The 57,287-nt window shown below is 68.6% G+C and carries 49 protein-coding genes and 1 pseudogene (1 of these 50 running past the window's edge); 31 read left to right on the forward strand and 19 right to left on the reverse strand.

Going from position 1 to position 57,287, the window contains the following annotated elements; all coding sequences use genetic code 11:
* From NR810_RS12890 to NR810_RS12900, 3 genes are all read right to left on the reverse strand, one after another.
* Nucleotides 1-238, reverse strand: a 238-nt coding sequence (locus tag NR810_RS12890) for an alpha/beta fold hydrolase (protein WP_257452048.1), incomplete at its 3' end; no start/stop codon positions are given.
* Nucleotides 235-693: a hypothetical protein gene (locus NR810_RS12895; RefSeq protein WP_257452050.1), complete on the reverse strand. Its 459-nt coding sequence runs from the start codon at nt 691-693 to the stop codon at nt 235-237. The genes NR810_RS12890 and NR810_RS12895, both read right to left, overlap by 4 nt.
* Nucleotides 690-2,369, reverse strand: coding sequence for an isovaleryl-CoA dehydrogenase (locus NR810_RS12900; RefSeq protein WP_257452052.1), 1,680 nt, complete (start codon nt 2,367-2,369; stop codon nt 690-692). The genes NR810_RS12895 and NR810_RS12900 overlap by 4 nt, the downstream gene beginning before the upstream one ends.
* A gap of 151 nt (nt 2,370-2,520) precedes the next feature.
* Between NR810_RS12900 and NR810_RS12905 the strand changes: the two genes are divergently transcribed.
* Entirely contained in the window at nt 2,521-3,339 is an 819-nt protein-coding gene (locus NR810_RS12905) for an intradiol ring-cleavage dioxygenase (protein ID WP_257452054.1), read from the forward strand.
* 13 nt (nt 3,340-3,352) lie between these two features.
* On the opposite strand, the gene NR810_RS12910 is transcribed toward NR810_RS12905, so the two are convergent.
* Both NR810_RS12910 and NR810_RS12915 read right to left on the reverse strand, forming a co-directional pair.
* Complete coding sequence (locus NR810_RS12910; protein WP_257452056.1) at nt 3,353-3,817, reverse strand: dirigent protein; 465 nt, start codon at nt 3,815-3,817, stop codon at nt 3,353-3,355.
* 204 nt (nt 3,818-4,021) lie between these two features.
* A complete protein-coding gene (locus NR810_RS12915) occupies nt 4,022-4,714 on the reverse strand; it encodes a type 1 glutamine amidotransferase domain-containing protein (RefSeq protein ID WP_257452058.1) in 693 nt (230 codons plus the stop codon).
* A gap of 104 nt (nt 4,715-4,818) precedes the next feature.
* Between NR810_RS12915 and NR810_RS12920 the strand changes: the two genes are divergently transcribed.
* From NR810_RS12920 to NR810_RS12930, 3 genes are all read left to right on the forward strand, one after another.
* On the forward strand, nt 4,819-5,724 hold the full coding sequence (locus NR810_RS12920) for a LysR family transcriptional regulator (RefSeq protein WP_257452060.1): 906 nt from the start codon (nt 4,819-4,821) through the stop codon (nt 5,722-5,724).
* 48 nt (nt 5,725-5,772) lie between these two features.
* Complete coding sequence (locus NR810_RS12925; protein WP_257452062.1) at nt 5,773-7,206, forward strand: aminotransferase class V-fold PLP-dependent enzyme; 1,434 nt, start codon at nt 5,773-5,775, stop codon at nt 7,204-7,206.
* A gap of 73 nt (nt 7,207-7,279) precedes the next feature.
* On the forward strand, nt 7,280-8,785 hold the full coding sequence (locus tag NR810_RS12930; RefSeq protein ID WP_257452065.1) for a S28 family serine protease: 1,506 nt from the start codon (nt 7,280-7,282) through the stop codon (nt 8,783-8,785).
* A gap of 30 nt (nt 8,786-8,815) precedes the next feature.
* Here the strand turns inward: NR810_RS12930 and NR810_RS12935 are convergent, their stop codons facing one another.
* A complete protein-coding gene (locus NR810_RS12935; RefSeq protein WP_257452068.1) occupies nt 8,816-9,715 on the reverse strand; it encodes a LysR family transcriptional regulator in 900 nt (299 codons plus the stop codon).
* A 151-nt stretch (nt 9,716-9,866) separates the two neighbouring features.
* On the opposite strand from NR810_RS12935, the gene NR810_RS12940 reads away from it, so the two are divergent.
* Nucleotides 9,867-10,436: a hypothetical protein gene (locus NR810_RS12940; RefSeq protein WP_257452071.1), complete on the forward strand. Its 570-nt coding sequence runs from the start codon at nt 9,867-9,869 to the stop codon at nt 10,434-10,436.
* A gap of 55 nt (nt 10,437-10,491) precedes the next feature.
* A complete protein-coding gene (locus tag NR810_RS12945) occupies nt 10,492-11,460 on the forward strand; it encodes an alpha/beta fold hydrolase (RefSeq protein WP_257452075.1) in 969 nt (322 codons plus the stop codon).
* A 2-nt stretch (nt 11,461-11,462) separates the two neighbouring features.
* Here NR810_RS12945 and NR810_RS12950 read toward each other — a convergent pair whose 3' ends face one another.
* Complete coding sequence (locus NR810_RS12950) at nt 11,463-13,061, reverse strand: MXAN_5453 family MXYO-CTERM-anchored protein (RefSeq protein ID WP_257452078.1); 1,599 nt, start codon at nt 13,059-13,061, stop codon at nt 11,463-11,465.
* 157 nt (nt 13,062-13,218) lie between these two features.
* Between NR810_RS12950 and NR810_RS12955 the strand changes: the two genes are divergently transcribed.
* The gene (locus NR810_RS12955; RefSeq protein WP_257452081.1) at nt 13,219-14,658 is read left to right on the forward strand and encodes a glycoside hydrolase family 43 protein; all 1,440 of its coding nucleotides are present in this window, start codon (nt 13,219-13,221) and stop codon (nt 14,656-14,658) included.
* Between the two features lie 63 nt (nt 14,659-14,721).
* Here NR810_RS12955 and NR810_RS12960 read toward each other — a convergent pair whose 3' ends face one another.
* A complete protein-coding gene (locus NR810_RS12960; RefSeq protein WP_257452084.1) occupies nt 14,722-15,657 on the reverse strand; it encodes a hypothetical protein in 936 nt (311 codons plus the stop codon).
* A 177-nt stretch (nt 15,658-15,834) separates the two neighbouring features.
* On the opposite strand from NR810_RS12960, the gene NR810_RS12965 reads away from it, so the two are divergent.
* The 5 genes from NR810_RS12965 to NR810_RS12985 all read left to right on the forward strand — a co-directional run bounded on the left by NR810_RS12965 (nt 15,835) and on the right by NR810_RS12985 (nt 19,521).
* Entirely contained in the window at nt 15,835-16,248 is a 414-nt protein-coding gene (locus NR810_RS12965) for a hypothetical protein (protein ID WP_257452087.1), read from the forward strand.
* Nucleotides 16,249-16,322: 74 nt separating this feature from the next.
* A complete protein-coding gene (locus NR810_RS12970; RefSeq protein WP_257452090.1) occupies nt 16,323-17,921 on the forward strand; it encodes a M20/M25/M40 family metallo-hydrolase in 1,599 nt (532 codons plus the stop codon).
* Between the two features lie 124 nt (nt 17,922-18,045).
* On the forward strand, nt 18,046-18,453 hold the full coding sequence (locus tag NR810_RS12975) for a VOC family protein (protein ID WP_257452094.1): 408 nt from the start codon (nt 18,046-18,048) through the stop codon (nt 18,451-18,453).
* Nucleotides 18,454-18,462: 9 nt separating this feature from the next.
* The gene (gene rpiA / locus NR810_RS12980) at nt 18,463-19,146 is read left to right on the forward strand and encodes a ribose-5-phosphate isomerase RpiA (protein ID WP_257452098.1); all 684 of its coding nucleotides are present in this window, start codon (nt 18,463-18,465) and stop codon (nt 19,144-19,146) included.
* A 105-nt stretch (nt 19,147-19,251) separates the two neighbouring features.
* Nucleotides 19,252-19,521: a GlsB/YeaQ/YmgE family stress response membrane protein gene (locus tag NR810_RS12985; protein WP_257452101.1), complete on the forward strand. Its 270-nt coding sequence runs from the start codon at nt 19,252-19,254 to the stop codon at nt 19,519-19,521.
* 24 nt (nt 19,522-19,545) lie between these two features.
* Here the strand turns inward: NR810_RS12985 and NR810_RS52805 are convergent.
* Nucleotides 19,546-19,623 (reverse strand): annotated as a pseudogene (locus NR810_RS52805) (pentapeptide repeat-containing protein); the annotation flags it as partial.
* Between the two features lie 143 nt (nt 19,624-19,766).
* On the opposite strand from NR810_RS52805, the gene NR810_RS12990 reads away from it, so the two are divergent.
* Nucleotides 19,767-24,605: a pilus assembly protein gene (locus NR810_RS12990; RefSeq protein ID WP_257452114.1), complete on the forward strand. Its 4,839-nt coding sequence runs from the start codon at nt 19,767-19,769 to the stop codon at nt 24,603-24,605.
* A gap of 252 nt (nt 24,606-24,857) precedes the next feature.
* Nucleotides 24,858-25,514, forward strand: a complete 657-nt coding sequence (gene hpf, locus NR810_RS12995) for a ribosome hibernation-promoting factor, HPF/YfiA family (protein ID WP_257452123.1) — start codon at nt 24,858-24,860, stop codon at nt 25,512-25,514.
* A 1-nt stretch (nt 25,515) separates the two neighbouring features.
* On the opposite strand, the gene NR810_RS13000 is transcribed toward hpf, so the two are convergent.
* Nucleotides 25,516-27,369, reverse strand: a complete 1,854-nt coding sequence (locus tag NR810_RS13000; protein ID WP_306818139.1) for a glycoside hydrolase family 3 protein — start codon at nt 27,367-27,369, stop codon at nt 25,516-25,518.
* A 106-nt stretch (nt 27,370-27,475) separates the two neighbouring features.
* Here NR810_RS13000 and NR810_RS13005 point away from each other — a divergent pair, with 106 nt between their 5' ends.
* Together NR810_RS13005 and NR810_RS13010 are read left to right on the forward strand one after the other, a co-directional pair.
* Complete coding sequence (locus NR810_RS13005) at nt 27,476-27,937, forward strand: PTS sugar transporter subunit IIA (protein WP_204221931.1); 462 nt, start codon at nt 27,476-27,478, stop codon at nt 27,935-27,937.
* Between the two features lie 23 nt (nt 27,938-27,960).
* Nucleotides 27,961-28,809: a hypothetical protein gene (locus NR810_RS13010; RefSeq protein WP_257452131.1), complete on the forward strand. Its 849-nt coding sequence runs from the start codon at nt 27,961-27,963 to the stop codon at nt 28,807-28,809.
* Here NR810_RS13010 and dtd read toward each other — a convergent pair.
* Nucleotides 28,793-29,269, reverse strand: coding sequence for a D-aminoacyl-tRNA deacylase (gene dtd / locus NR810_RS13015; RefSeq protein WP_257452143.1), 477 nt, complete (start codon nt 29,267-29,269; stop codon nt 28,793-28,795). The two genes, NR810_RS13010 and dtd, sit on opposite strands and share 17 nt — an antisense overlap.
* A 5-nt stretch (nt 29,270-29,274) precedes the next feature.
* Nucleotides 29,275-29,898 carry a DUF2378 family protein gene (locus NR810_RS13020; RefSeq protein ID WP_257452146.1) on the reverse strand — a complete coding sequence of 208 codons (624 nt, stop codon included), beginning with the start codon at nt 29,896-29,898 and terminating at the stop codon, nt 29,275-29,277.
* A 269-nt stretch (nt 29,899-30,167) separates the two neighbouring features.
* Here NR810_RS13020 and NR810_RS13025 point away from each other — a divergent pair, with 269 nt between their 5' ends.
* The 8 genes from NR810_RS13025 (at nt 30,168) to NR810_RS13060 (ending at nt 41,871) form a co-directional block, all read left to right on the forward strand.
* Nucleotides 30,168-32,006: a serine/threonine-protein kinase gene (locus NR810_RS13025; protein ID WP_257452161.1), complete on the forward strand. Its 1,839-nt coding sequence runs from the start codon at nt 30,168-30,170 to the stop codon at nt 32,004-32,006.
* 31 nt (nt 32,007-32,037) lie between these two features.
* Nucleotides 32,038-32,910, forward strand: coding sequence for a tetratricopeptide repeat protein (locus NR810_RS13030; RefSeq protein ID WP_257452164.1), 873 nt, complete (start codon nt 32,038-32,040; stop codon nt 32,908-32,910).
* 29 nt (nt 32,911-32,939) lie between these two features.
* A complete protein-coding gene (locus tag NR810_RS13035) occupies nt 32,940-34,916 on the forward strand; it encodes a fibronectin type III domain-containing protein (RefSeq protein WP_257452166.1) in 1,977 nt (658 codons plus the stop codon).
* Nucleotides 34,917-34,928: 12 nt separating this feature from the next.
* Nucleotides 34,929-37,280, forward strand: coding sequence for a DUF7948 domain-containing protein (locus NR810_RS13040; protein ID WP_257452168.1), 2,352 nt, complete (start codon nt 34,929-34,931; stop codon nt 37,278-37,280).
* A gap of 79 nt (nt 37,281-37,359) precedes the next feature.
* Nucleotides 37,360-37,950: a TetR/AcrR family transcriptional regulator gene (locus NR810_RS13045; protein WP_257452171.1), complete on the forward strand. Its 591-nt coding sequence runs from the start codon at nt 37,360-37,362 to the stop codon at nt 37,948-37,950.
* A gap of 335 nt (nt 37,951-38,285) precedes the next feature.
* Nucleotides 38,286-39,653 (forward strand): hypothetical protein, encoded by a 1,368-nt coding sequence (locus NR810_RS13050; protein WP_257452174.1) that lies wholly within the window; start codon nt 38,286-38,288, stop codon nt 39,651-39,653.
* Entirely contained in the window at nt 39,643-40,317 is a 675-nt protein-coding gene (locus NR810_RS13055; protein ID WP_257452178.1) for a hypothetical protein, read from the forward strand. The genes NR810_RS13050 and NR810_RS13055 overlap by 11 nt, the downstream gene beginning before the upstream one ends.
* 9 nt (nt 40,318-40,326) lie before the next feature.
* Complete coding sequence (locus NR810_RS13060; RefSeq protein ID WP_257452182.1) at nt 40,327-41,871, forward strand: DUF1501 domain-containing protein; 1,545 nt, start codon at nt 40,327-40,329, stop codon at nt 41,869-41,871.
* Nucleotides 41,872-41,985: 114 nt separating this feature from the next.
* On the opposite strand, the gene NR810_RS13065 is transcribed toward NR810_RS13060, so the two are convergent.
* From NR810_RS13065 to NR810_RS13075, 3 genes are read right to left on the reverse strand one after another with little or no spacing between them, the layout of a single operon-like run.
* A complete protein-coding gene (locus NR810_RS13065; RefSeq protein WP_257452185.1) occupies nt 41,986-43,587 on the reverse strand; it encodes a caspase family protein in 1,602 nt (533 codons plus the stop codon).
* A 14-nt stretch (nt 43,588-43,601) separates the two neighbouring features.
* Nucleotides 43,602-43,841, reverse strand: coding sequence for a zf-HC2 domain-containing protein (locus tag NR810_RS13070; protein ID WP_306818141.1), 240 nt, complete (start codon nt 43,839-43,841; stop codon nt 43,602-43,604).
* Nucleotides 43,838-44,359 carry an RNA polymerase sigma factor gene (locus NR810_RS13075; RefSeq protein ID WP_257452187.1) on the reverse strand — a complete coding sequence of 174 codons (522 nt, stop codon included), beginning with the start codon at nt 44,357-44,359 and terminating at the stop codon, nt 43,838-43,840. Before NR810_RS13075 ends, NR810_RS13070 begins: the two co-directional genes overlap by 4 nt.
* Nucleotides 44,360-44,673: 314 nt before the next feature.
* Between NR810_RS13075 and NR810_RS13080 the strand changes: the two genes are divergently transcribed.
* Genes NR810_RS13080 through NR810_RS13090 form a run of 3 tightly spaced genes read left to right on the forward strand, consistent with a single transcriptional unit; the run spans nt 44,674 to nt 48,271 of the window.
* Nucleotides 44,674-46,038, forward strand: coding sequence for a hypothetical protein (locus NR810_RS13080; protein ID WP_257452189.1), 1,365 nt, complete (start codon nt 44,674-44,676; stop codon nt 46,036-46,038).
* Nucleotides 46,028-46,705 (forward strand): hypothetical protein, encoded by a 678-nt coding sequence (locus NR810_RS13085; RefSeq protein ID WP_257452191.1) that lies wholly within the window; start codon nt 46,028-46,030, stop codon nt 46,703-46,705. The genes NR810_RS13080 and NR810_RS13085 overlap by 11 nt, the downstream gene beginning before the upstream one ends.
* A gap of 9 nt (nt 46,706-46,714) precedes the next feature.
* Nucleotides 46,715-48,271, forward strand: a complete 1,557-nt coding sequence (locus NR810_RS13090; RefSeq protein WP_257452194.1) for a DUF1501 domain-containing protein — start codon at nt 46,715-46,717, stop codon at nt 48,269-48,271.
* 337 nt (nt 48,272-48,608) lie between these two features.
* Here NR810_RS13090 and NR810_RS13095 read toward each other — a convergent pair whose 3' ends face one another.
* From NR810_RS13095 to NR810_RS13110, 4 genes are read right to left on the reverse strand one after another with little or no spacing between them, the layout of a single operon-like run.
* Nucleotides 48,609-49,061 (reverse strand): GNAT family N-acetyltransferase, encoded by a 453-nt coding sequence (locus tag NR810_RS13095; protein WP_257452197.1) that lies wholly within the window; start codon nt 49,059-49,061, stop codon nt 48,609-48,611.
* Between the two features lie 25 nt (nt 49,062-49,086).
* Nucleotides 49,087-49,917: an ABC transporter permease gene (locus NR810_RS13100; protein WP_257452199.1), complete on the reverse strand. Its 831-nt coding sequence runs from the start codon at nt 49,915-49,917 to the stop codon at nt 49,087-49,089.
* The gene (locus tag NR810_RS13105) at nt 49,914-50,825 is read right to left on the reverse strand and encodes an ABC transporter permease (RefSeq protein WP_257452202.1); all 912 of its coding nucleotides are present in this window, start codon (nt 50,823-50,825) and stop codon (nt 49,914-49,916) included. The genes NR810_RS13100 and NR810_RS13105 overlap by 4 nt, the downstream gene beginning before the upstream one ends.
* Nucleotides 50,822-52,369: an ABC transporter substrate-binding protein gene (locus NR810_RS13110; RefSeq protein WP_257452204.1), complete on the reverse strand. Its 1,548-nt coding sequence runs from the start codon at nt 52,367-52,369 to the stop codon at nt 50,822-50,824. The genes NR810_RS13105 and NR810_RS13110 overlap by 4 nt, the downstream gene beginning before the upstream one ends.
* Nucleotides 52,370-52,496: 127 nt before the next feature.
* Here NR810_RS13110 and NR810_RS13115 point away from each other — a divergent pair, with 127 nt between their 5' ends.
* The 4 genes from NR810_RS13115 to NR810_RS13130 all read left to right on the forward strand — a co-directional run.
* Nucleotides 52,497-53,321, forward strand: coding sequence for a HEAT repeat domain-containing protein (locus tag NR810_RS13115; RefSeq protein ID WP_257452215.1), 825 nt, complete (start codon nt 52,497-52,499; stop codon nt 53,319-53,321).
* Nucleotides 53,322-53,375: 54 nt separating this feature from the next.
* A complete protein-coding gene (locus NR810_RS13120) occupies nt 53,376-54,167 on the forward strand; it encodes an SDR family NAD(P)-dependent oxidoreductase (RefSeq protein ID WP_257452224.1) in 792 nt (263 codons plus the stop codon).
* Between the two features lie 255 nt (nt 54,168-54,422).
* Nucleotides 54,423-56,666 carry a D-alanyl-D-alanine carboxypeptidase/D-alanyl-D-alanine endopeptidase gene (gene dacB, locus NR810_RS13125; protein ID WP_257452234.1) on the forward strand — a complete coding sequence of 748 codons (2,244 nt, stop codon included), beginning with the start codon at nt 54,423-54,425 and terminating at the stop codon, nt 56,664-56,666.
* A gap of 180 nt (nt 56,667-56,846) precedes the next feature.
* Nucleotides 56,847-57,287: the 5' portion of a single-stranded DNA-binding protein gene (locus NR810_RS13130; protein ID WP_257452236.1), read on the forward strand. It continues 75 nt past the right edge of the window; the window shows 441 of its 516 coding nt (coding positions 1-441); it begins with the start codon at nt 56,847-56,849; the stop codon falls past the right edge of the window.

A 57,287-nucleotide genomic window follows, 5' to 3' on the forward strand; every position in this document is an offset into this window, starting at 1 on the left:
CGACGATGACCTCTCCGGTCTGCGGTACAACCGGCTTGCCGCTGCCACCGATGCCTGGGCGGTTGTACGCGAAGACGGTCCCCAGTGCGGACAGCGGCTCCAACACCCTGTGCCATCCCTCGATGGGGCCGCCGGCACCATTGACGAGAACGATGGTGGGGGAGCCCTGACCCGCGATGATGTACTCGAGGGCCTGCCCATGGATGCTGGCTTTCTGCTTCGGAGGAACAGGCTTCATGTCACTCCGATCTGGATCTCGAACGAGGTGGATGCGGAGTCCGCCGATGTCCATTCATGCCAGACTTCGCGGCTCTCTCCGCTGAACTCCCGCCGGGCCCGGGTGATTGCCTCGACGACTCCTCCGTAGCCCGCGCGAAGGCTCTCCTCGGAGAGAGGGCCTGTGTGCAGGGTGAAGAAGCAGGGGAATGGGTCGAGCGTGCGGACCGCGAATGCCCCCTTGTATCGGTCTGGATTGGCAACGGGCACACAGTAGTCGTGACGGAATCTCCTGCTCGGATCTCCATCACGTCCGTATGAGATGAAAATCCAGGGGCCCGTCGTCGTGAGGCCGTAGCGCTCGAGCTCGGCCATCATGATCGGCGTGAGCTTTTCGCCCCACTTCCCTATCTCTGGCACACTCAGGAATTCGCTCGCGGCGATGACTGTCATTGGGGGTACGACCTTGAAGCTCATGGGGTTTCGGCTCCTTCCTCGAAGGCGCGGTGGATGAGTGCATGCATCGGTACGTGGGCCGGCAGCGTGCCGAACGTCTGTCCGTGTGCACCGGCCAGACGCGACTCGCAGAAGGTGTCCGCGACCTGGGAGTTGCCAGCGCGGATGAGGAGCGAGGCCTGTAGCGCCAACGCGAGGCGCTCGACGATGAACCGCGAGCGCGATTCGAGCGTGCTCAGGTCGTCGAACTCCCTGGCCAGGCGTGCGGCTTCGGCGTCGAGCGCCGGATGCCCACCCCGGGCGGCGAGGATTTCGCCGAACAGGGCGTCGCGGCTGGCCGGCTCGCGCGTGACCGCGCGCAGCATGTCCAGACACTGGATGTTGCCGCTGCCTTCCCAGATGGAGTTGAGCGGGGCCTGCCGGTACAGCCGCGCGAGGTTCGACTCCTCGACGTAGCCGGCACCGCCGAGGCACTCCTGCGCCTCGTTGATGAAGGCGGGAGCGCGCTTGCACACCCAGTACTTGCCGATGGCCGTCGCGATACGGCCAAAGGCTGCTTCCCCGGCATCCCGGTGGCTCGCATCGACGGCCCGGGCCACGCGCGCGGTGAGCACGGTATGCGCTTCCGATTCGAGCGCCAGATCGGCGAGCACATTGAGCATCAGCGGTTGCTCGCTCAGCCACTTGCCGAAGGCCTTGCGGTGCCGGGCATGGTGGATGGCCTGCACGAGCGCCTGGCGCATCTGGCCGCTCGAGCCGATCATGCAGTCCTGGCGCGTCAGGGCCACCATCTCGAGAATGGTGGAGACGCCGCGGCCTTCCTCGCCCACCATCCAGGCGGTGGCGCCGTGGAACTCGACCTCGGAGCTGGCGTTGCTCCAGTCACCGAGCTTGTCCTTGAGGCGCTGGATGCGGATGGCATTGCGCTCGCCGTCCGGCGTGAAGCGCGGCAGCAGGAAGCACGACAACCCGCCCTCGGCCTGCGCGAGCACGAGGAACGCGTCGCTCATCGGTGCCGAGAAGAACCACTTGTGGCCGACGAGCGCATAGGGCTGCCCGGGTCCCCGGCTCCCGAGCTGATGTGCCCGCGTGGTGTTCGTCCGCACATCCGAGCCGCCCTGCTTCTCGGTCATGCCCATGCCGAGGGTGGCGCCACGCTTCTGGGCCGCGGGGATGAACCGTGAGTCGTAGGTGGCCGAGCTCAATCGTGGCAGCCATTCCCGGGCGAGCTCGGGCTGGCGGCGCAGCGCGGGCACGCTGGCGTACGTCATCGTCAGGGGGCAGCTCGTCCCCTGATCGGCCTGGTTGTGCAGATAGAACAGTGCCATGCGGGCCACGTGTGCACCGGGTCTGTCCTCGTGGCGCCAGGCGAAGTTCGGCACGCCATGGGCGATGGCCAGCTCCATGAGGCGGTGGTAGGCGGGATGGAACTCCACCTCGTCCAGGCGGTTGCCGTACCGGTCGAACGTCCTGAGCTTCGGCTTGTTCTCGTTGGCCACGAACCCGAGCTGCATCAGCTCTCCGCCCACGAGGGGGCCGTACTTCGCGAGCTCGGCTTCCGCCCAGGCACCCCCTTCCCGGGTCACCGCCTCACGCAACACCGTATCGGTCGCCCAGGCGTCATAGGTGAGCGGCGGGGCCTGATTGGTGACCTGGTGCGTGACGAAGCCTTCGGCGACGGATCGATGGTCGTTCATGGAGGGGTTCCTATCAGCTTTCCCGGCTCGCTCGTGGGGTCATGGGCGATCCTACGGATTTTTGAAATAAAGATGGAATTGCATGATTGGCGGCTTAAGAGGTTCTTAAGAAATGCCCCCTACGCTCGTTGGCCTCTTCAAGGGAGGCGACATGAGTGGCGATAACCACAATCACGACAAGGGTCTTGAGCACGATCTGCGAATCCTGGCGCGGAGGCAGGACCGCAGACAAGTCTTGCAGTGGATGGCGGGTGCCACGCTCCTGGTGGGTTGCGGCGTTGGCACCGAGGGCATCGGCATCGAGGGCGCTGGCGCCGAGGATGTTGGCTCCGACGGCCTGGCGAACTGCTCGACGATCCCGGAGGAGACCCAGGGGCCGTACCCGGGTGATGGTTCCAACGGGCCCAACGCGCTCACGCTGTCGGGCATCGTACGCGGTGACATCCGTTCCAGCATCGGCAGTGCGACTGGCACCGCGGCGGGCATCGTGCTCACGCTCAAGCTCACCCTGGTGAGCAGCACGCGGAGCTGCACCCCCCTGTCGGGATATGCCATCTATCTCTGGCATTGCGATCGCGACGGCAAGTACTCGATGTATGACCTACCCGCTCAGAACTACCTGCGTGGCGTACAGGCGACGGACAGCAACGGGGTGGTGACCTTCACCACGATCTTCCCCGGTTGTTACGCTGGACGAATGCCTCACATCCATTTCGAGGTCTACCCCAGCCTCGCGAAGGCCACCTCGGCTGCGAACAAGATCAAGACCTCGCAGCTCGCCTTGCCGGTGGAGGCGTGCAAGACGGTGTACGCCACCACCGGGTACACCACGAGCGCGAGCAATCTCTCCAGGTTGAGCTACGCCCAGGACAACGTCTTCAGGGATGGGACGTCCCTCCAGATGGCGAGTGTCACGGGCAGCACCACGGCGGGATACATCGCCACCCTGCCGGTGGCCATCCCGGCGTAGCACGGAGGCGGTTCTACTGCTTCGCCTTCAGGAACGTGAGCACCTGGGTGAACGTCCTGTCTCCGTTGGGGGTGGTGGTCAGCACTCCGCTCGCCCCCACATAGGCGCCCGTGCCACCGATGATCGGAATCAAGGAGGTGCCGGTCTCTGCCTCCCGGCCCGCGACGGTGATGGTTCCGTCGGCCAGGGTGAGCGTCCACTGGCACTCACTGAACTGGCCGGGCAGCGTCCGGACGCAGTAGCCGCTGTTGGAGCCAATGTTCTCCTTTGATGCGTTCAGCAACGGCTGATCAAAAACAAACATGTCGCCTGGAGAGTCCCCCGGCGCTCCCAGGTCCACCGGCGAGGCGATCCCACTACGGGCGTCGGCGATGGTGGTCAGCGTCCAGGACTCCTCCGCATGGGCGTTATCGACACAGCCCAGCATCGGCGTGGTCAAGGTCACGACACTCACGGTCACGAACAGCATCTTGCGCATCCGGTTCTTCCTCTGGTTTTGCCCGTCTTCGAGAGCAGCGGTCCGACGGAGGGTCCTCGCCGTATAGAGCCAGACTCGCGAGGACGCCAGCAGGCAGTCCAGATGGGGCGGTGTGACGTCGTCCCGACATGTCGACGTCAGGTGGGTGACATGTCGGAACCCCGGCGCTGACGTGTCGGCCCCTGGCTTCATCGTGCTTCCTTGCTACCTCTCGCGCAGGGCCGCGAGCACCTCGCGCGCGGCGGCCGTGGACGACGCCGGGTTCTGCCCGGTGACGAGCCGCCCGTCGCGTACCGCGAAGCTGCTCCACAGCGGGCCGGACTCGTACCGGGCGCCCAACTCCCGCAGCCGGGTCTCCAAGGGGAAGGGGACGATCGCGTCGAACTTCGCGGCCTTTTCCTCCGCGTTGGAAAAGGCCGCCACGCGCTTGCCCGCGACGAGTGGCTTGCCATCCGGACCCTTGACGCCCACCAGCGCCGCCGGCCCGTGGCAGACGGCCGAGATCACCGCGCCCCGTGCGTACGCCGCCGACAGCAACTGGTGCAGGGGCGAGTGCGTCGCCAGATCCCACATCACGCCGTGTCCGCCCACCACGAAGTAGGCGTCGTAGGTGTCCTGGACCTTCCCGAGCACGAGCGTGTTCGCGAGCTTCTTCGTCGCCTGGGGATCGGCGAGGAAGGCGCGTGTGGCCTCGGACTCCTCCTTCTGGCTGCGAGGGTCCGCCGGGGCCTTGCCCCCGAGAGGCGAGGCGATGTCCACCTGAGCGCCGGCCCGGGTGAACTCCGCGTAGGGAGCCGCCAGCTCCTCCATCCAGAATCCCGTCTGCTCTCCCGTGTTTCCGAACTGCGAGTGGCTGGTGACGATCAGGAGGATCTTCACGGCCGTCAGTGCCTTCATGGTGTGTGCTCCTTCGCAAGCGCCCCGCATGGGGGCGATGGGCGAAGGAGTACCGTCCCCCCGGGCTCAAGAAAACCAGGAGCGTCTTCGCATAATGTGAAGCCATGCTTGGCAATCACGAAGCACTGTGGACGCTCTGGGAGGTGAGCCGCGCGGGGACCCATGCCGCCGCGGCCGCGCGGTTGGGAATCACGGCCTCCGCCGTAGGTCAGCAACTCAAGGCGTTGGAGCAGCGCCTGGGCGTGGTGCTCTTCGAGCGGGTGGGGCGCCGGGCCCGGCTCACCCCCGCGGGAGAGGCCCTCGTCGAACGCTTGAGGGAGCACCTGCCCGCCCTGGACGCGGCGCTCGAGGAGGCGTCCGAAGCCCAACGCGCGGTGCGTGGCGAGGTGTCCCTGGGAGGTCCCTGGCCCTTCTTCCGGTTCTGGCTCCGCCCGCGCATGCCCGCGTTCCTGGAGCGTCATCCGGAGCTGCGGCTGAGCGTCCGCTTCGACGTGCCGAGCCTGCTCGCGCGCCGGCTCCTGGCGGGTGAGGTGGATCTGGCCATCATGGGCCTGTTGCCAGAGGCACCGGGGTTGGAGGTGCGGCGCATCGGGCAGGAGGAGTTCGTGGCGGTGGCAGCGCCCGCCTACCTGGGGCGGTGGGGAACACCCCGGAGCGCACGCGAGTTCGCGGCCCATCGCTTCATCGCGTTCGACTCCGACCTGGCCATGCTCGCACCCTGGTGGCGGGCGGCCTTTGGTCCGAAGGAGCCGCTGCCCGAGCAGGTGGTGTGCCGCATCGCCAACCTGGACGAGATGTTGGCGCTGGTGGAGGCAGGGGCGGGCCTCGCGGTGCTGCCCGACTACCTGGTGGAGGCCGCGGTACGCGAGGGCAGGGTCGTGACGCTCGCGCCGGAGTCTGGCCGGCGCTCCCTTCGGCGCCCTCGCGGCACGCTGTGGCTCGCATGGCGCCGGGCCGCGGCTCCCACGGCCCGCTTCCTCGCCGTGCGCGACTGGCTCCTGGAGGGTTAGTGTTGTATCCACCCGAGCCTGATTGTCTCGGTTTACGAGAATTCTTGTATGCTTGAAGACTGGGAGCGTCACTTCGAGGGTTTTCGGTCCGGGATCATCGGGATTGAGCTGCGTTACGACGGACCGATGGGGACCCGGCCGCTGCTGTATGCGGACTGGATGGCCACGGGCCGCCTCTATGGTCCGATTGAACAAACATTGCTCTCGGTGGCCGCGCCGTTCTACGGCAACGTCCACTCGAAGAGCAGTTGCGTGGCGGAAGTCTCCGAGGCCTTGTACGAGGAGTCCCGCGAGCGGATCAGGTCCGCACTGAATGCCGACGAGCGTTACGCGCTGCTCCTGTGCGGTCAGGGGATGACCGCCGCCGTCAACAAGCTGGTGCGGCTCTTGCGATGGTCCGCGCGTGAGGAGCACGAGCGGCCGGTGTTCTTCACCAGTCACCTGGAACACCATTCGAACCTGCTGCCCTGGCTGGAGTGTGGCGCGGAGGTGCGGGTCGTGCCTCCGGATCGCCACGGTGACCCGGACCTGTCGGCGCTGGAAGACCTCCTCCACGCCACCCGCCACCGCCCTTGGCGGGCGGGCGCTTTCAGCGCCTGTTCCAACGTGAGTGGCAGGAAGGTCGATGTCGGGCCGCTCGCCCAACTGCTTCATGCCCATGGCTGCCCCTGCTTCGTGGATCACTCCGCCCACGCCAGTCATGCCTCGGTGAGCGTGCGGGCCGGCTCGGGGGAGTGGTTCGACGCCGTGTACTTCTCGGGCCACAAGCTTCTCGGTGGGCCGGGCAGTCCTGGAGTGTTGTGCGTGAAGAAGGAGCTGATCGCGAGCCGCGTCCCGGACGAGCCTGGCGGCGGTAGCGTCAAGTGGACCGACCCGTGGGGCGGACGCTCCTACGTCGACGACATGGAGGTGCGTGAATCGGCCGGCACGCCCGGCGTACTGCAGGCGATCCGATTGGCGATGGCCTTGCGGCTGAAGGAGAAGATGGGAGAGGCGCCCATGGCCGCGAGGAATGGCCGGCTCCGTTCACGGCTGCTCGAAGGGCTGTCCTCGGTGGAGGGCCTTCAACTCCTCGACGCGAAGCATGGTGGTCCGGCACCCGTGGTGTCGTTCTGGTCCGAACGGGTTCATCACCACCGCTTCGCCCGCCTGTTGAGCGACCTGCACGGCGTGCAGGTGCGCAGCGGATGCTCGTGTGCGGGCACGTACGGTCACGTGTTGCTCGGCATCGATCGGCCCCGGTCGCGAGAGATCTGCGAAGCGATCGAGCGCGACGATTTGTCGGCCAAGCCCGGCTGGGTCCGGGTGTCACTGCACCCGACCAGCTCCCTCGCCGAGGTCGATGCCATCGTCGCGGCCATTGGCGAGGTCCAGGGCGATTCGCGCCGCCATGCGAACGATGACTACGACGCCGTGTCGGACCGTCATGCCAGCCCGGCGTACGGCGACATCGGAACGCTGCTCAGGCGCTGTTTCGAGTGAGCGCTGTCGCGGTCCTCACTTGCGTTTCACCCATTCTCCGCGGAACGTTGGCCGTTCCAAGGAGAGAACACACGTGAGACGTTTGAGCATGGGACCCTGGCTTCGCCCGCTCATGGGACTGCTGGGGGTAGCACTGCTGCCCGCCTGCGAGAAGACTCCTCCCCCGGGGCCGGAGATTCCCGTCTGCAGTGAACCGGGCATTCCAGGGATGGAGCTCCAGACGCAGGTCCGCCCCGGGCCCGTGAGCACGCAGGCCACGGTGGACATCCGTACCCAGCTCGAGTCCATCCCCGGCCTCACCATCCTGGATGAAGAGCAGGTGGACGGCTTCCGGTTCTTCACGCTGGACTTCGAACAACCGGCGGATCACTCCAACCCCCAGGGGGAGCGCTTCCTTCAGCGTATGACGCTGTTCCACAGCTCGGGGGATGCCCCCATGGTGATGGACACGGAAGGGCAAGCCATCTTCGCGGAGCCCATCGCCGCCGAGCCCGTCTATCTCCTCGGCGCCAACCAGATCACCGTGGAGCACCGCTTCTACGGCACCTCGCGGCCAGCCTCGGGCGACTGGAAGCTGCTGACCATCGAGCAGGCCTCGGCGGACTTCCATCGCGTCGTCGAGACCTTCAAGCCGATCTATGGCGCCCGGTGGTTGTCCACGGGTGTGTTCAAGGGAGGCACGGCCGCCATCCTCCACCGCTTCCTCTACCCGGACGACGTGTATGCCACCGTGCCCTACGCGCTGCAGCACAGCCTGGGGCTGGAGGACGAGGCCCCTGGGCGTGCACTGGCCCAGGTGGGCGACGAGGCCTGCCGGCAACGGCTGGCGGGTCTGCAACGGGCCGCCCTGGAGCGACGCGAGGAGCTGCTGCCCTTCGTGGACGCGATGGCGGGCGAGGGCGTCCGCTTCGATGTCCTGGGCCGGGACCGGGCCTTCGAGTTCGCCGTGGTCGAGATGCCTTTCAACTTCTGGCAGCGCTACGGGCTCGCGGAGTGGAATTGCGACAGCCTCCCCGCTCCCACGGCACCCGCCAGGGAGCTCTTCGACTTCGTGAGCTACGTCGGGGACCTCGCCTACCTCTTCTCCGATGATGGATTGGAGCTCAATGCTCCGCTGCGCTACCAGTACGCCACGCAATTCGGATCGCCCCGTTACCCCGAGGAGCACCTGCGGCCGCTGCTGCGCCATCCCGGTGAGCACGAGGTCACCCGCTTCCCTCCCCAGGGGGTCGAGAAGCGTTTCGATCGTCAGCTCATGGAGCGGGTGGAGGCGTGGATGCGCAATGACGCGCAGCGAATGCTGCTCGTTCATGGCTCCCTCGACCCGTGGACCGCGAGCACCTTCGACGTGAACGTGTGCAAGGGCGCCTACCGCCTCGTCGTCCCGGACAGCATCGGCTTCTACGGCGTGTTGGGAGAGCTGAACGAGCCCGCGCGCGGCTTCGTGTTCGGCAAGCTGTCGGAGTGGGCGGGCGTGCCGGTGCGGGAGCAGTCCTCCAATCCCTTCCAGCGCCGCCAGCTCGAGTCCCGGTGGCGTGCGAAGGCGGAGCGCTGGCCGAGGCTCCGGACCGCCCGGTAGTGGCTCACGCCGCGGCGAGCCCGCTCCCTCTCACGTCTCGACTCCATTCCGGGCGAGCTCCTCGGCCAGGAATTCCACGAAGGCCCTCACCTTGGGCAGGGCCTGGCGGGATGGCAGCGAGAGCGCGTGGATGGGGCGTTGCTCGCACGCGGCGTCTTCGAGCACCTCCACGAGCTGCCCGGCGGCGTGCGCTCGGGCCATCATGAAGTCGCAGACCCAGGCGAGCCCCGCACCGCTCACGGCCAGGTCGATCAACGCCTCGCTGTTGTTCACCACGATGCGCCCATGGGGCGGGAGCTCCCGGACCCGGCTCCGATCGCGGAGCCGCCACGGCATCACCCGGCCGTGCAGCGAGAGCCCGAGGCAGTCGTGGCGCGAGAGCGCCTCCACGGTGCGTGGCGTGCCCTTGCGCTTCAAATAACCCGGTGCGCCGCAGATGCGCATCCGGGTCCGTCCCAGCTTGCGCGCGATGAGCCCCGAGTCCTCCAGCGCACCGAGGCGAAGCGCGACGTCGATCCCCTCGGAAGTGGGATCCAGGGGATGATCCCGCAGGTGGAGCTCCACCCGGACCTCCGCATGCCGTGAGACGAATCGCGTGAGCGCTGGCACGAGGACGTGGCGGCCGAGCACCGTGGGCACCTCCACCCGCAGCAGCCCGGCCGGGCGCTCGCGCAGGCTCGACACGGCATGCTGCGCCTCCTCGAGCTCCCGGAGCGAGTCACGACATCGTTCGAAGAAGACGCGTCCGTCCTCGGAGAGCCGCACCGCGCGCGTGGTCCGGTGGAGCAGCCGCACACCGAGCTCCTCCTCGAGCCATGCCACGCGCCGGCTGAGGGCCGAGGGACTGAGCCGCAGCCGTCTGGCGGCGAGGGTAAAGCTGCCGAGCTCCGCGGCCTTCACGAACGCCTCGATGCTTCCGAGTCGATCCATGGCGCGCAGCTTCGCACATCATTGATGCGTGCGACGCACAGGTGTCGTGCGTCGTCGTGGCTACCCCGAGGGGCTCGCGCGGATTAACCCAATCCCATGACCCTTCGCGGCGCGCATCTCGTGCGCCATGGGACGACGAGGTGACCTGATCATGAAAGACGCTCCTGCTTCGAACCCGCACGCGCGGACACTGCTGCTCGGAGGACTCGCGACACTCGGCGTGTTCGCGGCGCACCATGTGTACGGCGCCGTGCGGTACGACACCCCGTGGCGACACCATGCGGCCGTCATGGCCTTCTGGGCGGCTCTCGTCCTGGTCTCCGCGTTCCTCGTATACCGTCGGCACCCGGGCACACCGGCTGGCCGGCTCGCGGGCTGGGCCCTGGCCGCGTTCTCCCTGCTGTTCCCCGTGCTGTTCATCGGCCTCTACGAGGGCCTGTACAACCACGGGATCAAGGACGTGCTGTTCCTGGCCGGCGCCCCTCGCGAGCTGCTCCTGCGTCTGTTCCCACCTCCGGCGTACGAGATGCCGAACGACGTGGGATTCGAGCTCTCGGGCGTGCTCCAGGTGCTCCCCGCCTGGTTCACGGGCCGCGTGTGGCTCCGGTTCCTCCGAGCACTGCGCACCGGCTCCAGGAGCAACGGGCGGGAGTCATCGCCCGGTTTTCGTCCCGCGCGAATGCCGGGCTCGTACGAGAACAGCGGCTCGCGGCAGGGGTGAACCCTTCTCTTCCTGGCGTTGACAAGGGGGGTGGACACCGCCTGCACTGCCCCGCATGACCGAACCACGCCACCGTTTCGTCGATGCGAAGGGTCTCCGGGTGCACCTCGTGGAGGCGGGACCCGAGAAGGGCCCCGTCGTGCTGCTGTGCCACGGCTTCCCCGAGAGCTGGTACTCGTGGCGCCATCAGCTTCCGGCGCTGGCCGCGGCGGGCTACCGGGTGGTGGCGCCGGACATGCGCGGCTACGGGCAGACGGACGCTCCAGCGGAGGTGCACGCCTATACGCAGTTCCACCACGTGGGCGACATGGTGGGCGTGCTCGACGCGCTCGGCGTGGACAAGGCCGTGGTGGTGGGCCATGACTGGGGCAGCCCGGTGGCTTGGAACTCGGCGCTGTGGCGGCCCGATCGCTTCCGCGCCGTGGCCGTGCTGGGTGTGCCGTGGGCTCCTCGTGCGCCCCTGCCGACGACGAAGGTCCTCGAGCAGGCTGTCGGCGACCAGTGGTTCTACTTCCTCTACTTCCAACGGCCCGGCAAGGCCGAGGCCGAGCTGGATGCGAACGTGCGCACGTTCCTGCGCGGCTTCTTCTATTCGCTCTCGGGCGAGCCGCCGTTGCAGGTGCTGCGAGGCCTCGCGGGTGGGCCCAAGAGCGGCACCATGCTCGAGCACCTGCTTCAGCCGGACGTGCTCCCGTCCTGGCTCACCCAGGAGGACCTCGACTTCTACACGGCCGAGTACGAGCGCACGGGCTTCCGCGGCGGGTTGAATTGGTACCGCTGCGCGGATGCGACCTGGGAGCTGTCTCGGGCGTGGGATGACAGGCGCATCGAGCAGCCGGCGCTCTTCATCGCGGGAGAGCGCGAGCCGGTGCTGGCCATGCAGCCCGGCGCCCTCGAACTCCTGCGGCAGAACATTCCCGGGCTGCGCCGCACCCTGATGCTTCCGGGATGCGGCCACTGGACCCAGCAGGAGCGCCCCGTCGAGGTGAACGCGGCGCTCCTCGAGTTCCTGGCGGGGCTGTGAGGCTACCCCTTCAGCCTGGCCCTGTTCTTCCGGGAGACCATCAGCCCCAGGAGCAGCCACGGCCAGATCGCCGCGAGTGACGTCGACTGGCAACCGCAGCCGGTGTCAGGGGCCTCGGCATCAGGTCCCCGCGTGCCCGCGTCGGATCCTCCCGCTCCAGCGTCGGGCCCGCCCGAGCCCGCATCCGGCTCACCCGTTCCAGCGTCGGATCCTCCCGCTCCAGCGTCGGGCTCACCCGAGCCCGCATCCGGCTCACCCGTTCCGGCGTCGGGCCCGCCCGAGCCCGCATCCGGTCCTCCCGTTCCCGCATCGGGCGGCTCGGGTGCGAGCGAGGACAGCGCGACGTACACCCCGGTACCCCACTCCTCCTGGTCGTCATCCGGTGGTGTCAGGCCCGCGGTGAAGGTGACATCTCCGCGCTCGTTGATCATGGTCGACCCTCCGAATACGGGATTGCTGGCCGTTTCCTGATCCAGGCGCGCCTCGCCGAGATCCGACGGGACGAGGTCGTGCTCGGTCGCGACGCGCTTCATCGACTCGCCATCGCTCACCCACACCGCGCGCAGGGCCGAGTCGTCGATGGCCCGGAAGGCGGTCAATCCCCTGTCATTGAGATCCGGGGGAAAGGACTCCACGGTCCGGATGCGATCCCGTCCATCCTGCGCGAGGACCTTCAACCCGGTGCCGTCCCACAGCCAGAGCGTGGAGAGGTTCTTCCCCGCCGGGTCCTTCGCCGTTCCCAGGAAGGCCACCTGTCCCTTGTTGTTGAGGGACGGCGCCACCGAGGCGAACCGGTAGATGGGCGATGACGGTTCCAACCCTCGTGTCGCCGCGATGCGCCGCGAGGTCCCGTCCGCGTTCCAGACTCGCAGCTCCTGGAAGTACTCGGACGAGATCGGGGCGAGATCCGCCACTCCGATCATCTGGCCCAGATCGTTGAGGTTGGGAGAGTAGAGGAACAGGTAGGGGCTCTTGGCATCGACCGATTGCTCCCGGGCCACGATGCGCGTCTCGAACCCGTCATTCCCAGGCGACACCAGGGCATGGATCCGGCCCAGGCCGGAGAACGTGGCCCGGAATCCGATCTGCCCCGCCTCGTTGAGCGTCACGCTCGACCAGCCCGAGACGCCCAGGGGCTCGCGGATGATCTGGACCTTGTCCGGTGCCGACACGTTCAACAGGTAGATGCCGCTCTGGGTGACATCATTCGTGCCCGTGACACTGAAGGCGAGCCCTCCCGCCGAATTGATGCTCGGGTCCCCCGTGCTCACTTCGGTTCCGAAGTCTGGCATCTGGTAGATGCGCTCGCCCCGGCCATCTCCGCCCCACCAGACGCTGGAACGCTTCTCGGGAGTGATCGCCAGCCGGAAGGCCACCTTCCGATCGGACGTGATGGGAACCTGCAGGCTCCCCGCCAGGAGGTTTCCTGGCTCCATGTTGTAGGCGCCACCCTTGTTCCCCGGCAGGTTGGTCCGTGCCTGGAGTTGCAGGGTGTAATCCGGCAGCTCGGCCCGAGCGGGCTCCGCCAGCAGGAGACACCCCAACACCACTCCCTGGAGCCCGGCCAGCTCCCTGCGCTTCTTCCTCGTCTCTTCTCTCATGGTGGAGTCGTGGTACCCCACGAGGATCCCCGTCACAACCGTTTGCTGCTGAATCAAGGTAAACCATGTCTTAGCTGTAAAAATGGACAGGCCGGTTGCTTCATGGTTCAAGCCCGTTGCTCCCATTCGAGACCTTGGGAACTGGAGGCTGTTCTTCATGAAGAATCATCAACGCATCGCGGCCCTGCTGCTCTCGGGCGCCGCTACGGTGTGGGGTGCTGGCTGCGGCGTCGAGCCCGGTGATGTGGAGGGCTTCACCAGCGAGCCCACGGGTTTCACGAGCGCGGAGCTCGCGTGCTCCACCCGGATCATGTACGGCAACACGTGGATCCACCCCGGGCACCCGGAGATGTTCGACGTCGCGGATGGCCTGGTGACGTGGGACGGCACCTGCATCAACGAGGGCACCAACTCCTACGCCGTGCTCTCCAACGGGTGGAAGCCGTACTTCACCGGGCACAACGCGTGCGTGATGTCCTTCGACACCAACTGCGCGGGCGCGACCGCGTGCAAGACGCGCGTCACCTATGCCTCGTCATGGATCCGTGCGCACACGGGGACGTATGACGATGCGGCCGGGCGCGTGTTCTGGAACCGCGCGTGCACCAACGAGGGCACCAACTCCTACGCCGTGCTCTCCAACGGATGGAAGCCGTACTTCACCGGGTCGAACGCGTGCGGCATGTCGTTCATGTACTCGGGCTGCGGGGGCCTCTACCAGAATCCGGTGTTCCCCAATGACTGCGCGGACCCTGGCGTCATCCATGATGGGACCCAGTACGTCGCGACCTGTACGTCCGGCGGGGCCGCCGACGCGTTTCCGATCCGGACCTCGCCGGACCTGGTCCACTGGACGTACGCGGGCTCCATCTTCCCCGCGGCGAGGCGGCCGTCGTGGGCCTCCACCGATTTCTGGGCCCCGGAGATCCACCGCGTCGGCACCCGCTACATCGCGTACTACACCGCGCGTCACGTGAACGGCGCGCTGTCGATTGGCGCCGCGACCGCGCCGAGCGCGCTCGGGCCCTTCACCGACCTGGGCCGTCCCCTGGTGCACGACACGACGATGGGGATGATCGACGCCACGGTCTTCACCGACACCGCGGGCAAGCGCTACCTGGTGTGGAAGGCGGATGGCAACGCGGTCGGCAAGCCGACGCCCATCTACGGCCAGGAGCTCTCGGCGGATGGCCTGTCACTCGTCGGAACCCGCCGGACGTTGATCACCAACGACCGCGCCTGGGAGGGTGGAGTCGTCGAGGCCCCGTGGGTCGTCGCGAGGGACGGCTACTACTATCTGTTCTACAGCGGGAACGCCTTCTACAACGGCACCTATGCCGTCGGAGTCGCCCGCGCGACCAGCCCGCTGGGTCCGTTCACCAAGGCCAGCGCGCCGATCCTCAAGACCGTGCCCGGCTGGGAGGGCCCCGGACACTGCTCGGTCATCAATACGCCGGCGGGCAACACGGTCATGGTCTACCACGCGTGGAATCAGGCCCACACCGCGCGCGTCATGCTCGCGGACACCGTCTTCTGGCGCGACGGCTGGCCGGTGGTGCCCCAGGCGCCGTCGGTGGGCTCTCGTCCCATGCCGTGAGCGCCAGCGGGTGAGGGTCCCCGCCTTCTTCTAGAGAAGGCGGGGCCGTCCCCACGAAACGGCTCAGGGCAGGCCGTTCACGTTGGCCGGGCCGCGCACCCCGTCATAGCCGTCATTGCCGTAGATGCCCCGGAGCATGCCGGTGGTCTCGAACTGGAAGGCGCGCGCGGCGGGGTAGCCGTCGCGGTCCACCGCCCCCTGGAAGGGCATGCTCGGGGTCAGCTCGAGCTCGAAGGAGCTCGTGTAGTCCCTGAGGCGGAGGCCATCGAACCGGATGGCGCCACTCGACTCCACCCGCAGGCCGAAGAAGAGCGTCGCGCCCGTCATGGCGTGAGCGACACGCTCCAACTGCTCGGAAGGCTCCCCCCCGAACTGGACGGTGACGGAGTTGGACTGCACGAACAGGAGCTTCCCCGCGCCCGAGAAGTCCTCCCTGGAGAGCGAAGAGGACTCGAAGCTGATGAGGAAGGGCACGCTCCTGCCCACCAGCTCATCGAAGGGGCTCGGTCCCATTGCCGGGCGCTCGCGCTCGGTGAACTGGATGGTGCCGGCGACCCAGCCGCCGTTGTCCACCTTGATGCCCACGTCCGCATCGCCACTGCCGGGAAGCTTGAACTGGAAGCGCACCTGGGAGAGCTGTCCCCTGGTCACGGAGAAGGGCAGGGGGTTGGGTGACAGCAACTGGGCCTGCACGGCCGTCCCGGGCGCATCCATGGCCTCCAGGTGCCAGTCGCCACCCAGCTGGACGGTGTAGAGCCCGGCCATGAGCGTCGTGTGCACGATGTCCGCCGACGTGTCCGTGAGGGTGACCGTCTGCGGCCCGGTGATGGTGAACGTCGCCCCCATCAGCCGGTAGTACCTGCCGTCCGGAGACGACGACGTCAGCGGGAGTTGCAGCGTGCCCGCCTCCTGCTCCACCGGTCCAACTCCTCCGACTTCCCCACCACAGGACACCACCAGGAGCGCGAGGACACACGCACCGAGATTCCAAAGTCGCACGAAAATTCCTTTCGGGAAGGATTCGCGAACCCTAAGAGTCCGAGAGAAGCTTGTCAAATGACGGGGGTTTGCTCACCCGGTGTGTATTCCGATCACATCTGGCGGGGCGCCTCGTCCGGAGCCCGTGCCACGGGCTCGTGGCGGGCTCGCGTAGGCTGGGTGTCACAGGGAGGCCGCATGACGCCCAGCCATCGCGAGTGGACGATCGATAGCAATACGCTCCACTTCGAGCCGCCTGATGTCCTCTGGGTGGAGTTCCGGGGGGTGCTCACCCTGCAAGGCGCCACCCGCATCGTGGACATCTACCGGGAGCTGGGCGAGTCACGACCCTTCTTCATGATGGCGGACATGACGGAGGCCGAACCGCTCGATCCGGAGACGGGGCGCTACATCAGCGAGCACGTCCGATCCCAGTGGCTTCAGGGCATCGTCTACATCGGGGCGCGACTGGTGCACAAAGCGTTGGCCCGGGGCATCGTCCTCGCGGCCCACCTGACCGAGCTGACGGACGAGAGTGCCCTGGCGAAGATCCACTTCGTCTCCACGAAGGACCAGGCCCAGGAGCTCCTCTTCCAACTGCGTGCGCGGTAGCACGTGCCGTGGCTCCCGGAATGAACGCTCCCTCCCGGAGTTGGGGGGCGCTGCCCTCGTTCCGCGAGTCGTCCATGTCCCGTCCTGCCTCACTTCTCGCAGTGCTCTCCCTCCTCTCCGTTCCCGCCGCCCACGCCGCCGATGCTCCCGTCTCGGAGGGTGCTCGCTGGTGGAAGCACGTGGAGTTCCTCGCCAGTGACGCGCTGGAGGGGCGGAACACGGGCAGCGAGGGCTACCGCAGGGCCGCGGCCTATGTCGCCGAACAGCTCGCCGCCGCCGGGGTGAAGCCGGGGGCCGGCGAGAGCTACCTCCAGGAGTTGGACCTGGTGTCGCGCCGGTTGGTGGAGGAGCGCTCGCGTCTGGTGCTGGTGCGCGGGGGCAAGGAGCTGCCGCTGACACCAGGCCAGGACGTCGTCATCTCCTCGCGCATGGGTGAGTCGGGCAAGGTCGATGCCCCCATGGTGTTCGTGGGCTACGGCCTCTCCATCCCCGAGGCGGGGCACGATGAGCTCGCCGGGGTGGACCTGCGAGGAAAGATCGCGGTCATCCTCCAGGGAGGCCCCGAGAAGATTCCGGGCGCGCTGCGGGCCCACCATGGCTCCATGAGCGAGCGGGTGACGGCATTGAAGAAGGCGGGGGCGGTGGGGCTCGTCGTCCTGCAGAATCCCAAGCTCATGGAGGTGCCCTGGGAGCGCGTCGCGGGGGCTCGCAAGATGGCCTCGATGATGTTCGCCGACCCGGCCCTCAACGATGACCAGGGATTGAAGGTGAGCGTCACCGTCAACGCGGCGCGCGCGGGGAAGCTGTTCGCGGGGGCCCCGCACTCCTACGAGGCACTGGTCGCGCTGGCCAACGCGGACAAGCCGCTGCCGGGGTTCGAGCTGCCCTCGCGCCTGAAGGCCGAGCTCGTCTTCGAGACCGAGCCGGTGAAGTCCGCCAACGTGGTGGGCGTGCTGCCCGGGAGCGATCCCTCGCTCGCCAGGGAGTACGTGGTCGTCTCCGCGCACCTGGACCACGTGGGCGTGGGCGAGCCGGTGAAGGGGGACCGCATCTACAACGGCGCCATGGACAACGCCTCGGGCGTGGCGGCGGTGATCGAGCTGGCGCGGGCGCTCCAGGCCTCGGAGACGAAGCCGAAGCGCTCGGTGCTCTTCGCCCTGGTGACGGGCGAGGAGAAGGGCCTGCTGGGCTCGAAGTACTTCGCGGCCCGCCCCTCCGTGCCGCGCGAGAGCCTGGTGGCGGACCTCAACCTGGACATGTTCCTGCCCCTCTTTCCCTTCACCCACGTGGTGGCCTTCGGCATGGAGGAGTCCACCCTCGCCGCGCCGCTGCGGCAGGTGGCCGAGGCCCAGGGCGTGAAGGTGCAGGCGGACCCGCAGCCCAATCGCATGGGCTTCATCCGCAGCGACCAGTACTCCTTCATCCGCGAGGGCGTGCCCTCCCTGGCCTTCAAGTTCGGCTTCGAGCCGGGCTCCAAGCAGGAGAAGCTCCAGAAGCAGTGGTACAGCGAGCGCTACCACGGACCCGCGGATGACTTGTCGCAGCCCGTGGACAAGGAGGGCGCGGTGAAGTTCGTCCGGATGCTCACCGCGCTCACCCGCTCCGTGGCGGATGCGCCCGAGCGCCCGCGCTGGAACGAGCAGAGCTTCTTCCGCCGCTTCGCCAGACCATAGTTTTTCAGGCACACCCCACCGTTCAAAATCCCATCGAGCGTGGAGCGACGGGGCCGAATCCTGTCATTCCGGTCCCCCCCGCGTGGCATGAATGCCTCGACGTCGAGCACATGCGGAGGCATTCATGCAGCTACACAGGGGCCGATTGTTCGACCATGTCCACCTGCGCGTCCGGGATGTCGAGGCGAGCAAGCGCTTCTACCGAGGTGTCCTGGAGGTCTTCGGGATTCCGCTGGGCGCCGAGGGCGCCGACTGGTTCTGGGCCGACGAGCTCTACGTGAGCCATGGCGACGCTCCGACGCAGCGCGTGCACCTCGCCTTCCAGGCGCCGGACCGGGAGACGGTGCACCGCTTCCACGCCGCGGCCCTCTCCGCTGGTGGCCGTGACAACGGGGCTCCCGGCGAGCGCCCCTACCATCCCGGCTACTACGCGGCCTTCGCCCTGGATCCCGATGGCAACAACATCGAGGCCGTGTTCCACGGGCCCACGAAGCGCACTGCGGGGTCGGTCATCATCACCGCTGGCGGGTAGAACGACCTGATGGCACAGCTCAAGCGTCTCGCCGCCGAGCGCGCGGCGGAGTTCATCCAACCGGGCATGGTGGTGGGGCTCGGCTCGGGTAGCACCGCGGCCTTCGTGGTGCACCGGCTGGCCGCCTTGCGCGCGGAGGGCAAGCTGACCGACGTGGTGGGGGTGCCCACCTCGGTGGAGACGGAAGCGCTGGCGCGCTCGTTGGGGATTCCCCTCACCACCCTGGAGGAGCATCCGGTGGTGGATCTCACCATCGACGGGGCGGACGAGGTGGATCCCCAGCTCCGCCTCATCAAGGGTGGGGGAGGGGCGCTGCTGCGGGAGAAGATCGTCGCCCAGGCCAGCCGGCGGGAGATCATCGTGGTGGACGCGGGCAAGCTGTCACCCCGGCTGGGAACGCGCTGGCCCGTGCCCGTGGAGGTGCTGCCCTTTGGCTGGTGCTCGCAGGCGCTCTACCTGGAGGGACTGGGCGCGCGCGTCACCCGGCGCGAGGGCCGTGACGGGACGCCCGCTCGGACGGATCAGGGCAACCTCATCCTCGACTGCGCCTTCGGCCCCATCGAGGACCCGGAGGCGCTGGCCGCGAGGCTGGAGGCGCGGGCCGGAATCATGGCGCATGGGCTGTTCATCGGCCTGACCTCGGAGCTGGTGGTGGCCAGCCCGGAGGGCGTGGAGCACCGCCTGCCGGAGTGAGTCCAACCAGGCGGACGATGCGGCGCTCTCCTGCCTGCCTGTTCCCTCGGCCCCGCATACCCGGGTGCTTACTTGTTGGGGGACTCCTTCCTGGGGGTAACACACATGTCATTGGAAACACTCGTCATCTGGCTTTTCGTCGGACTCATCGCGGGGTGGCTCGCCTCGGCGGTGGTGGGGGGCGGCTACGGAATCGTCGGAGACATCGTCGTCGGTATCGTCGGCGCGTTCCTGGGTGGCTGGCTCTTCCGGGCACTTGGAGTCGGCGCTCCCGGAAGTGGCATCGTGTCCACCATCATCGTCGCCTTCGTGGGAGCGTGCGTCTTGCTCCTCATCTTGAGAGCGCTCCACCGCACGAGATACCGCTCTACATGATGTAGCGGGCCGGGCGGGCGTGTGTCACGGCCCGCCCGGTCCGAGGTTGGCGCCGTCGAAGCAGGCATTCGTCAGGTTCGCCCGGTCGAACTGAACCCTCTCGCAGTCCCGGGTGTTGGATTCGCGTCACGGCTTCCGCCCTCACAGCACATTTGCCATCAGGCCGTGCCCCCTGTGTCAGACGTCTGATTTTTGCTCGGGGCGGGAAGCCCGTGGTGCGATCCTGCTTCCGAGGAGCCTGCGATATGGGCATCGATTTCAAGGCCGTGAAACAGTGGCGGCGGTCGTTCGATCGTCGCGTGGGACTCGTGGCGGGACTGGCGCTGGTGGGGGCCGCGGGGCTGCTGGCCCTGCCGGGCCTCTCGGGCACGGTGCCGGTACCGGAGATGGCCGCGTGCTGCACGGGCGCCACCGCGCTGGGTGACACGATGATCAACGCCTCGGGAGGAGGCGACAAGGACTTCTTCGAGGCTCCGTCCAGCCCGCCCGGCGCCATCTTCCTGCTGGGCAACAACGAGTCCATGTTGGACTACGTCGAGTTCCTGCCCGAGGTGGGCGACACCTCGAAGATGGGGTGCTCGGATCCGGCCCTGGTCGACGCGATGAAGTGGTTCGACCGGAACAGCCCGGACCCGAAGCTCAACGGCTCCGTGCCCATCGATCCGGACCCGGAGTTCTCCTCCACGGAGAAGCACTTCTTCGATCCGGACAAGTTCTATCACTCGCGCGGCCGGCGACTGTCGTGGCGCAGGGATGATGATCCGTTCTCGCTCGACATCGACATGCGGAGCACGTTCGGGTTCACCGACACGATGCAGGTCTGTGGCAACGCGGTGGGTTGGAGCGAGCCGTGGGGCTCGCCCGTCTACGCCGAGTGCCAGAAGTGTCTGGCGGACAAGGGCTGGTGGCGCGGGCCCATGGCCACCCTGCCCGCGGATCCCAGCACCGGCCCGCTGCCCGTCGAGGCGCGGCGCAGGTGGATCCTCAGCGGCCGCGTGCTCAACGTGAACCCGCCCAAGTTCGTGGCGGCGCGCAAGGTGCTCAAGGACGTCATCGCCACCGTGAGCGGCATGCGTGTGGGCGTGGCCACGTTCGGCCCCGACCATGGCTGGTTCGATCCGCCGGTGCTGCTGCGGCCCCTGAAGCCGGGCTGCGACAAGGTCTTCCCGCTCATGGACGAGTCGGCGCTCGCCAAGCCCGAGCTGTACAAGGCCATCAACTCCATCGCCTTCCGCAATGACGAGCGCTCCATCGGCGAGGCGCTCTTCGGCCTGGGTGGGTACTTCTCCTCGCAGAAGGTGGATGGCCGATGGGCGAGCTGGTTCTCCAATCCCATCAATCCGGGCTGGGGCTGGCCGGGGTGCTGCAATGGTGGCACCTACGACAACCCCGTGAATGGCCAGGACGGCGCACCCTGGGGCGCTCAATCCCCCGATGAGTGGCTCAAGGACACCCAGCCGTGGGAGCTGGGGGGCCAGGACCGCTCCGTCTGCGTCGCCTGTCAGGCCAGCTCCGTCATCGTGCTGACGGACGGCTCGCCCCGGTACGACAACTCAGTGCCCATCACGAAGATGATGGAGTTGCTGAAGGCGCGGGGCGCGCGGCACCCGGACGGAACGCCGCTCACGTTCGACTCGAGCAATCCCGAGACGAACACGAACCCGGGCGGCGTGAACTACTGTGACAAGTTCGGCGCCACGAAGGAGGACTGCGACTACGCCAACTGGCCCACGGGCCTGGCGAAGACGAACAAGAACTTCATGGACGACGTGGCCTTCTTCCTCGCCAACGCGGACCTGCGCGGTGACCTGGAGGGAGACCAGTCGGTGACCACGTACACCATCGGCTATGGCGACAACAGCCCGATGCTCCAGAGCATCGCGGCGGCCGGCAAGGGCAGGTTCTTCCGCGCGAACAACGCGGACGAGCTGCGCGACGCCATCCTGGCCGCGATCGGTGAGGTGAAGGAGATCTCCACCTCGTTCTCCGCCGCCAACCTCTCGGCGGTGCAGGCCGGCGGGATGCAGTCCTCCACCTACGTGCCACGCTTCATCCCGCGCCGCGACCGGCCGTACGAGGGGCACCTGTACCGCTTCTTCCTCTACAGCGAGTTCACCCAGGGCTGTGAGCCGTCCCGGGCGAAGAGCCCGGCGGGAGATGCACACGACCTCAATGGCGACAAGGACTGTGACGACTCGTTCTTCATGGACAGGCCGGCCGGCTTCACGACCGTGCCGGGCGCGCTGCCGGACATCGCCAGCTTCACCAGCGCCAACATCGTGCAGGAGAACGTGGATGGGGCCTGGGTGAAGGTGAAGACGGCCACCGTCAATAGCGAGGGCCGGCTGGTGGGCGGCACCGCGGCACAGCCCTTCTGGGATCTGTCCGAGACGCTCGGCAAGCGCAGCGCGAGCGCTCCGTGTGACCCCAATGACCCGCTCAACCCCACCGGTGGCCGCTGCATCTTCACGCTCATCGACCGCGACAAGGATGGCCGGTTCACCGCGGCGGACAACCCGCCCGTGCCCTTCGACCTGGCCCACCGCGCCGAGCTGAAGCAATACCTGCTGGCGGCGGGTGATGGTTTCTGCGCCGGGGCCTTCTCGAAGCTGCCAAAGGCCTGGACGGGCACGGCCGCGCAGCAGGAGGAGTGCGTCGACCTGCTCATCGGCTTCGTGCGCGGCGCGGACGTCTTCGACTACGACGGCGACCTGAACACCAGCGAGGACCGGCCGTGCTCGGACGATGTGTCGCGCTCCTGCAAGCTCGCGGACATCTTCCACTCCTCGCCGGTGACGGTGGACCCGCCCGTCGAGCCCCTGCTGTGCTCGCTGGGGCTGAGCGGCCAGTGTCTGTCCACCCTCTACGAGGACTTCACCGCGTCGGTGTCGTCCGAGACGCCGTGCACCACGCCGGCCGCGGGCAAGCCCTGCTACGCGGCCACGCCCATGAACCCGCCTCGTGGCTCCATCCCCAACCGGTACGGGGCCTATGATGTGTTCCGCCAGGCATACGCCGGGCGCGAGCGCATCGTGCTGGTGGGCTCCAATGGCGGCATGCTCCACGCCGTGCACGCGGGCGCGTCCATCTCTTCCCGGCAGAAGAAGAACGCCTTCGACGACGCGCACGACCTGGGCACCGGCCAGGAGCTGTGGGCCTTCATCCCGCCAGACCTGCTGCCCAAGCTGGGCCTGATGATGAACGGCCACGAGTTCTACGTGGATGGCACGGCCATGGTGCGCGACCTCTGGGCGGACGGCTCCGCGGGGAGCGCCGCCAACGATGTGAAGGAGGCGGACGAGTTCCACTCCGTCGCCATCCTCACCGAGCGCTCCGGTGGCCAGCGCTTCGTCGCGCTGGATGTGACGAACCCGCGCGAGATGTTGAAGCCGGATGGCAAGCCCTTCCGCTGGATGTTCCCCAACGCGTGTGATCCGGAGTCGAGCGCCATGGGCCAGTCCTGGGCGAACTTCGCGCCCAAGCCTCCGCCGATGGGTCCGGTGCGGCTCGCGAAGAACAACTCGCGCGGCTGGGAGGAGCGGTGGATCGCCATGCTCAACGGCGGTTACAGCGCCGACCTCGCGAGGGGCCGTGGCGTGTACATGCTGGATGCCTGGACGGGACGGAAGCTGTGGTCGTTCACGGACGAGGTCCAGCATCGGATGATGCCCATCGCGGCCGCGCCGGCCCTGGTGGACATCGGCCGGGCGGAGGATCTGCGGATGGACCTGGATGGTTTCTTCGACACGATGGTCGTCGGAGACCTGGGCGGCCAGGTGTGGACGTTCCGCTTCCACGAGCCGGGCGTGTTGGGGAGCGACGGGCTGGTGCAGAACTGGTTCGGCGCGCGCTCGCTGGAGATGGCGCGTGATGGCAAGGCCCACCAGAAGCAGCCCTTCTTCCACCTGGCCTCCACCGTGCGTCAGCCGGAGACGGGTTGGCTGCGCGCCTTCCTGGGCACCGGCGAGCGTCAGCACCTGCGCTCCAAGGAGGGTACGAACTGCGGTCCGGACGACCTGCTGGCCTGCGTGCGGATGAAGTGTGACGTGGAGGCCGAGCTCACCGCCGACCTCAATGGCCAGCTGCGCAAGTACGCGATCGAGTACGACGATGGGGTGCTGGTGAAGAACACCGGGTCCCTCTCGGGGACGGTGGGCGCCACGTGCTCGTCCTCGCGGATGGAGCTGACCCACCTGCGCATCCAGTGCGACAAGAGCACGGCGCTGGGCAATGGCTCCTATCGCTTCCCCGCCTCGGGGCCGGCGGCCAGCACCGACGCCGAGTGCTCCAAGGCGGGCGGCGAGTGGTCGTGCGCGCTGACCCAGCTGCCCACGGACTCGCACGGTGACCTGGAGCTGGGCGCGGATGTCAGCAAGGTGCCGCACAACCGCTACTTCGGCTTCCACGCGTATGGCGGTTCGCAGCGCCGCTTCCGCGATGCGGCCGAGGCCCTCGCGTTCGACGACATGCGCGTGACGGAAGGCAGCTCGCTGGTGGATGTCACCATCCCCGACAACGCCTATCAGACCTACGTGCACCCGACGCAGGGTCCCGTGCGCTACGTGCCCACGAGCGCGCTGGCGTCGCTCCCGCGGGGGACCGCGGAAGGGGCTGGCTGGTTCATGCGGTACGGGGGACCGCAGGAGAAGACGGCCGCGGGCTCGGCCGTGCTGGGCGGCATCGTGTTCTGGCCCAGCTTCTCGCCGCCCACGAGCACCCTCGTGTCCGCCTGCAGGCTGGTGGGCTCGGGTGACCTCAGCCGCTCGTGGCAGGCGGACGTCATCACCGGACTGCCGGACCAGTCGGCGGGCTTCCAGTTGGTGGACGCGGACGGCAATCCGCTCGGGTTCATGCCCTCCAAGACACGTGACGCGTGGGCTCCGCCTCCAGAGCCCGCGGCGGTCGTCTCGGTCTCCCCCTCGGGCGGCGTGCGCTACGAGGTGGTGATGCCAGGCGTGGGCGCGTCGCCCGTGACGGAGACGCTGCGCGAGCGCCAGAACACCACTCCGGACATCTCCTGGCTGGAGGTGCCTCGCAACCTGCACGTCTGTCGCCACGAGAACGCACAGGCCTGTCTGGAGTGACCCGGCCGCTCCCGCTGTAGAGAAGCTCTACAGCGCGGCTCGCGATTCCATTCCCCGTCGCTCCGCCGCTCGCACTGTCCGTCGCAGCAATCCAGCCGCGCTGGAAAGTCAAGGCGACACTGCCTGTTGAGTGGAGTGCGAACAGCCATCCTTTTGAGTGGGTGGGTTGCTTTCGGCCCTTCAGAGCGTTTCTGATCTGTAACGGAGCTCCGGTCGTCGTCACACCCCAGCCCAAATGGGAGGCAGTCACGCATGCAGCTCAACATCACCTTCCGCCAGTTCGGCTCGTCCGATTCCCTCAAGGAGTACGCGAAGGAGAAGGTCGAGCGGGTGAACAAGTACCTGGACCGAGCCGGTGAGGCCCATGTGGTGCTGTCGCTCGAGCGGCACCTGCATCACGCGGAGATCACCATCCACTCCGGTTCCTGGGTGCTGCGCGGCAGGGACAAGAGCGAGGACATGTACGCGTCCATCGACATGGCGATGGACAAGATCGAAGCCCAACTCCGCAAGTACAAGGAGAAGATCAAGAACCACCACGGACGCGAGCGGGTGCACCACCGGCAGGAGCTGGTGAACCACCTGAAGGTGCGCCACAAGGTCTTCGAGCTGCCCGAGGAGTTCATTCAGGAGGAGTCCTCCGCCGAGGCCCCCGTCGCCCAGGCGCCCGCGGCCCAGCCCGCGCAGAGCGCTCCGGCGGCCCAGTCCGCCACGCGCATCGTGCGCACCTCCGAAATCACCGTGAAGCCCATGCCGGTGGATGAGGCGGTGATGCAGATGAACCTGATGAACCAGGACTTCTACGTCTTCCAGCACGCCACCACGCACGAGGTCTGCGTGGTGTACCGGCGCAAGGAGGATGGGCAGTACGGCCTGATCGCCACGCACGCTCCGCCCACCGCGGGCTGAGTCAGCGCGCGCTGCGCTCCGTGTGGAGGGCCCCGCTTCCGCCCTTCCTCGGAGCGTCCAACCCGTGGCCGAAGGCGAGCCTGTTGAGCCCCACGGGGAGCCGGCCCGGCGTGCCGATCTCCCCGAAGAGGGCGGCGGCGGCGGCCTCGGTGGCCACGGGCTGGTACGAGTAGATGGCCAGCACGGCCCGCGCCTCGTCGGCGAGCTCGGCGAGGTAGGGCAGCCCCATGGACACCACCAGCACCGGGCGGCCGGTGGCGGCGGCCATGGTGACGAGCTCGAGCTGGCGCGAGTTGATGACGCCCACCACCACCACGTCCGCGGAGAGCGCCAGCCGGCGCGCCTGCTGCCGGAGCACGGAGCGACGGGCCCTGGAAGGGTAGGCGGGCACGTTGAGCACCTGGGCGTGGGGCGCCCGGGCCTGGATGGCCTCGCCCAGTGAGTCCTCGGCCGTGATGACGGCCAGGCGCATGTCCGGCGCCAGGGGGAAGTGCCTGCCGTCCGTGCGCAGCAGGGTGACGGCGGCACGGGCGATGCGGTGAGCCACCTCGGCGTGCTCCGGAGAGGGCGGGGTGGCCAGGCGCTCCGCCAGCTGGAGAGGGGGCTCGAAGAGGCCGCGGCGCACCTTGGCGGTGAGGATGTGGCGCACCGCCTCGTCCAGCCGCCCCCGGGGAATGGCTCCGTCATGGGCGGCGGCCAGCAGGGCCTCGTACACCTCCGTCTTCTTCTCCGCCCTCCAGGGGATGAGCACCATGTCCGCGCCGGCGTTCACCGCCATCACCGCCGCCCGGCCCACGCCGTAGCGCTGGGCGATGGCGTCCATTTCCAGCTCGTCGGTGAGTACCAGCCCCTCGAAGCCGAGCCGCTGGCGCAGCAGCCCGCCCAGCACCTGGGGGTGGAGGGTGGCCGGCACGTCGTCCCCGGTGAGGCCGGGCACGGCCACGTGCGCCGTCATCAGCCCGTCCAGCCCCTCGCGCATGACGGCATGGAAGGGCTCCATCTGGGCGAGCACCTCCTCGCGGGACTCGCGCATGACGGGCAGGGCCGTGTGGCTGTCGGCGTCCGTGGCGCCATGGCCGGGGAAGTGCTTGGCCACCGTGACGAGCCCCGCGTCCTGCTGGCCGCGCACGAAGGCCCGCCCCAGCTCGGACACGAGCGGCACCGAGTCCCCATAGGAGCGGATGCCGATGACGGGGTTGCGCGGGTTGAGGTTGACGTCCAGCACCGGCGCCAGGTTCATGTTGAAGCCCAGGCGCGCCAGGTCCTCCCCCTGGGCGTGGCCCGCGGCGTACGCCAGCTCGGGCGAGCGCGTGGCCCCCAGCGCCATGTTGCCCGGCAGCACCACCACGCCGTCGTTCACCCGCACCACGTTGCCCCCTTCCTGATCCAACGCCAGGAAGGGGGGGATGGTATCCGCCAGCAGCCGGCGCAGGCCGTCGTTGAGGCGGGCGACCTGCTCGCCGGTGACGATGTTGCGCTTGAAGAGACACACCCCGCCCACCCGGCGGCCCCGCACCAGCGCCTCCACGGACGCGTCCACCTCGGTGCCGGCGAAGCCCACCATCATCAACTGGCCCACCTTGTCCTCGAGGGAGAGGCGGGCGAGGAGGTCCTCCACCCGGGCCCGGAGGACGGCGTCCCCGGAAACCGGGGGCGCGGTAGGGGCGGGGTCGGCCTGGACCTGGGCGGGGGCGGGCGTCTCCAGGGGGGCGCGGGGTGCCTGGGGTCCGCCGGGGGCGGTGGCACACGCCCCGGAGCAAAGGACGAGCAGGACGGTGAGTGCGCGAAGGGACCAGGGGGGCACGTTGGGGTGGAGCCTAGACGAGCCCTCCAGCCCCCTCCATCTTCTGGCCATGAGGGGCAAGACGCCTGGAGACGGACAGGGAGGGCAGGCGACCCTTGCGCGAAAGAAGGGCCAGGAGTAATTGCCCGCCAGGGAGCGCCACCGCAGGGAGCGCAGCTTGCGAATCTCCGAGTTCCTCAGCCCAGAAGCCGTCATCGCGGACCTCCACGCTCGAGACAAGCAGGAGGTGTTGCGCGAGCTGAGTGCCGCGCTGGCCCGGGCCCATCCCCATTTGAAGGAGGAGCGCCTGGTGGAGGTGCTGCGCGAGCGCGAGAAGCTGGGCTCCACCGGCATCGGCGAGGGCGTGGCCATCCCCCACGGGAAGCTGCCCGGGCTCTCTCAGCTGGTGGCCGCCTTCGGCGTGTCGCGCCAGGGCGTGGACTTCGAGGCCATCGACGGCAAGCCCACGCACCTCTTCTTCTCCCTGGTGGCTCCGGAGAACAGCGCGGGCGTGCACCTCAAGGCCCTGGCACGCATCTCGCGACTGTTCAAGAATCCGCGTTTCCGCGCCGCCATCCTCGAGGCCCCCACCGCGGCGGACATCCACGCACTCATCGTGCAGGAAGACGCCCGGCCCTGACAGGTCGTGATAGGGTGGGTCGGATGGAACTGGTCCTTCGGCCGGTCAACGACCGTTTCTTCCATGAACAGGTAATGCCCTTCCTGTCGCTCGCCATGAGCGACTCGGCGAGGGCGCTGCAGGCGCTCCACGAGCAGCTGGTGGACGAGCGTGCCCTCCAGCTGTGCGCGCGGTTGATCACCTCGCACATCGGTGGGGGTCTGGGCGGCGTGGAGCAGGCGCCCTGGGTGGAGCTGGTGGATCGGCTCACCTTCCTGCAGTGGGGTCCGTGCTCGTCCGGTGGGTGGGAGGTGGTGGGGCCACGGGCGGGCTACGCGGGCAACTGGGACGAGGCGCTGCACCTGGCGCTGATGGTGGAGGACCCCACCTACCCGTACTGGGACGCGCGGGCCTCGTATGGGCGGCGCGAGAGCTTCCGCCTGCATCCCGTGCCGGGGCTGGGACTGGCCTCGTTGGTCGGCGGGCACTGGGAGCCGTTCCCCGACTTCCCGCCGGACCGGGTCTTCTCCACCCAGGGGCGGGGTGAGTATGTGACGCGCGATCAGTACGCCTTCGCGGACTGGGCGTGGCGGCCGGCGCGGGTGGTGGAGCAGTGGTACGCCGACCTGGGGCGCAAGCTGGAGCGGCTGCTGGCGCGCGAGCGGGAGCGGCTCGCGCCGGTGGAGCCGCCGGAGTCGGACGAGGTGCTGGCGTACTGGCTGGGCCAGGTGCCCCAGCCGCCGCCGCTCACGGTGGCCTTCACCGGGTTGGGCCAGCGCTCGTCCTCGTGGATTCAAGAGCTTGGCGTGCTGACGTCGCACCTGCGCGAGGCGGCCCGGGAGCAGGCCGGCCTGGTGACGCTGGTGACCCGGTCCGTCAACGTCCAGCCGTAGGCGGTGCGGCCGAGGCGGCCCCCGGGCTCTCCAGCAGGAGGGTGACGGGGCCGTCGTTGACGAGCGCCACCTTCATGTCGGCGGCGAAGATGCCGGTGCCCACGGTGAGGCCGCGGGCGCGCAGGGTGTCGCAGACGCGCTCGTAGAGGGCCTTGGCGCCGGCCGGCTCCATGGCGTCGGTGAAGCTGGGGCGCCGGCCCCGGCGCGCGTCTCCATAGAGGGTGAACTGGCTCACCACGATGAGCTGCCGGGAGGTGTCCTCCAGCGAGAGGTTCATCTTGCCCGCGGCATCCTCGAAGATGCGCAGGGTGGCGAGCTTCTCCGCCATCCACGTCACGTCTGCCTCGGTGTCGCCCTTGCCCACGCCGAGCAGCACCAGCAGGCCCGGCCCTATCTGGCTGACGCGCTCGCCGTTGACGGTGACGGAGGCCTCGAGGACCCGCTGGACCACTGCCTTCATCGTGCTCACTCCCAGGAGAATTCGAAGGTGCTGTCGAGCGGCGCCATCCTCTGGCCGCGCACCCTCACGGCCTTGGCGCCGAGGTATTCCATGCTCTCCTGTAGCACGCCCTCGTGGTACGCGACGGGCATGTAGCAGTGGCGCATGATGACGCGGCCCCGGGTGGGCCCCACCCACTCCACCCGGCGCTCTCCGTAGCTGGCCGTCATCCGGTAGAGCGTCTGCATGCTGACCAGCATCTGCTTGATGTCCCCGCCGGCCAGCAGGCGCACGGCGTTGCCCATCGCGGATGACATGAAGTCCCTCGTGGCCTTGCGTCCCATGGCCCGGAGCGCCTCCTCGGGGCCGCCGTACTGGACGCTCAGCTCCTCCGCCGCCGTCACGGTCAGCCGCAGCAGCAGGGGGATGGGGTAGTTGAAGAAGGGCACCAACTGCTGCCCCTCGAGCACCTCCAGACAGCGTGCCAGCGCGGTCTCGTTCCCCAGGGTCCGCACCGACTCCAGCATGCTGGTGAAGAACAGCCCGCGCGCGGTGTCCCGGGGGGTGGCCAGTTCCGCCCGCTGCTTCAGCTCCCACGCCCAGTCGGATGGCGCGCCACCCTGCCTGCTGGCTTCGCTGCTCGTGCTCATGGATGCAGCCAGGGTCGCCGGCATGGCTGTCGAGGGGGGGAGTGCCGGTCGGGAGGGCCAACGTACCCGTGCGCACCCCTCCCATGCAAATTCGCACCCATCCGCTTGCCCCCCCATGCCGGAGGGGTGGGTGACCTGTTGCCGACTGTCACATAAAATGAGAAACCGGGATGACTGTTCAGCGACGTTGTCGCATTTGCGGGGGGACTGTACCGGAGGGAGCCAAGGCATGCCCTCGGGACGGATCGCCCGTCGACCTGGAGCGCCTGGTGGAAGAGAAGACGGTGGTTCACGACCCATCTCCAGTGGAATCCGCGGCACGGGTGGTGCCCGCCTCGGGCCCGGAGGAAGACGAGGCGTGGGCGCCCACGGCCCTCAAGGACGGGCTGGTGGGGCAGCGCATCGGTGAGTACGTGGTGCGCCGGCGCATCGGCAGTGGCGGCATGGGCGTCGTCTACGAGGGCGAGCACCCGGTCATCGGCCGCAAGGTCGCGATCAAGATCATCCGCCCGGACTCCTCGGAGGGCGTGCGCTCGCGCGAGCTGGTGGGCGAGGCCCGCGCGGCGAGCGCCATCCGTCACCGGGGCATCATCGACATCTTCGGCTTCGGAACCCTGCCGGGCATCGGCCAGTACCTGGTGATGGAGTACCTCAACGGCCGGCCACTCGACGAGGTCATCCTGGACCGGGCGCCGATGCCGCCCGCCGAGGTCATCCGGCTCATGATCGAGGTGCTGGGCGCGCTGTCGGCCGCGCACGCCGAGGGCGTCATCCACCGCGACCTCAAGCCGGGCAACATCTTCGTCGTGCTGGAGTCGAACGGCTCCGAGTACGTGAAGGTGCTCGACTTCGGGCTCGCCAAGCAGGGGGCGGCGCCCAACAGCGCCACGCCGCAGACGCGCGCGAGCATGATCGTCGGTACCCCCGAGTACATGGCCCCGGAGCAGGCCTGTGGCCAGCCGGTGAGCCCGCGCACCGACCTGTACGCGGTGGGCATCATCATGTTCGAGATGCTCACCGGGCGGCTGCCCTTCCGGGGGGACTCGCCCATGCAGGTGGCCATCATGCAGGTGCAGGCGCAGCCGCCCGCGCCGTCGTCCTTCGTGGACGGGCTGCCGGCGGAGCTCGATGCCCTCATCCTCCGGATGCTGGCGAAGGATGCCGACCAGCGGCCCCTCTCGGCCGATGCGGTAGCGCGCGAGCTGAAGGGCATCGCCAGGATGCTGGCCGTGGACATGACCCAGCTGTCCGGGTTCGCCCGGACCGTGCCGGAGTCCGCGCCCACTCCTCAGCCCAACCCCACCGCGCGTCCGCAGGTCCGGCCACCGGTGGTCGGGGCGGCTCCCCAGCGGGCCGGGGCAGGAGCACGTCCGGCGGCCACGGTGGCCGCTCCGGAGACGGCCGCGCGTCCGGTGCTCTCGGCTCCCTCGTCCGAGGTGGTGGCCCGGATCAGTGCCCGGCCACAAGCCGCGCGCCCGCAGGCATCCCGCCCACAGGCCGCGCGCCCGGCTCCTCGTCCTCCTCCCACCACCGAGACGATCGTGAGGGAGACGCGTCCCGAGGTGCAGGCTCCCGATACCCATGCGCTCGCGCTCCCGCGGCGCTCGTTGGGCACGAAGGTGGTGGCGGGCCTGGGCGTGGCGGCGGTTCTCATCGGCGCGGGTGTGGGAGTGGTGTACCACCGTGAGGGTGGCGCGACCGTTCCATCCGCGACTCCCGCGCCGGTCATCGACCCACCCCGGGCCATGGCCAGGCCGCCTGAAGCCAGGATGCAGCCCGCTCCCCCGGCTCAGGTCGAGGCGCCGACGCCGCAAAGGACAGGTCCGGAAGAATCAGAAGAGAAGAATGTGACTTCCGACGGGGCGCGACGTTCCGCCGTCGTGGCGAAGACCGGGGGCCTGCAGATCGTGTCGGAATGCTGGGCCAAGGTGTTCGTGAACGGCGAGTTCAAGGGGGAAGTGCCCAGGTCGACCCCCATCATCCTGTCCGTCGGCGATCACAAGCTCGAGCTACGTGAGAGCCCCGCGATCGAGAATCCCCGGGCGGAGATCTCCATCAATCCGGGGAAGAACAAGTACGTGGCCCGCTGTCGTCCATCCGAAGGCTGAGCCGCTCTTCATCGCAGGAACCGCCTTGTCCATGTCCTTCCGTTCCTTCGTCCTTCTGCTCCTGCTCGTTCCCATGGCCGCATGGGCGGACATCCGGGGGCTCGATCTCTACGCACGGGGTGAGTTCGAAAAGGCGCTCCCCGTGTTCCGGGAGGAGATGGCGAACTCCCGCCGCACCGAGAAGGAGCGGGCGCGGGCGCGCATCTATCTCGCCGCTTCGATGTTCGCGCTCGGGATGCAGGTCGATGCCACCTCGCAGCTCGAGGAGCTCGTGCGACTTCACCCCGAGCAGCGGGTGGATCCGAACCGCTTCCCGCCGGCTTTCGTGAAGCTGGCGGCCAAGGCGCGGAAGACGGTGGAGGCCGAGCAACTGGCCCAGGCCCAGGCGAAGGAGGCCGAGGAGAAGCGGCTCGCCGAGGAGGCCGAGCGGCGCGGGCGTGTGGCCGAGGTGCCGCGCTCCCAGCAGGAGCCGGCGGGGGAGGTGCAAGCGCCCGTGGAGCCGATGGCCACCTCGTCATTCCGGTTGCGTCCGGAGGTCACCGGCTACGTCGACATGTTGGGCCAGGGCTCCCGGGGCTTCGCCGTGGGAGCCACCGCGGGCTACGGGGCACTGGAGGCCAGTGTGCGGCTGCTGCCCGGTCCCGAGAGTCACTGGGGCGTGGGCGTGGAGGTGGGTGTCCTCTTCGGAAAGGGCATGCTCCAGCCGCGCCTGGCCCTGAGGGGGACGGGCGTCATGGGTGTTGGCGTCGGTGGCGGAGGCGCGGTGGGCGTGCGGCTGACGCCCGTGCCCCTGTTCACCTTGATGGCCGACGTGGGAGTGGAGGGCTTCAAGGTGAGCGACGCGTCGCTCTACCGGGGGGTCGTGCTGGTGGCCTCGGCCGGCGTGGGCTTCAACCTGTTCTGATCCGCTCGCCCGTGAAGGGGAGAACCGTCGTGTCCGCTCTCATGTCTCGTGGCGCCCTCGTGGCCGCCGCTCTCGTTGCGCTCGCGCTCGCCGCGCTGCCGGCCCCGGCTCTCGGGCAGTGCCCGTCCTGGAAGCCCGTCGTCACCTGGAACACCTACCTGGGTGGCGGAACCCTGCCTGGCGGCGGCACCAGCACGACCCGCACCACCGACAAGCTGCAAGGCCTCGCGGTGAACGACAAGGGCGAGGTCTTCGTGACGGGCCAGACGAACTCCGTCGGCTTTCCCTCCGGCACGGAGCTGCCCGCGACCAGCTCGGCCCAGGACGCCTTCGTCGCCAGGTTCAGCGCGGACGGCACGCGCCTGGAGTGGGTGCGGGTGTTCGGCGGCGTCAAGGACGAGGCGGGAATGAGGGTGGCGCTCGGCAACTCCGGCGAGGTGTATGTCGTGGGGACGACCCGATCGTCCGAGCTCCTGACCGCCTCGGGTGCCGCGAAGACCGTGCTGACGCATCAGGGCGATGCGGATGGCAAGGACGCCTTCCTCGCGCAGCTGTCCGCGACCGGCGAGCTGAACTGGTTCATGTTCCTGGGGGGCAGCGGGGAGGACGAGGGCCTGGGGCTCGCCGTGAGCCCGGACAACAAGGTGTACGTCATCGGGCGCACCACGTCGGACCTGACGGGCCTGGGGACGCGATATGGCGTGCGCGGAGACGGCTTCGATGCGTTCGTCATCCAGGTGGACGTCTCCAATTCCACTTCGCCGAGGCCCGTGTGGACCCGGCTCCTGGGCTCGCAGGACGATTTCTTCGGCTTCGAGGCGGATGACGCGGCCTATTCCGTGGTGGCCACGGCGGACGCGATCCTCGTGGGAGGAATCGCCGGGTCCATCATGCTGGGCGTGTCCGATACGGTGGTCCGTGAGAAGTTCCACAGGGGGGACGACGACGGCTTCGTCGCGAAGCTGAACCCCACCGACTCCTCCGTCGTGTGGCTCACCAACGTGGGATACGGCAACGGATCGACCGAGGTTCACGACGTCCTGGTGCGATCCGATGGAGGGCTCGTCACGGTGGGCGCCACGACATCCACCGGGTTCATCACGCCGACTTCGGAGGACGACAGTGACCTCTTCGTGTTGCGTCTGGACTCGGAGGGCAGGGACGCTGGCGTGAAGCGGCGGTTCATCGGACGCGGCGACGATGGGGTGGGCCACGCCACGCTCGACATGCGAGACAACCTCTTCATTGTCGGGCTGGTGGGCTCGGCGGGGCTCGCCCTCAACGGCTTCGACAACGCCTTCGAGCCCTCCACCGATGGCTTCGTGATGATGCTGGATGGAGCGTTGAACACCCGTTGGGCCTCCTATGTGGGAGGGAGCGCCTCCAGTCCCGAATGGGTCACGGCACTGGCCATCGATTCGCGGGGGCAGCTCACCCTGGGAGGGTTCTCCTCCGCGTCCACGAGCTTCTTCTCCACGAACGCCGGTTACGAGCGTTCACCCCGTGGAGGGGATGACGCGTTCGTCCTGCGCGTGGTGATGGACACCACCGAGCCGGTGACGGGCTCCGTGGAGGCCGGAGTCACTCCGCGAGGCCGCATCACCGCGACGTGGAATGGCTTCTCGGATCCGGAGACCTCCATCGCCCGTTACGAGTGGGCCATCCGCACCGCGGGCGGCGTGGTGCGCGACTTCCAGCCCGTGGACGGCACGACCGCGACCGCCAGTGAGCTCCTGCCCCAGGTGGGGACGCCCTACTTCGTCACGGTGCGCGCGACCAATGGCGCGGGTTGCAGCGCGGAGAAGAGCTCGCCGGAGGTCGTCCTGACGTCGCCACCCGACTCCGAGCCGGACGAGGGGCCGGATGGGACTCCCTCCGGCTCGCCGCTCCAGTCTCCGCTGGGGTGGGGTTGTGGCAGTACGGGGACGGGTGGCGGGGCCGAGGGGGCGTTGGCGCTGATGGCCCTGACGCTGCTGGTGGTGCGCCGCGCACGTCTTCTGGCTTGAAGGGAGTGTCTCATGTTCCGTCGCGTGCTTGGGGTGCTGGCGGCCGCTGGTGCCTGTCTCGTGTCATGGGGAGCGGTGAGCAAGACCCGGCCTTCCACCGAGTCCCAGGCTCCCTCCAGACCGGCCTCCCTCCCGGTGCCCGTCTTCCGGCCGGGCATCGCTCCCGCGCCAGCGGGCTCCGCGGGGCACTTCGTGCTTCAGCGCCGCGAGGCCCGTGCCCTCTTCACCGACAAGGGCCTGTCGCTGAGCCTGCCCTCGCGCACCCTGCGGGCACGCGAGCTGGGCTGGAGTGTGGCCGGTGGCCGCGCGGTGAAGCCCCGGGCGGAGAAGCCGCGAGAGGCGAAGCTCCACCGGCTGGTGGGGCCGAGCGAGGCCTGGGAGCGGGAGGTGCCCACCTATGGAGGGCTGCGCTACCCGGGCGTGTTGCCTGGGGTGGACCTGTGGCTCGAGGAGCGCGCCGAGGGCGTGGAGTATGGCTTCCGGGCCGAGCGCGGCGCGGACCTGCGCCGGGTGAAGCTGGAGTACGACGGCGCGCGGGAGGTGCGCGTCGTGGAGGCGGGGCGCGCGCTGGAGGTGGACCTGGGCGAGGGCGTGCTGAGAGAGGAGGGCCTGCGGTGTCTACAGGAAGCGGCGGATGGCCGTCCTCGCGAGGTGGGTTGCCGCTTCGCGGACGCACGCCCGGTGGGACAGGATCGATGGGAGTACGCCATCCAGGTGGACGTGGAGGATCCGGAGCGCCCGGTGGTGGTGGACCCGCTCGTCCTCTGGGACACCTATCTCTGGGGCACGGGTCTCACCAATTCGCTCTCGGATATCGAGCAGAACGCGGCGGGAGACATCTTCATCGTCGGCACGTACGGCGGCTCCCTGGGGGCTCCACCGGATGCGGGGGTCATCGGTGCGCCCGGCGGCGGGACCGATGTGCTCGTCGCCAGGTTTAGCAACGACGGAGGGCTCGTCTGGGCGACGCAGCTCGGTGGCAGTGGAATCGACGAGGGCAGGGCGCTCGCGGTCAATGAGTCCGGCGAGGTGTTCGTCGCGGGCAGCACGACCACCGAGCTGGTCCAGTGGAACCTGCCCGATGGAGGGATCGGCACCAGTGGATCGCTGGGAGGAACGGGCCTCGATGCCAAGGATGGCTTCCTGGCCAGGCTCGCTCCCTCCGGGCAGCGGCTCGACGGGTTCGTCCGCTTCGGCGGGAGCGCCAGGGATGAGGTCCACAACCTGCGCCGGGTCTCGGAGACCCGGGCGTTCGTCGTCGGGCAGACCTGGTCGCGCGACATCCCGAACATCAAGTCTCCCTCGGATGCCGGCTATCAGGGGGCCGAGGGGTTCGTGTCCCGGATCGATCTCGGTGCGCCCCAGGTGGATTGGACCGTGCTCATCCAGGGCGCGGGGGATGACGCGGCGTACGACGCCATCCATCAGGACACCGTGCTCTACGTCGTGGGGAGCGGGGAGTCTGCCTCAGCGGGCGGTGCCACGGCTGGCACGACGGACGCCTTCGTCGTGCCCATCTTCTCCATCGGTGCCGACAGTCCCAGCCGCAAGGAGATCATCCGTCTGGGCGGCGGTGATGGGAACGACGAGGCGCGTGCGGTGAGCCTCACTCCCTTGGAGGATGTGGTGATGTGGGGAACCACGGCGGCCACCCGGTTCCCGAATGCCGGCCAGGTCAAGGGTTCCTCCGACCTCTTCGCGGCGGTCTTCGGGAGTGCCCTGTCCGCTTCCAGCGGTATGTCCTTGAAGAAGACCCTCCTCATCGGAGGGAGTGGGAGTGATCAATTCTCCGCCCTGGCGACGGATGTGTCCGGACAGACCTACGTGGGAGGCCAGACGCGATCGCCTGACTTTCCTGTGACAGGGGGATTCGATACCTCCATGGAGCAGGGCGGGGTGGAAGGCTTCGTGGCGAGGGTGGAGCTGGATTCGCAGCCTCCAATAGCCTGGGGCTCATTCGTCGGTGGGAACGGAGTGGACAACGTCCTCGCGCTGCGGAGTGACAATCGGAACGAGTCACGTCTGTTCATCGGCGGCACCACCACCTCGAAGGATTTGAGCTATTCCAGTGGTGGCTACGCCCCGAGCACGAGTGGCGAGAACATGTTCCTGCTGTCGGTGGACCTGAATGCCTCTCCAGACGGTGGGACGGATGGCGGAACCGGCGGCGGAGAGGATGGGGGGACGGACGCGGGAACGGGCGGCGGAGAGGATGGGGGTGGACCCGATGCGGGGACAGGAACGCAGCGCTCTCCGCTCGGCTGGTCCTGTGGTTCCACCGAGGGGAGGCCGGGAGCCCTCGCGCTCGGTACTCTCGTGGGGTTCGCGCTGCTGGCCTCGCGCCGGAGGAAGTCGCGCGTTTGATGAGGGTGGAATGGAAGGGGGGTCCTGCTGTTCACTCCCTTGTCCCATGTCCAAGCCACCGAACAAACAGGCGCGCCCCGTGGATCCGCGTGTCCAACGCAGCCGCGCCATGCTCCGCGATGCGCTCCTCGGGTTGATTCGTGAGCGGGGCTTCGACGCCATCAGCGTGCAGGACATCACCGAGCGCGCCCAGCTCAACCGCAGCACCTTCTACCTGCACTACCGCGACAAGGACGAGCTGCTCACCCAGGTCATGCGGGACATGATCCTCGAGCTCTCGCGGAGGAGTCATGCGCTGGGGGACTCACCGGATCGCCTCCATCGAACCCTGCTGGAGTGGTTCCAGCACGCGGCCGAGTACCCCGAGCTGTATCACCTCATGCTCGGCCGGAGCGGCATGCGCCCCTTCGCGGTCCAGCTGCGCAACATCCTCGAGCAGCTCATGAATCTCGACCTGGAGAGAGCTGACATCCCTCTCCGGATGTCGGGGGTGCCCGTCTCCGTCCTGAACCGCTTCTTGACCTCGGCCTACATGGGGGTGCTCGAGTGGTGGTTGGATCGCCGCTCGCTCCATTCTCCGGAGGACATGGCACGGTGGCTGGGGACCCTCACCTCCATGCTGGGGAACCCCCCACCGGTCACTCCGTCCCACGCGCCCCGGCGCGGGTAGTCCTCCCTCCACTCAACAGGCCACGGCTCCCGGTCTGGACCGGCGGACTTCTTCGACAATCGCGAGCGCGTGTCGATTAAGCGGCGCCCCGCCGGGGAACGTTGGTTGTTCCGGTCTTTCCTCGATGACAAACCATCCGGGTCGCCGACGAGGCGGCCTGGGCCGGGGAAATGGATCCGATGAAGAGTGAAGGAACGGATACACCAAGAAACGGAACGACACGGACCGAAGCACGGAAAGACAACCTGATACGGCTCCTCCACCCGGTGGCTCCGGGGGTCCTCGTGCTCCGGGGACTCATTCTGGGGGCCGCCGTATTCCTGTCGGGGGTGGCGTTGGCCAAACCTCCCGCGGGTGGGGTGTTCTGCTCCACCTATCCCTCGGCGCCCGCGTGCACGGGGCAACAGCCGTCTTGCACGTACTGTCACGTCGCGCCGCCACAGCGCAACGCCTTCGGTTCCAGGCTGGAACGCCACCTGGCTCCCGGCGCGACGCGCCCCCTGTCCGATGGGGAATTCGCGTCCGCGCTTCCCTGGGCGCTGAAGGCCGTCGAGGGGGAGGACGCCGATGGTGACGGCGTGTCCAACCTCGTGGAGATCCAGCGCGGGACCTTCCCGGCGGATGCCAACAGCGTGCCCGTGGACACCGGCCGCTGCCAGGCGGGAGAGAATCCCCAGTACGACGTGTGCCGGTACGACGCGCGCTTCGCGTACAAGCGCCTGCTGCTCGACTTCTGTGGCGTGCCGCCCACCTATGCGCAGATGAAGGAGTTCATCGCGCTGAGCGCCGACGCGCAGCGCGCCCGGATGGATGCCGAGCTGGACCGGTGCACCCAGAGCGAGTTCTGGCGCGGCAAGAACGGGCAGCTGTGGAAGCTCGCGCACCCGAAGATCCGCCCGGTGGGCTCGCTCAAGGAGGGTGAGGACCCCGGGACCATTGCCCTCGCCGACTACTACGACGACTACGCGCTCTACGCCTACGCGCAAATCGACGACCACGACGCGCGTGAGGTGATCACGGCGAAGCACTATGTGCGCCGGGAGACCAACCCCACCCGCTACACGGCGGTGCCGTCATTGCCGACGCAGTCCATGGATGAGTTGCACCGCGCGGGCAACATCACCTCCCGATGGAGCCTCCTCTACTTCGTGATGTTCAGCGCGATGCCGCGCAACGCCGCGTCGCAGGCCTACCGGGCGTACCTGGGACTCGACATCGCCAAGCAGGAGGGCCTCTTCAGCATTCCCGGCGAGCCCCGCGACTACGACGCCAAGGGAGTGACCGCGCCCGCCTGCGCGGCCTGTCACGCCACGCTCGATCCGCTGAGCTACCCCTTCCGCAACTACGAGGGCCTCTCCTTCCCCATCAACCCCGATGCGCCCTGGGGCACCTACGTGCCCAACCGCATCGAGAAGCGCTTCCCCAACGCCTCGCCGATCATCACCCAGATGCCGGAGACCGGTTACCTCTTCGGCCAGCCGGTGAACAGCCTCGTCGAGTGGGCGGAGGTCGGGGCCAACAGCGATGCCTTCGCCATCGCCGCCGTCACCGACTACTGGAAGCTGCTCGTGGGCCATCCCCCCACCGCGGAGGAGAACGCCGAGTTCGTCGCCACCTGGAAGCGCTTCAAGGGCACGCACCAGTACCGCGTGCAGCGCATGCTTCACGACCTGATCCGCACGGAGGCCTACGGTGCGCCCTGATTTCCTTCGCGTGTTGCTGCTGTCCTCCGCCTGTGTCCTCGCCGCGTGCTCGTCTTCCTCGCCCTCGGGGCCGGATGCCGGCACACCCCCACCCGAGGATGCCGGGACGGGCTCTTCCGGTGAGGTGGCGCCCTCTTCGCGCGACAACCTGCGCTTCAAGAATCCGGAGCAGCTGACGGCCCATTTCGCCTCGGCGCTGTCCCTGCCGCCGGAGCAGGTGTGCAACGAGCTGGGTCAGTACCCCTGCACCACGTACGTGCACAACGTGGCCCTGGGGGGGGTCGAGCCCTATGGGGTCGGTCTCTACGAGCCCCTGACGTCCACGGGCGTGACGACCCCTGTCGCCATCGACCGCCTGGCGCTGACGGCTTGCGCCCGGCGCGTCTCGCTCGACGCCACCAGCCCTGGGGAGGCGGTCCTCTTCAAGGGCCTCGAGCTCGACGCGCAGGGGCGTCTGGTGAACCGGGAGGGTGCGCCGGTCCGCGACGCCATCACCGCGCTCTACCAGCGCACCCTGTTGCGAGAGCCCACGGAAACAGAGGTGGGCACGTTGTCGCAACTGGCCACGCAGCTCGAGTCCAAGGGCAGTCAGACGCCGGGCCGCGACTGGATGATCGCGGCCTGTTTCGCCGTCCTCTCTTCCGCCGAATCCGTCTTCTTCTAAGGGAACGTCATGTCACTGCGTAACAATGGACGGCTCTCGCGCCGGGAAATCCTGAAGGCCTTGTCGATGTGCGCGGCGGGCTCCGCGACCCTGGGGCCGCTGCTGACGGGCTGCCGGGATGTGCTCAATACGCCAGCGGCACTCGAGCAACTCGGGGGTGTGCGCCAGGCGCGCCTGGATGGCAAACCCCGTTTCCTCATCGTGGTGGGCGCCGTGGGAGGCGCTTCCATCATCGACAGCATGCTGGCGGTACGGGCCGCGGAGGCGGGCGCCAACGCGGCGAAGCTCAACACCTTCGCCGACTCGCAGGTGCAACTGGTGGAGGGCTCTCCGTTCCGTGCCGTGAAGGTGGACAGCCCCCAGCTGGGCAACATTCCCGTGCCGGTGAAGACGGACCAGCTGCCCTTCGTGAAGAAGTACAAGGACTCCATGCTGGTGGCCACCTCGGTGGGCACGTCGGTCAACCATGTCATCGCGCAGAAGCGGAGCCTGACCGGAAACAACGCCTGGCGTGGCCGCACGTTGCAGGAGTGTGTGGCCCTCCAGTACGGCGCGGGCTTCCCCATTCCCAACGTGAACATGGGCAACTCGGGCTTCTCCGAGCGCGGCACCGACAACACCCTGCCCGCGCACTGCTACGGGGAGGTGGTGGCCAACCCCTCGCTCTGGCCCCTGGGTCTCGATGGGGTGAAGGGCATCAAGGACCTGCCTTCCCGCGAGGTGGTGGCCCTGACGCGGAGCGTGCGCAACTCACTCGATGCCCAGTCGGTCTTCGGGAAGACCTTCGACGACGCGGCGGCACTCAAGCTGTGGAATGAGCAGCGCACCACGGGACAGTCCGCGCTGGAGGTCCAGGATCTGATCAACCGCCTCAACGTGCTGCCTGACGATCCGAAGACGCCGCTCTCGGAGTACGGCCTGTCGAGCTCCCCCGATGCGGAGAAGCTGCGGGCGGTCTTCCCGAACTACATGAGCGACCCCGTGGAGGGGCAGGCGGCGCTGGCGTTCCTGCTGCTCAAGAACCGGGTGTCGGTGACGGTGACGCTGGGGCCGTCGTTCAACATGGCGGTGACTCCCTCGTATCAGGTCACCAACCCGCCGCTGGCCTTCGACTTCAGCCACAATGATCATCGCTCCATCCAGGCGTTCATGTGGTCGCGCCTGATGGACACGATCGACAAGCTCATCGGGTTGCTCAAGTCGGAGCCCTTCGACTCGAGCGGCGAGAGCCTGTGGGACCGGTCGTTGATCTACATGGCGACCGAGTTCGGACGCACGCGCACGCGGGAGGGTGCCACGGAGAACTTCGGTACCGGACATGACCTCAACAACGGTTTCATGATCCTCTCGCCGATGGTCCGGGGCAACACGGTGCTGGGAGGGGTGGATCCGAGCACCACGCTGACCTACGGCTTCGACCCGCGCACCGGCGCACCCGAGCGCGGCAAGACGGAGTCGAACGAGCCGGACATCTTCTCGGGCATCCTCACGGCGATGGGGGTCGACACCTCTGGCAGCGGACTGCCCGACGCGAGCGCCTTCGCGCGCACCTGAGCCACCGGGGACCTTCCCCTCTCCCTCCGGGAGAGGGACGGGGTGAGGGTACCTGGAGCAACCAGGTTGCCCTCACGTTTCGGCCTGGTTGCTGTCACGGGCCCTTGCGGGGTTTCAAAGGCGGTGCTTCACGAGCAGGAGGAACTCCCAGTACCCGAGGGAGCGCTGATAATCGACGTTGTAGAAGAAGTAGTGAATGCGGGGGCTCGCGGTGAGCTCGAAGCCGCCCCAGAGCCGCCACCGTATGCCGGCCACGAGACCTGGGGTGAGCATCCCATACTGTTGATCCGGGAGGCTCGGGTCCTTGAAGTCGCTGCGCATGCCGAGGAAGGCGAGCCGTGGTCCGATGAAGAGGGACGCGCGGCCCAGGGGCCACTCGGCCACCAGCGAGGTGCCCGCGGTCAGCAGCATGTACTGGTAGCGTGCTCCCGAGAGGAGGGGGTGCTCCAGCGTGACCTCGCGCGTGCCCAGGACCAGGTCGAAGGTCCAGCTCCAACCCTCGCGCAAGTAGTCGTGCAGGCCCAGCTCCAGGCCCAGCATGGGCGTGTAGGGGAAGAGGCTCTCGTGGGCGGGGGCATTGAAGAAGGCGTGATGTCCGCCGGTGAGGCCCAGCGTCCAATACGAGCGGGACTCCTGCTCCCGGGAAGGCACGCCCTTCACCGGATCATCCGAGAAGGGCGTGTCCCGCAGCCGCGACTCGTCGAGCACCGTGGTGAGCCCGCGCCGGACCTCGGTCTCGCCCACGCGCAGCCGGTCCGTCAGCCGCCGCTTCACCGTATACGTGCCCGGGGCCAGGGCCAGCCTCCGCTCGGAGTCCGTGGCCTTGTGCAACTCCGCCACCACGAGGCCTCGAGGGTTCACGAAGTAGTAGGCCCCCGCGGGCGCGGTGCGAGGCACCAGCAGTCCCTCGCCGCTCCCGCGCACATCCGTCAACACCAGGTCGCCCTGGCCGGCCAGGTCGTAGCTGAAGGTGGGGTGCTGGGGCCCGGTGCTGCTGTCCGCGGTGTCCGCCACGGTGCGGGCGTAGGCATGGGCGTAGGCCTCGAAGAGCGTCACCTGCCCGTCGCCCGAGCGGTCCGCGTCCCCCAGCAGCCCGCTGGCCAGGTGGTGGGAGAAATAGCTGCCGCCCAGCAGATCCGACTCCTGCGAGTCCTCGTCCGCCGCGCTGGAGGTGAGGATGACGAGCCCCTTGCTCTCGTGCGTGGCGTCCGTGTCGATGGCGAAGGCCGGAGCGCGCCGGGCTCCCTTCCTGCGTGTGAGCGCCCCGGAGCGGCACGAGTCCAGGATGGTGATGCGGATGTCCACGGGCGCTGTCGCCAGCCGGCGCTTCAGCGCCTCCAGGTCCAGCGTGCTGTCTCCCATCCGCAGCGAGCCGTCCTTCGCATGGCCCGAGTAGTAGACGATGAGCGAGGTGCGTTCTCCCCGGGCCCGTGCCTCCCGTGCGCGCGCTTCCAACCTGGCGAGCGCCTGGAGGAAGTCCTCCGCGTTCTCGTCCAGCAGCAGCCGCGCATCACCGGGCTCCACTCCGCCCAGCCGCACCAGGAGCTCGTGCATCTTGCGCGCATCGTCCTTCGCGAAACGCAGGGGCCGGGTGTGCGCGCCGCCCTTGTCGTTGCCCGCCACCAGCGCGAAGCGGCGCAGCGGCTGTGCCTGCACGGCCGTTGCCAGCAACAACCCCAGGACGAGCACCCGGGCAGGACCCGCGAGGCATCTCATGGCTTGCGCGGGAGTCAGTGGACCTCCTCGCCTTCCACGCCTGCCTCCCAGGCCCGCCGTGCCCCCACGCCTGCCGCGAATCGCTCGAAGGGAACCTCCTCCTCGAAGCGGACCTGGTTGGCCTCGAGGCCCTTCATGATTTCGTCACACTCCGCGCACGAGGACACATGCGCCCGGACCCGTTGGATTTCCGGGCCGGGAAGCTCTCCGGCGTGCAGCCGCCGCAGCGTCCATTCCGACGGGTGAGCGCTCATGGAACCATCAGCTCCTCGTTCGTCAGGGCGGCGAATCGTTCCAGCCGCTTGCGCACCGTGGGCACCGAGCGCTCCAGAATCGAGGCCACCTCTTCCAGCGTCATTCCATCCACCCAGTAGTGTACCACCGCCGCCTGTGTCTCCAGGTCCACCCGGGAGAGCAGCGACCGCAGCAGCGCCCGCGTCTCCATCTTCTGCTCTCCCCCATCTCCCTCCGGACGGGCCAGCGCGTCCCGTTCGAACCAGCGCCGCCAGGGGGCCCGCTCCGAGCGCAGCTGGTTGAGGCAGAGGTGGGTGGCGCTCTTCATCAACCACGCCAGCGGCGAGGCACCGGCGCGGAGCTCGTCCGCGTGGGAGAGGGCGCGGGCGAATACCTCCTGCATCGCGTCCTCGGCCTTCGTGGCGTCCTTCAACAGATAGCGGCAACGCTCGTACACGCTGCCTCCATACGCCGTGTACAGCCCGCGCAGGAACTCGCTCCGGTCCTTGTCCTTCTGCCCTCCAGTGATGGCCTTCAAGGCTGGATGGGGTAGGTCCTGCCACGGCCTGGTGAAGCCGCGTCGGTTGGCGAGCTGGCGTCCCAGCCCTCGTGTTGTCTCTGCCTGTTACGGCCCATGGACATCGTCCTCGGGCGTGAGCGCCAGGCCGCTCTTCCCGGTGCGGGTTGTTCGTTCTCCCGTAGGGACACAGCAGGGGCCCGGAAACAGAAAAGCCGATTTTCATTTAAATGCCGCTGCTGTGTCTCTCCACCAGGACCCTCTTCCATCCATGAGGAGCACTGGTGCTTCGACGACTCATTCTGGCAGCCACCCTCTGCCTCGCGGGGGGCGCGTTGGCCAAGCCTCCTGCGGGAGGTGTGTTCTGCTCCACCTATCCTTCGGCACCCGCGTGCACGGGACAGCAGCCGTCCTGCAACTTCTGTCACGTCGCGCCACCCCAGCGAAACGTCTTCGGCGCCGGGCTGGAGCCCCATCTGGCCCCCAGCGCACCACGCCCGTTGTCCGACACGGACTTCGCGTACGCGCTCCCCACGGCGTTGAAGGCCGTCGAGACGGAGGATGCCGACGGTGACGGCGTGTCCAACCTCGTGGAGATCCAGCGAGGCACCTTCCCGGGCGATCCCAACAGCGTGCCCGCGGACACCGGCCACTGCCAGGCGGGTGAGAATCCCCAGTACGACGTGTGCCGGTACGACGCGCGCTTCGCGTACAAGCGCCTGCTGCTCGACTTCTGCGGCGTGCCGCCCACCTACGCGCAGATGAAGGAGCTCAGCGCGCTGAGCGCCAGCGACCAGCTCACCCGGATGGATGCCGAGCTGGACCGGTGCACCCAGAGCGAGTTCTGGCGCGGCAAGAACGGGCAGCTGTGGAAGCTGGCGCACCCGAAGATCCGCCCGGTGGCCACGTTCAAGGCGGGCCCGGAGGACACAGGGACCAATCCCCTCGGCGACTATTATGACGATTACGCGCTCTACGCCTACGCGCAGATCGACGACCACGACGCGCGCGAGGTGATGACGGCGAAGTACTACGTGCGCCGGGAGACCCACCCCACCCGCTACACGGCGGTGCCGTCTCTGCCGACGCAAGTCATGGAGGAGCCGCACCGCGCGGGCAACCTCACCTCCAAGTGGAGCATCCTCTACTTCGTGATGTTCAGCGCGATGCCGCGCAACGCCGCGTCGCAGGCCTACCGGGCGTACCTGGGTCTCGATATCGCCAAGCAGGAGGGCCTCTTCAGCATTCCCGGCGAGCCTCGCGACTACGACCACGCGGGCGTGACCTCACCCGGCTGCGCAGCCTGCCACGCCACGCTCGACCCACTGACCTACCCCTTCCGCAACTACCAGGGGATCTACATCAATGATTACCCCACCTCGGCGCACTACGTACCCGACCGCCTCGAGAAGTACTTCTCCGATGTCTCTCCGATCATCACCCAGACACCGGAGGCCGGCTACCTCTTCGGCCAGAAGGTGAACAACCTCATCGAGTGGGCGGAGGTCGGGGCCAACAGCGATGCCTTCGCCATCTCCGCCGTCACCGACTACTGGAAGCTGCTCGTGGGCCATCCCCCCACCCCCGAGGAGAACGCCGAGTTCGTCGCCACCTGGAAGCGCTTCAAGGGCACGCACCAGTACCGCGTGCAGCGCATGCTTCACGACCTGATCCGCACGGAGGCCTACGGTGCGCCCTGATTTCCTTCGCGTGTTGCTGCTGTCCTCCGCCTGCGTCCTCTCCGCGTGCCCGTCGTCGCCTTCGCCCTCGGGGCCGGATACCGGCACGCCGCCGCCTGTCGATGCCGGCACGGGTTCCTCCGGTGAGGTGGCGCCCTCCTCGCGCGACAACCTGCGCTTCATGAATCCGGAGCAACTGACGGCCCACTTCGCCTCGGCGCTGTCCCTGCCGCCGGAGCAGGTGTGCAACGAGCTGGGCCAGTATCCTTGCGCCACCTACGCGCACACCGTGGTCCTGGGCGGCGTCGAGCCCTATCGCGTGGGTCTCTACGAGCCCCTGAAGGTCACGGGCGCGACGACTCCCAACGTCATCGACCGCATGGCGCTGGCGGCTTGCGCCCGGCGCGTCTCGCTCGACGTCACCCACCCCGAGGAGGCGGTCCTCTTCAAGGGCCTCGAGCTCGATGCGCAGGGGCGCCTGGCGAACCGGGATGGTGCCCCGGTCCGCGACGTCATCACCTCGCTCTACCAGCGTGTCCTGTTGCGAGACCCCACGGAAACGGAGGTGGGCGCGTTGTCGCAACTGGCCACCCGGATCGAGTCCACGGGTAGCCAGACACCGGGCCGCGACTGGATGACCGCGGCCTGCTTCTCCGTCCTCTCCTCCGCCGAATCCGTCTTCTTCTAAGGGAACGTCATGTCACTGCGTAACAATGGACGGCTCTCGCGCCGGGAAATCCTGAAGGCCTTGTCGATGTGCGCGGCGGGCTCCGCGACCCTGGGACCCTTGCTGGCGGGCTGCCGGGACGCGCTCAACACTCCGGCGGCACTCGAGCAACTCGGGGGCGTGCGCCGGGCGCGCCTGGATGGCAAGCCCCGCTTCCTCATCGTGGTGGGCGCCATGGGAGGCGCCTCCATCGTCGACAGCATGCTGGCGGTGCGGGCCTCGGAGACCTCGGCGGCGGGCGGCAACCCCGCGAAGCTCAACACCTTCGCCGATGCACAGGTGCAGAACGTGGAGGGTTCTCCGTTCCGCGCCGTGAAGGTGGAGACGAACTATCTGGGCACCATCCCCACGCTGGTGAAGACGGACCAGCTGCCCTTCGTGCGCAAGTACAAGGACAGCATGCTGGTGGCCACCTCGGTGGGCACGTCGGTCAACCACGCCGTCGCGCAGAAGCGGAGCCTGACCGGCAACAACGCCTGGCGTGGCCGCACGTTGCAGGAGTGTGTGGCCCTCCAGTACGGCGCCGGCCTCCCTCTTCCCAATGTGAACATGGGCAACGGGGGCTTCACCGAGCGCGGCACCGATGACTCCCTGCCCGCGTACTGCTACGGGGAGGTGGTGGCCAACCCCGCTCTCTGGCCCCTGGGCCTCGATGGGATGAAGGGCCTCAAGGACGTGCCTTCCCGCGAGGTGGTGGCTCTGGCCCGGAGCACGCGCGACACGCTCGATGCCCAGTCGGTCTTCGGGCGGACCTTCGACGACGCGGCGGCGCTCGAGCGGTGGAACGAGCAGCGCACCTCGGGGCAGGCCGCGCTGGAGGTCCAGGAGCTGATCAACCGCCTCAACGTGATGCCCGATCAGCCGCCGACGATGCCGCTCTCGGAATACGGCCTGTCGAGCTCCCCCGATGCGGAGCGGCTGCGCGCGGCCTTCCCGAACTACATGACGGATCCCGTGGAGGGGCAGGCGGCGCTGGCGTTCCTGCTGATCAAGAACCGGGTATCGGTATCGGTGACACTGGGCCCGTCGTTCAACCTCGCGATAAGTCCACCGAAGCAGTTCACCAACCCACCGCTGGCCTACGACTTCAGCCACAATGAGCACCGCTCGGTCCAGGCCTTCATGTGGTCGCGCATGATGGACACGATCGACAAGCTGATCGAGTTGCTCAAGTCGGAGCCCTTCGACTCGAGCGGCGAGAGCCTGTGGGACCGCTCGTTGATCTACATGGCCACCGAGTTCGGGCGCACGCGCACTCGGCGGGAGGGGGCCAGTCAGTTCGGCACCGGGCATGACCTCAACAACGGTTTCATGATCCTCTCGCCGATGGTCCGGGGCAACACGTTGCTGGGAGGCGTCGACCCGAGCACCACGCTGACCTACGGTTTCGACCCGCGCACCGGCGCGCCCGAACCCGGCAAGATGACAGCGAACGAAGCGGACATCTTCTCGGGCATCCTCACCGCGATGGGCGTCGACACCTCCGGCAGCGGACTGCCCGACGCGAGCGCCTTCGTGCGCACCTGAATCGCCCGGGACCGGGGGAGCCTTCTTCCCCCCGGCCCGTGTGCGCTGGATGAAGTCGCCTGAACAAGGGGTATAGATGTCCCGCACTGTCCAGTCTCTGTACGCACTCGGCATGCCCGCTGGGCTTCGAGGGCGGCGAGGCCATCTGCCCGTGCCACCTCTGTCACGGGAGTCACCGTGGTCATCGTGTAGTCATTTCCCCTCTCCCTTTGGGAGAGGGTCAGGGTGAGGGTCTTTCGCCTGGAGTGCGTGGCCTCATGTTGGAGCGAGGAACACGCGGGTGAAGACCCTCACCCCCCGCCCTCTCCCAGGGGGAGAGGGAGCATGCGAAACACGATCAACGGTACATGTCCACGTGGGGGATTCCGTCCTCGTCGTACACGTCCCCCACCACGCGGAAGCCGAAGCTCTCGTAGAAGCGCCGCAGGTAGTTCTGCGCTCCGATCCGGATGGTCGTCCCGGGATGGTGCTCCTCGATGAAGGCGATCCCCTTCTCCAGCAGCACCTTGCCGTAGCCGAAGCGGCGCGCGCTCGGGGCGATGACCACCCGGCCGAGGCTCGACTCCGGGAACTTCAGCCCCGGCGGTAGCACGCGCAGGTAGGCCACGAGCTGGGTTCCGTCCGGGCCCTCCTCGGTTCCGAACAGGTGGTGGGAGCCCTGGTCGTAGCCATCGATGTCCTTGTAGAAGGAGCGCTGCTCCAACACGAACACATCCTGGCGCAGCGCCAGCAGTCTGTAGAGCTCGTTGAGCGTCAGCTCGGGGAACGTCTTCCACTTCCAGTGTGGCATGGCTCTCCTATCCGGCGGCGGCCACTCAGGGCCGGTGCTCCGGGTGCTTCGGGTCCAGCGTATCGCGCACGGCGTCTCCGAGCAGGTGGAAGCCCAGCACCGTGAGGGCCAGCGCCAGCCCGGGAAAGAGGGCCACATGGGGCGCGACGAGCAGGTACTGCGTCCCCTGGTCCACCAGTGCCCCCCACGAGGGTGTCCCCGGAGGCGCGCCGAGCCCGAGGAAGCTGAGCGAGGCCTCGGCCAGGATGGCGCCGGGCAGGGCGGAGGTTGCCTGGATGACGAGCGGCCCCGCTGCATTGGGCAGCAGATGGCGGAAGAGGATGCGCGTGTTGCCGGCACCCAGGGCCCGCGCGGCCTGGACGTAATCGCGCTCGCGCAGGGTGAGCACCTGGGCCCGCGCCAGCCGGGCATAGCCCGTCCATCCGGTGAAGCTCAGGGCGAAGACGACGTGCGTCAGCGAGGGCCCCAGCACGGCGGTGATGAAGATGGCCAGGAGGATGCCGGGGAAGGCGAGCAGCACGTCGGTGAGGCGCATGAGGGCCTCGTCCACGAGCCCGCCCACGTAGCCCGCCAGCCCTCCGAGCACGGTGCCCACCAGCGCCGAGAGGGCCACGGCGAATACCGCCACGACGAGCGAGAGGCGCGCCCCGTGGAGGACGTGGGTGAGCAGATCGATGCCGTTCTCCCCCGCGCCGAGCAGGTGGCCGGGGCCGGGAGGAGTGAGCTCGGCGGCGAGGTCGAGGGTCTCCGGCGCATGGGGGCTGAGCACCGGGGCCAGCAGCGCGGTGAGGACGAGCAGCCCCGCCACGGCGAGGCCGAAGCGTCCGCCCACGGAGCGCAAGCGGAGCCTCCTCATGCGCGCCTCCGCACGCGCGGGTCCACGAGTGAGTAGGCCACGTCGGTGAGCGCGTTGACGAGCACGTAGCAGCAGGTGAAGACGAGCACGGTGGCGCGCACGGTGTTGTAGTCGCGCTTCTCGATGGCGGAGAGGAGCAGGGTGCCCATGCCGGGCCAGGCGAAGACCTTCTCGGTGACGATGGCGCCGCCGAGCAGGGCGCCGAACTCGAGCCCGAGCACGGTGAGGATGGGCAGCAGGGCGTTGCGGAAGGCATGCCGCCACAGCACGGCGCGCGGGTGGAGCCCCTTGGCGCGGGCCACGGTGACGTAGTCCTCGCGCAGCGCCTCCAGCATGGAGGCCCGCGTCATCCGCGCGAGGAACGCCGCGAGCGCGGTGCCCAGCGTGAATGCGGGCAGCACGAGGTGGCGCCAGGAGTCGGCGCCGGACACGGGCAGCCAGTCCAGCTTCAGGGCGAAGAGGATGATGAGCACCGGTCCCAGCCAGAAGCGGGGCAGGGCCACTCCGGCCGCGGCCGCGCTCATGGCCGCCGCGTCCACCGCCGTGCCCCGGCGCGAGGCCGCGAACACGCCGAGCGGAATGGCCAGCACCACGGCGATGACCATGGACGCGAGGGCGAGCAGCAGCGTGTGGGGCAGGGCCGTGCCGATGGCGGGCAGCACCTTCCTCTGGAAGGGCGGCAGCGAGGTGCGCAGCTCGCCGGTGAGGAAGTCCCGGGTGAAGTTCCACAGCTGGAGGTGCACGGGCTGATCGAGCCCCACCGCGCGGCGCAGTGCCTCGCGGTCCACCTGCGTGGCCTGCTCGCCGAGCATCACGTCGATGGGGTCTCCCGGCACGAGGTGCAGGAAGAGCGACACCAGCAGCAGCGCGCCCACCAGCGCCACCGCCGCGGAGACGAGCCGCCTCATGGCTCCACCATCCTCGCCCGCGCCAGCGGCGTGAACATGCCATGGGCGCTCGGCTCGAAGCCCTGGAGCCGCTGGGAGGCGACCGCCACGGAGCTCTCGTGCCACAGGGGCACCACGGGCATCAGCGCGTCCACCTGTTCCTGCGCCCGCGCGTAGAGCGCCTTGCGCTCGGGCGTGGACACACGGCTGGCCTCGTCGAGCAGGGCATCGAGCGCCTCGTCCTTCAGCGCGCCCCGGTTGAAGCCGCCCCAGTGGTTGGCCTCCGTGGGCACGTTGCCCGAGTGGTACGCGCCGCGCAGCAGATCCGGCTCGATGACGGAGGCCCACTTGAGGGTGAAGAGCTCGAAGTTGCCCCGGCGGATGTCGTTGAAGAAGGTGCCGAACTCGAGCGAGCGCACCTCCACGGCCACGCCACCGCGCGCGAGCTGCTCCTGGAGCACGAGCGCCACGGAGCGGCGGAAGCGGTCGGTGCTCGTCTTGAGCTGGAGCCGGAGGCGGGGTGCGCCCCCGGGCCCATCCGGATCCGGGTAGCCCGCCTCGTCCAACAGGCGCGCGGCCTCCTTCGGGTCGTACCGGCAGCCGGTAACGGGAGCCCAGGCCCAGTGCGTGCGCGGCAGCATGGATTGGGCGGGCTCGGCCAGGCCGTGGAACTTGTACGTGACGAGCGGCCCCACGTCGACGAGGTGGCACAGGGCCCGGCGCACCCGCACGTCCGTGAGCGGCCCTCCGCGCAGGTTGAGGCCGAGGTAGGCGAAGCCGGTGCCCGGTTTGGTGAGGATGCGCAGCGACGGCTCGCGCTCCAGCGCGGGCAGCACGGCGGGGGAGAGCGCGTTGAGCACCAGGTCCGCGCGCCCCTTGAGCAGCTCCAGCACGCGCGTCGTCTCATCCCGCACCACGCGGAAGTGCAGCCGGGGGATGGCGGGCGCGCCGTGGTGGTGGCCCGCGAAGGGCACCAGCGTGAGGTGCTCCTCGTCCGGCTGGGACTCGAAGCGGAAGGGGCCCGCGCCGATGGGGGCCCGGCCCTGGAGCTCCTTGCCCGCGGCCGAGGCCCGCTCGGCGGGGAGGATGCCCAGCGACAGCTCGGAGAGCAGCGGCGCGTAGGGCTGGCGCAGGTGGAAGCGCACCGTGCGCGCGTCCACCACCGTGACGCGCTCGACGGCCGCGTACCGCTCCGCCCTGGGGCTGGCGATGGCCGCGTCCCTCATGCTGTCGTAGGTGGCCTTCACGTCCTCGGCGGTGAGGGCACTGCCGTCGTGAAAGGTGAGCCCCGGGCGCAGGGTGAGCTCCACGAGCGTGGGCGACAGCTCGCGGAAGGACTCCGCGAGGTCCGGCACGGGTGTGCTGCTGTCGTCGAAGGTGATGAGCCCGGGGGTGATGAGCTGGGCGATGCGCTGGCCCGTGGCCGTCAGCGTGAGCCGGCTGTCCAGCGTCTCGGCAGGGGCCTCGATGAGCACGGTGATGCCCGGCGGCGGGCGCTCGGCGCGGCAGCCGGGCACGAGCGCCACGAGGAGCGCCAGGACTGCATGGCGGAGCGGCGGGGGCATCGGGTCCTTCGTTGTGGCACAGCGCCCTCCTGTTCGGAACTCAATCAGGAGCACTTCCAAGCCTTTCCTGATTGCCAGGCCGTCATTACTCCAGGGGCCGCGGGGGGCTCGATCGCACGGATGCACCATGGACTACCGCAGACCCGAGGATCCCCGTAGCACCGAAGAACTCATCGCCCTCTCCCTGAGAGGTGAGGAAGAAGACGAGCAGGCCTGGGATGCCATCGCCCTGCTCCACTGGAGGGGGACCCGCGAGGTCTTCGAGGCGGCCAGGCGTCTGGTGCAGTCGCCGCTGGCCAGGGAGCGCGGCCGGGGCGCGGACATCCTGGGGCAGCTGGGCATTCCCAAGCGGACCTTCCCCGAGGAGTCTCTCCAGCTCCTGCTGGACCTGCTCCGCCGGGAGACCGAGCCCGCCGTGCTCAGCTCCGCCTCGGCCGCGCTCGGCCACCTTCGGGATCCGCGCGCGGTGCCGGAGCTCGTGAAGCTCAAGAGCCATCCGTGCGCGGAGGTGCGGAGCGGCGTGGTTCACGGGTTGATGTGCCAGCAGGACCCGGAGGCCATCGCCGCGCTCATCGCGCTGTCGGGCGACCCCGACGAGGACATCCGCAACTGGTCCACCTTCAATCTGGGCACCCAGCTCGACATCGACACGCCCGAGCTGCGGGAGGCCCTGCTGCGCCGGCTCACGGACCCCAACGAGGAGATCCGGGGCGAGGCGCTCGTGGGGCTCGCCCGGAGGAAGGACCCCCGGGTGCTGGAGCCCCTCCTGGCGGCGCTCTCCGCCGACAACGTCATGGTCCTGGTGGTCGAGGCGGCGATGGAGCTCCAGGATCCGCGCGTGTATCCCCTCCTGGTAGCGCTCCGCGACGACCCTGGCGAGGCGGACCCCTACTTCCGCAGTGTCCTCCACGAGGCCATCCGCAGCTACGAGTCCTCGCTGTCCGCCGATTGACCGCTGCGGGTGGCGGGGCCCGTCATTACCCTTGCCGGCCGGAGGTGACGGCACATGGCGAAGGTGACGGGAACGGCCCTCGTGACGGGGGGCAATCGCGGTCTGGGGCTCGAGGTCTGCCGGCAACTCGGCCGGCTCGGCATGCGGGTGTTGCTCTCGGCCCGGGACATCGCCGCGGGCGCCGAGGCCACCGCCGCGCTGCGCTCCGAGGGCCTCGAGGTCACCTTCGAGCCCCTCGACGTCACCTCCCAGGAGAGCATCGACAAGCTGGCGGACCGGCTCGAGCGCCAGGGCCTCCGGCTGGCGTCGCTCGTCAACAACGCGGCCATCGCCCTGCAGGGGTTCGACGCCAGCGTGGCCGAGCGGACCGTCGCCGCCAACTTCCTCGGGCCCCTGCACGTCACCGAGCGTCTGCTGCCCCTCATGGAGGAGCACGGCCGCATCGTCATGGTGTCGAGCGGGGCCGGCGAGCTCGAGGGGCTCTCCCCGGCCATCCGCCAGCGCGTCGACCCACCTCCTTCGAAGGAGGAGCTGGTCGCGCTCATGCATGAGTTCGTCGACGACGTCCGCGGCGGCGGGTACGCGGCGAAGGGCTGGCCGGGCTCGGCCTACCGCGTCTCGAAGCTAGGACTCAACGCGCTGACCCGCCTGCTCGCCGCGGAGCTGAAGCCGCGCCACCTGCTCGTGAACGCCGTCTGCCCCGGCTGGGTGAGGACCCGGATGGGAGGGGAGGGGGCTTCACGGAGCGTGGAGGAGGGGGCCGACACCCTGGTCTGGGCGGCCACACTCCCCCCGGAGGGTCCCTCGGGGGGCTTCTTCCGAGAGCGCCGCGCCATCCCCTGGTAGCACCTGTCGGAGTGCCTCTTACCCATGCGGGGACGGCTCCTCCATGTCGGCCCGGGTGGGTAGAATTCACAGCGGTATCACACGCATGCCCGCCCCGCCGTCTTTCTCGTAAATCGAGCACTAGTCCACACGAGCGGCGACGCTTTGCCGCCTGGTGGAAGGCCGGGCACCCGGGACGCACTCTCCGATCGAGTGTCTCCCTTGCCGCTCCTGACTCCCCCTCCCATAATGGCCGTCACCTTCCCCGGAGAGCACGTGCAGGTTCACCGAGCCAGATCCCTCTTGGCCGTGACGTTTGCCATTTTCGTCACGTTTCCGCGCGCCGGCGCCGCCGCCGCGGACGACAAGAAGCGCGCCGAGCGCGAGGCACTCAAGGCTTCGTTGATGCAGGTCCTCCAACGCGAGCCCCTCAACGCCAGCCGTGTGGGCGTCCACATGATGAGCCTCGACGACGGCACGGTGGTGTTCAGCCAGAACGCCGACGAGCTGCTCAACCCCGCCTCCAACGTGAAGCTCGTCACCTCGGCGGCGGCGCTCGTCACGCTCGGGCCCGAGTACCGCTTCGAGACCGAGTTCCTCGTGGAGCCCGAGTCCGACGGTCTCAAGGCCAAGACGCTCTATGTGCGCGGCAAGGGCGACCCGTCCATCAACACCGAGCGGCTGTACGGCATGGTGGCGGACCTCTTCCACACCGGCCTGCGCGAGGTGCAGGACATCGTCGTGGACGAGGCGTGGTTCGATCCCGAGCGCACCCCTCCCGGTTATGACCAGGAGGACTCGGACCGGGCCTACATGGCCCCCACGGGCGCTTTGAGCCTCAACTGGAACGCGGTGGGCGTGTACCTGCGTCCGGGTGACACCGTGGGCGCCAAGGGCGTGGTGGAGCTCGAGCCGCCCAGCGACTACTTCGCGGTGGACAACCAGCTGACCACCGGCAACCACCGGGCCCGCCGTTTCTCGGTGGCGTCGGATGCGGCCGGCGCCCAGCAGAAGATCGTCGTGCGCGGTCAGGTGGCCCAGGGTGGCGGCTACATGAGCGTGTACAAGAAGATCGACAACCCGCCCATGTACTTCGGCCAGACGCTCAAGCAGATGCTCAATGCGCGCGGCGTGAAGGTGAAGGGCAAGGTGAAGCCGGGTGTCACGCCCCAGAAGGCGAAGCTGGTGTACGTGGCCCACTCGGAGACCTTCGACGTCATCCTCAAGCGCCTCAACAAGGTGTCGAGCAACTTCATCGCCGAGATGCTCCTCAAGACGATGGGCGCCGAGGCGCGCGGGGTGCCGGGCTCCTTCGCCAAGGGCATCGACGTGGTGGAGGACTTCCTCTCGCGCGAGGTGGGCATCCCCCGCGGCACCTACGTGATGAAGAACGGCAGCGGCCTCAATGACGCCAACCGCTTCTCCGCCGCGCAGATGGACCGCATCCTCCGCTACATGTACCAGCGCTTCCCGCTGGCGCCCGAGTACCTGTCCTCGCTGGGCATCGCCGGCAAGGACGGCACGCTGCGCTACCGCTTCGACGGCACCGAGGCCGTGGGCCGGCTGCGCGCCAAGACGGGCACGCTGGAGAACGTGTCGGCCCTCAGCGGCTACGTGCAGGCGGCCGGTGGGGAGAAGTTCATCTTCTCCATGATGGTGAACGACTACCCGGGCCGCTCCGGGCCGGTGGTGCGCGGGCTGGACGCGCTGGGCGCGGCGGTGGCCTCGGTGGGCTCCACCCTGGGCCCCGGGCGCGCGGTGGCGGAGCTCGCCAGCGAGGAGAAGTCGAGCAGCCCCCTGGCCGAGGTGACCAGCCGGGTGAAGACGTACCTGGCGCTGGGCAGCCAGAGGGATCCGCGCAACATCGGCTTCCTGCGCACGGCGTGGCGCAGCGAGAGGGATCCCGCGGTGCGCGCGGTGCTGGCCGAGAGCCTCTACCAGTCCAACCCGCAGGACTACCTCGGGGTGCGCACGCTGCTGGACAGCTACTCGGCGGGCTCGGAGGTGTATGGCCGGCTGCGCACGGTGGCGCGTGAGCTGTCGATGGAGGTCCCCGGGCTGGGCAGCATGGTGGAGCTGGCCGCCAGCGGCAACGCCGAGGCGCTCTCGCGCATCGTCGAGCTGTCCGGGGCTTCCCTGGGTGATGCCGGCTCCGAGTCGGAGATGGTCGAGGGCCTGGGCGCCGTGGCGCGCACGGCGCCGGAGGAGCTGGTGCAGGCGCTGCGGAGTGCCTCGGCGAAGGACCGCGAGGTGGCCACCTCGCTGCTGGCGCGCGGGCTGGTGCAGGCCGGTGAGGCGGAGCACCCCTTCTGGAAGGCGTTGAAGAAGAGCCTGGGCTCCACCGACACGAAGGCAGCCGAGTTCGCTCGCTCGCTGGAGGGCTCGCTGTCGCGCAAGGTGGCCGAGGAGAAGGCGCCCAAGCCGCAGCAGCTGGTGCCCACGCAGGTGGTGGCCCCGGCGGCCGTGGTGCCCATGGGCCCTGCCGCCGAGCGCACCGCCGAGACCCGTCCCGGCGGGTAGACGCTCGGTCCGCTATTTCCTCGCCTGCCAGACAGACAACGGATGACCGGGTGAATCCCTGTTCAGGTGGGGACTCACCCGGTATGCTATAGGGCGAGCTCGAGTGCGGGTTCTGTTCCCGCACCGGAAGCATGTGACCGGCCCGTGGTGGGTCGGTCCTCGAAGAGAAAGGACGCAGTCATGGCTGGAGGAGTCAACAAGGTCATCCTCATCGGCAACCTCGGCGCGGACCCGGAGGTGCGTTTCACCCCCGGCGGCCAGGCGGTCGCCAACTTCCGCATCGCGACCAGCGACACCTGGACGGACAAGAACGGCCAGAAGCAGGAGCGCACGGAGTGGCACCGCATCGTGGTGTGGGGGAAGCTCGCGGAGCTCTGCGGCGAGTACCTGAAGAAGGGCCGCCAGTGCTACGTCGAGGGGCGCCTGCAGACGCGCGAGTGGACGGACAAGGAAGGCCGCAAGAACTACACCACGGAGGTGGTGGCCAACGGAGTGACCTTCCTCGGCGGCCGTGACGGCGCCGGCGCGGGTGGCGGTGGTGGCGGTGGCGGCCGCGGTGGTGGCTACTCGCAGCGCGGGGGTGGCCAGCAGCAGGGCGGCGGCTACGACGACTACGGCCCG

Origin of the sequence: Archangium lipolyticum (genome assembly GCF_024623785.1) — a bacterium.
GTDB lineage: Bacteria > Myxococcota > Myxococcia > Myxococcales > Myxococcaceae > Archangium > Archangium lipolyticum.

Excerpts from the sequence above, each read along its gene's own strand:
- NR810_RS12895 (WP_257452050.1), bottom strand. The coding sequence starts at position 693 with ATGAGCTTCAAGGTCGTACCCCCAATGACAGTCATCGCCGCGAGCGAA.
- NR810_RS12900 (WP_257452052.1), bottom strand. The coding sequence starts at position 2,369 with ATGAACGACCATCGATCCGTCGCCGAAGGCTTCGTCACGCACCAGGTC.
- NR810_RS12905 (WP_257452054.1), top strand. The coding sequence starts at position 2,521 with ATGAGTGGCGATAACCACAATCACGACAAGGGTCTTGAGCACGATCTG.
- NR810_RS12910 (WP_257452056.1), bottom strand. The coding sequence starts at position 3,817 with ATGCGCAAGATGCTGTTCGTGACCGTGAGTGTCGTGACCTTGACCACG.
- NR810_RS12915 (WP_257452058.1), bottom strand. The coding sequence starts at position 4,714 with ATGAAGGCACTGACGGCCGTGAAGATCCTCCTGATCGTCACCAGCCAC.
- NR810_RS12920 (WP_257452060.1), top strand. The coding sequence starts at position 4,819 with ATGCTTGGCAATCACGAAGCACTGTGGACGCTCTGGGAGGTGAGCCGC.
- NR810_RS12925 (WP_257452062.1), top strand. The coding sequence starts at position 5,773 with ATGCTTGAAGACTGGGAGCGTCACTTCGAGGGTTTTCGGTCCGGGATC.
- NR810_RS12935 (WP_257452068.1), bottom strand. The coding sequence starts at position 9,715 with ATGGATCGACTCGGAAGCATCGAGGCGTTCGTGAAGGCCGCGGAGCTC.
- NR810_RS12940 (WP_257452071.1), top strand. The coding sequence starts at position 9,867 with ATGAAAGACGCTCCTGCTTCGAACCCGCACGCGCGGACACTGCTGCTC.
- NR810_RS12945 (WP_257452075.1), top strand. The coding sequence starts at position 10,492 with ATGACCGAACCACGCCACCGTTTCGTCGATGCGAAGGGTCTCCGGGTG.
- NR810_RS12950 (WP_257452078.1), bottom strand. The coding sequence starts at position 13,061 with ATGAGAGAAGAGACGAGGAAGAAGCGCAGGGAGCTGGCCGGGCTCCAG.
- NR810_RS12955 (WP_257452081.1), top strand. The coding sequence starts at position 13,219 with ATGAAGAATCATCAACGCATCGCGGCCCTGCTGCTCTCGGGCGCCGCT.
- NR810_RS12965 (WP_257452087.1), top strand. The coding sequence starts at position 15,835 with ATGACGCCCAGCCATCGCGAGTGGACGATCGATAGCAATACGCTCCAC.
- NR810_RS12970 (WP_257452090.1), top strand. The coding sequence starts at position 16,323 with ATGTCCCGTCCTGCCTCACTTCTCGCAGTGCTCTCCCTCCTCTCCGTT.
- NR810_RS12975 (WP_257452094.1), top strand. The coding sequence starts at position 18,046 with ATGCAGCTACACAGGGGCCGATTGTTCGACCATGTCCACCTGCGCGTC.
- rpiA (WP_257452098.1), top strand. The coding sequence starts at position 18,463 with ATGGCACAGCTCAAGCGTCTCGCCGCCGAGCGCGCGGCGGAGTTCATC.
- NR810_RS12985 (WP_257452101.1), top strand. The coding sequence starts at position 19,252 with ATGTCATTGGAAACACTCGTCATCTGGCTTTTCGTCGGACTCATCGCG.
- NR810_RS12990 (WP_257452114.1), top strand. The coding sequence starts at position 19,767 with ATGGGCATCGATTTCAAGGCCGTGAAACAGTGGCGGCGGTCGTTCGAT.
- hpf (WP_257452123.1), top strand. The coding sequence starts at position 24,858 with ATGCAGCTCAACATCACCTTCCGCCAGTTCGGCTCGTCCGATTCCCTC.
- NR810_RS13000 (WP_306818139.1), bottom strand. The coding sequence starts at position 27,369 with ATGGCCAGAAGATGGAGGGGGCTGGAGGGCTCGTCTAGGCTCCACCCC.
- NR810_RS13010 (WP_257452131.1), top strand. The coding sequence starts at position 27,961 with ATGGAACTGGTCCTTCGGCCGGTCAACGACCGTTTCTTCCATGAACAG.
- dtd (WP_257452143.1), bottom strand. The coding sequence starts at position 29,269 with ATGAAGGCAGTGGTCCAGCGGGTCCTCGAGGCCTCCGTCACCGTCAAC.
- NR810_RS13020 (WP_257452146.1), bottom strand. The coding sequence starts at position 29,898 with ATGAGCACGAGCAGCGAAGCCAGCAGGCAGGGTGGCGCGCCATCCGAC.
- NR810_RS13030 (WP_257452164.1), top strand. The coding sequence starts at position 32,038 with ATGTCCTTCCGTTCCTTCGTCCTTCTGCTCCTGCTCGTTCCCATGGCC.
- NR810_RS13040 (WP_257452168.1), top strand. The coding sequence starts at position 34,929 with ATGTTCCGTCGCGTGCTTGGGGTGCTGGCGGCCGCTGGTGCCTGTCTC.
- NR810_RS13060 (WP_257452182.1), top strand. The coding sequence starts at position 40,327 with ATGTCACTGCGTAACAATGGACGGCTCTCGCGCCGGGAAATCCTGAAG.
- NR810_RS13065 (WP_257452185.1), bottom strand. The coding sequence starts at position 43,587 with ATGAGATGCCTCGCGGGTCCTGCCCGGGTGCTCGTCCTGGGGTTGTTG.
- NR810_RS13070 (WP_306818141.1), bottom strand. The coding sequence starts at position 43,841 with ATGAGCGCTCACCCGTCGGAATGGACGCTGCGGCGGCTGCACGCCGGA.
- NR810_RS13090 (WP_257452194.1), top strand. The coding sequence starts at position 46,715 with ATGTCACTGCGTAACAATGGACGGCTCTCGCGCCGGGAAATCCTGAAG.
- NR810_RS13095 (WP_257452197.1), bottom strand. The coding sequence starts at position 49,061 with ATGCCACACTGGAAGTGGAAGACGTTCCCCGAGCTGACGCTCAACGAG.
- NR810_RS13100 (WP_257452199.1), bottom strand. The coding sequence starts at position 49,917 with ATGAGGAGGCTCCGCTTGCGCTCCGTGGGCGGACGCTTCGGCCTCGCC.
- NR810_RS13105 (WP_257452202.1), bottom strand. The coding sequence starts at position 50,825 with ATGAGGCGGCTCGTCTCCGCGGCGGTGGCGCTGGTGGGCGCGCTGCTG.
- NR810_RS13110 (WP_257452204.1), bottom strand. The coding sequence starts at position 52,369 with ATGCCCCCGCCGCTCCGCCATGCAGTCCTGGCGCTCCTCGTGGCGCTC.
- NR810_RS13115 (WP_257452215.1), top strand. The coding sequence starts at position 52,497 with ATGGACTACCGCAGACCCGAGGATCCCCGTAGCACCGAAGAACTCATC.
- NR810_RS13120 (WP_257452224.1), top strand. The coding sequence starts at position 53,376 with ATGGCGAAGGTGACGGGAACGGCCCTCGTGACGGGGGGCAATCGCGGT.